Raw genomic sequence first — 57,671 nt, forward strand, 5'->3', positions numbered from 1 at the left:
GCATTTACCCGTTCTTCCAGAAGCATTTCACCAAAGGGATATTCGTCGGCTCCATTAAAGGCTGAGGGCGGATGCGGCGGTGCAAGGAGGTGAGTGCGCAGACAGACGGTTCATTGCAAGCGGATTGTGGATTTGAAAAAGCGGTTTATTGTGCGAATTAGGGGGAAATTGAATGAACAAACTGGCAAAAATGCTGATCCTTGGGTTGGCCGCGCTGATGGTTTTTTCCGGATGTTCGAAGGATTCCAAAAATTCTGCCGCCAAGGGAAACGATCAGGGTCAGGAAGTGGTGCGCTTCTCGGTGACGCTGCCCGCGAGCGGCGTGGACAATCCGAACAGTATGGTAGGCAAGGAATGGCACAAACGCATGGAAGCTTATATGGGCAAGAAGGTAGAAATCAAATACAACTATATTCCGTCTTCCGAGTATGACGAGAAGGTCAAGCTCATGATCGCAAGCGACGATCTGACGGACTTCTTCGTGACGCCTTTATTCTATGATACGACCGAAATGGCCGAACAAGGTCAGCTTCTCGAGTTGAGCCAGTATAAAGATTTGATGCCGAACTATATGAACTATATCAGCAAGGTAAAGAACGGGATGAAGCGGGTAACGAACGCCGACGGCAAAATGTACACCTTCAAAGAAACCTCCACGCCCAGATTTCCCGAGGACCGCGGCATGCTCATCCAGAATACGTCCGCTTACCGCTATGACGTGTTCGAGTCCAATAACATCAAAATTCCGGAAACGCTCGATGAATTTTACGAGGCTGCCAAAAAACTTAAAGAGCTCTATCCCGACAAATATCCCGTCGCGACCAAATGGAATAGCTTGAGATCGCTGTTCTCCGCGAACCATCTCCGGGACGAAATTTTCTGGGACGGCGAGAAATACGTATACGGAGTTCTGGATGAAGGCTATAAAGATGCGCTCCAATTTGCGAATAAGCTGTATGCGGAGAAGCTGTTGGATCCGGAGTACACCATTGATACGGACGATACGCTGAAAAGAAAAGCGCTGAACGGCGACAACCTCATGTGGCTGACGCAGTGGTTTACGACGCCGGCTGAGTATACCAGAACGGCCAACGACGAGAAGATTTTCGCGGTTTCGTTGTATCCCGACAATCCGAAGTACGGAAAAGCCTGGCAGGAGGTTGTAAACGGCAATACCCCTGATCTGGGCTGGGGAGTCTACGGCGTAAGTTCGAAAGTGAAAAACCCGGAAGAATTGATTAAATTCATCGATTATCAATATTCGGATGAAATGATCCAACTCATCACTTGGGGGATCGAGGGCACGACCTATACGATGGGGGAAGACGGCGTTCCGACCTTTGTCGACTCGTTGAAAACGGCCGAGGATCCCTGGTTGGAGGGCGATAAATACGGCATGCGCGCAAGCCGAAATCATAATCCCGGCCTGCAGATGGTGAGCGACGCAAGAGCGTTCGTGGATTTTGCCGCGACGGACTATACGGTATTTAACGGCAAGTATGAAGAGGTACCGATCGAGAAGGCGGAATTCCTGACGAGTCTGCCGATGCCCGAGAACGACTATGTCCCTTCCTGGTTGAGTGAGCCGTCGATTCAACTCACGGGCAGCGAAAGCCAGCGGGTCTCGGAGATTATGAACCCGATCAAGACGTTCGTTACGGAAGAACAGGCCAAATTCGTAGCGGGCAAGAACAGCTTCGACAATTGGCAGGCCTTCATCGATAAGGTCAAAAAAATGGGCAACATCGACGAAGCGCTGAAAATCTATAACGATGCCGCACAAAGAGCGCTAGGAAACTAATAATTAATCGTCCCTCCCCCGCGGAGGGGCGGTATGTCGCAAGTCCATAGGATTAAATCAAAGATAACGAAACCATAGGATGTGAGAAACCTTGAATGAAAAAAAAGAGATTTTATTCCATGCGGAAAAGCTGCTGAACAAAAGAGATCAATTTATGATCACGAAGCTTTCTTCCATAGATTTTTCGGGTTTTACGACAATGGAACAACGGTTCATTCATGAAATGGAGGGACAACCGTTCGGGAGCATTGCTCCGGGTCAACGGTGGGGAGAAAAATGGGGATACGGCTGGTTCCGTGGGGCCGTCGTCGTTCCCGAAGCGGCCGAAGGCAAACGGCTTGTGGCCATGCTTGATTTCGGTTCCGAGGCGACCGTATACATTAACGGCATCGTGAGCGGGGCGAAAGACCTTAACCATCATTACTTAACTTTAACCCGTTCGGCGAAAGCCGGCGAGCCATTTGAAATCGTCGCGGAAGCGTACGCCGGGCATTCGGATTCCAGGCCGACGTTCGGAGAGTCGCAGCTCTGCGTTTTTGAAGAGGAAGTCTATCAGTTTTTCATCGATTTGGAGTGCTTGTACGATCTTCGCAATCATCTGGAAGCCAAATCCCTCCGCGTTGCGGAGATTGATCGTTGCCTGACTCAAGTGTTCGCGACCATCGACCTGACCCTGCGTCAGGAATCGCTCTGTGAGAACGCCAAGCAGTGCCGGAAGATCATGGAGCCGCTTCTCTCCTGCGTGAACGGTTCGACGGCGCCGACCCTGTACCTGATGGGACAGTCCCATCTGGATGTCGCCTGGCTGTGGCCGATCGCGGAGACGAAGCGGAAGATTGCGCGGACCCTGTCCAATCAGCTGGCGCTCATGGACGAATACCCGGAATACACTTACACCCAGAGCCAGCCGTATTTGTTCCAATTGGTCAAGACGCTGTATCCGGAGCTGTATGTGCGAATCAAACAGGCGGTAAAGGAAGGGAGAATCGTTCCCGAAGGCTCCATGTGGGTCGAGCCCGATACGAATCTGCCCGGCGGCGAGAGCCTGATCCGCCAGGCGTTGCACGGCAAGCGGTTCTTCAAGGACGAATTCGGCGTGGACAACGAGATGCTGTGGCTGCCTGACGTATTCGGATATACCGGAAACCTGCCGCAAATTATGAAGGGTTGCGGGATCCGTTATTTCGCGTCTACCAAATTGTTCGGTACTTACGACAATGTAGCGGACCCGTTTCCGCATAATACGTTCCTGTGGGAAGGGATCGACGGCTCGCAAGTGTTGACGCATCTGATGAACTACGGCGATTACTACCCGATTCGGATCAATCCGTCGTTCTTAATCGATCAGTGGAACGATCGCGTTCAGCTTGAAGGCATTTCTACGCGGCTTACCCAATTCGGACACGGCGACGGAGGCGGCGGCTCCAATCGGGATGATCTCGAATTTATGCGCCGGCTCGGTAACTTGGAGGGTGTTCCCAAGACGAAGCATGGCTCGCCGATTGAATTTTTCGAGGATCAGATTGAAAAAGGCATTCCTGACGCCAAATATGTAGGAGAGCTTTATTATCCTGCTCACCGCGGGACTTACACGACGCAAGCGATCATCAAAAAGCTGAACCGGAAGGCGGAAATCGGTTTCCGCGAGGCGGAGCTATGGGGGGCGGCGGCGGAGCTGCTGAATAACCGGGATTACCCTTACGAGGATCTGGACCGGCTATGGAAGACTCTGCTGCTGCACCAGTTCCACGATATTCTGCCTGGCTCCTCCATCCATCGCGTCCATGAAGAGGCGCAGATCGAGCTGAAGGCGTTGAACGAGAACGTGTACGGCTTGGCTTCGGATACAAGGGACGCGCTCACGGACGGCGATGCTTCCCGGTTTACCGTTTTTAACTCGCTGTCCTGGCCGAGAAAGGAACTGGTCGCGCTGCCTGCCGGCGTTCATGGCCTTGCGGACGGGAACGGAGCGGTTCTGCCGGTGCAATTGCACGAAGGCGTTACCTATGCCGAGGTGGAGGCCCCTTCGATGGGCTGGTCGACATACAAGGCCGGAGCGGAAGCGGCGGCGGATGCTCCTGCAACGTCTGCGGTCCTTGCCACGGCATCGCGACTGGAGAATGAATGGATTGCGCTCGAAATGAACGAGCGGGGCGAGATAACGACTATTATTGACAAGGAGACCGGCGCGGAATGGGCGGCGGACACCTGCAACGTCATGCGGATGTACCGGGATCAAAATTCGGATTTCGATGCTTGGGAGATCGATCGGCGCTACCGCTTGGCACCCGTCGAGCTGACTTCAAGCGCCAAGGTATCCGTTACCGCGAACGGCCCGCTCTTCGCGAATATCCGGGTTGAGCGCGAACTGAACCAATCGACCCTGATCCAGGATATCCGGCTCTGTGCCGGCAGCCGCCGGGTGGAATTCCATACGACGGTTCACTGGCGCGAGAAGAACAAACTGCTAAAGGTCGATTTCCCGGTTCGCGTTCACACGAACGAGTCGTTGCAGGAAATCCAGTTCGGTTACGTCAAGCGGCCGAATCATGACTCGCGTCCGCATGATGCGGATCGTTACGAAGTGGTTCAACACAAGTGGTCTGCGCTTGCGGAGACGAACCGCGGCTTCGCGCTGCTGAACGACTGCAAATACGGGATTTCCGTCAACGACAACACGATGAGTTTGACGCTGCTTCGGGCTCCGACGTATCCGGACGAGACGTCCGATCAAGGGGTGCACCAATTTACTTACGGATTTACGTTCTGGAACGGCGCGTTCCTGGACAGTCCCGTCGTACGGGAAGCCTACGAGCTGAACTATCCCGTCAGCCTCGCGTCCGGAGGAAGCGGTGAGGCGCAATCGTTGCTCTCCATCGATCAAGCCCATGTGATCGCGGAGACGGTCAAGCTTGCCGAAGACGGATCGGGCGATTGGATCGTGCGTCTGTACGAGAGCAAGGGGGCTTCCGTAATGTGCGGGCTTCACTTCGGGCTGTCCATCGCGGCGGTTTATGAGACAAATATGCTGGAGGAGAAGTTGGCGGATTTGCCGCACGAGGGAGAAAATATACGGCTTCAGTTCCGTCCGTTCGAGGTGAAGACGATCCGGCTCCGGCTGAATGGGGGGAGTAGGGGATGAGGCTGGAAGAAGGACAACGCCTGGTCCTGATCGGCGACTCGATCACGGACTGCGAACGTAAATATCCGTACGGGGAAGGGCTGTTCCAAGGCGTCGGCAAAGGGTATGCCGCACTCGTGGACGCCATGCTGCAGGTTGCATATCCTGAGCTCTCCATCCGCGTGACGAATATGGGCATCGGCGGCAATACGGTTTCGGATTTGCAGGACAGATGGCAGACGGACGTGTTGGATCTGAAGCCGGATTGGCTGACGGTCATGATCGGCATTAACGATGTATGGCGGGAGTTCGACCAACCCGCGATCCCGGAGTCGCATGTGGGTCTTGAAGAATACGAGCGGACCCTGGAAGAGCTGGTGCGTTCGGCGCAGCCCGGCCTGCAAGGGCTCGTGATCCTGACGCCGTTCTATCTGGAGCCGAATGCCGAAGACCGTATGCGCAGCCGGATGGACGAGTTCGGACTTGCGGCCAAGCGGGTTGCGGAGCGGGTGGGCGCCCTGTTCGTGGATACACAGGCGGCTTTCGCCGGCCAATTCGACTACGTGCATCCTACTGCGCTGGCCTCCGACCGGGTGCATCCGAACTTGAGCGGTCATCTGTTGATTGCGCGCGCGCTGCTGGCGGCGATCGGCTTCGACTGGTCGCGCATGCAGACCGGTTCCTGATGCTTAATTGGAGAAGCATGGCGCGATATTTCTAGGCAGGGAGGTGGTTTGCGGGGGAGAGTACATCGGCGGTTTGAGTGGAGGACGTTCGAAGGCGTAACGATTTCATTTTATCAAAACGACAAAGGTCGGGAGGTAAGTAAATGAAAATGAAACAGTGGAAAAGTGCGGGAATATGGGCTTGCATTCTGCTGATGGCCATGACGGCGCCGGGCGCCGCGATGGCAGAGCAGGCAGCGGGAAGCAGTGACGAGCAGAATGTGAGCGGCGCAAAGAAACCGGTCCGGAAGCCATTCGCGATCAAGATCGTGGATGCCGAGACGGGCCGGGGCATTCCTCTTGTTGAACTGAAGACGACGAACAACGTTCTGTATTACACGGATAGTGCCGGTGTCGTGGCTTTCGACGAGCCCGGCTTGATGGATCAGTCGGTCTTCTTCCATTTGTCGAGTCACGGTTACGACTTCCCTGCCGACATGTTCGGCAATCGCGGGCAGGCCGTACAGACCACACCTGGGGGGACGATTACGATCGAGATGAACCGGGTCAACATCGCCGAACGGCTGTATCGGGTTACGGGACAGGGCATCTACCGCGACAGCGTGCTGCTTGGTTTGAATACGCCGATTCAGCAGCCGCTGATCAACGGTCTGGTCATGGGGCAGGATTCCGTGCAGACGATCGAGTACAACAATAAGTTGTACTGGTTCTGGGGCGATACCGACAGACCGGCTTATCCGCTGGGGAACTTCCGCGTGACGGGAGCGACTTCCAAACTGCCGCAAAACGGTGGATTGGATCCGGACGTCGGCGTAAATCTGAAGTATTTTACGAAGGACGACGGTTTCGTCAAAAGCTTGGTGCCGCAGTTGCCCGACGGCGCCGGAATTGCCTGGGTGTTCGGTTTGATGACCGCCGAGGATAACGCCGGACAGGAGCGTCTGCTCGCCGGCTACAGCACGCACAATCCCGAACTCACCGCCTTCGGCATTCTTGCCTTTAACGACAATACGAAGGAATTCGAGCAGGTCGTCGAGTTCCCTTCCAAAGACGATTGGCGCCATCCGGGCGGCCAGGCGACGTATTATGAGGAGAACGGGTCGGGCTACTGGCTCTTTACCGAACACAAGATGCCGAATTTGCGCGTTGCCGCCAGCTATGACGCCATCATCGACTACACCCAATATGAATCGTTTACGTGCTTAACGCCGGGAACGGCATACAACGGGGCTCAAACGTCGCTGGAACGCGATGCGGACGGCAAGCTCGTCTGGGGCTGGAAAAAGAACACGCCGCCGCTTACCCAGAATCAAGAGAAGGAACTCCTTAATTTAGGTTTGATCCAAGCGGGCGACCCGCATTATAATCAATTGAAAGATGCCGATACCGGCGAAGCGGTGGAAATCGCCTTCAGCTCCGTCGAATGGAACGATTACCGGCAGCGTTACGTAATGATTGGGCAGCAGATGCAGGGTAAGACATCGGTACTCGGGGAAATCTGGTACGCGGAAGCTCCGGCCCCTCAAGGTCCTTGGACTACTGCCAAAAAGATCGTAACGCATAACGATTATACTTTTTATAACGTGGCCCAGCACAAGAACTTCAGTAAAGATGGCGGCCGGGTGATTTACTTCGAGGGGACTTTTACGAATACGTTCACGAGTCATGTCCCGACGCCGCGGTATAACTACAATCAAGTCATGTATAAACTCGATTTGGCGAATCCGGAGCTGGGGCTTGAGCCGGTCCAAGGAACCTCCAATTAATAGATCACGCCGATCGAATTCTGACTGACACTTCTGTTTATTGAGGGAGGATCATGAAATGCTGAGAGGATTGACGCTTAACGGCCTAGGCGCGGTGGAAAATGAAGAGCGGTTTATCGAACTGGCAGGCGCGGGCGGCTTTCGGGCGGTTGACGTGGATGCCAGGGGATTGATCGAACGTCTGGGAACGGATGGGGCCCTTAATAAACTACAACAGCACGGAGTCGTCATCGGTGCGATAGGCTTGTCTGTGGAATGGAGGGCTGGCGAGGACGAGTTTCGGGCAGGGCTGACCGGCTTGACTGAAGCGGCTGCTGCCGCACAGTCGTTGGGCTGCACGCGCTGCTGCACCTACATCTTGCCGTCGACCGACGCAAAACCTGCTCACTTTTTAGCGCTCGCCACCCGGCGTCTGCGAGTCTGCGCCCAAATCCTCGGTGCCTTTGGCATCAGGATGGGTCTGGAATTTGTCGGACCGCATCATCTGCGGACAGCTTGGAAATACCCTTTCATCTGGACGATGGAAGAGACGCTGGACTGGATAGACGCGATCGGGGAGCCGAATGTCGGTTTGCTGCTGGATGCGTATCACTGGCATACGAACGGTTTGGCTTCAGACGACATCAAGCGGCTACAGGCGCAGCAAATCGTTCATGTGCATATCAACGACGCGCCGAACTTGCCTCTCGAGGCTGTACGGGACAACGATCGTCTGTACCCTGGAGAAGGAGTCATCGATTTGGAAGGCTTTTTAAGAGGGCTGCAGCATATAGGCTATGACGGGATCGTGTCGCAGGAGGTTCTGACGCCGGACATGCCGAAAGATAAGCCGGAGCAACTGATTCGCCGTTCCAAGGCGGGGTTCGATCGCGTATTCGCCGCTGCCGGAATAAGTAAGTAAAATCGAATGACGTCCGACCGTTTAGATAATGAAAAGGACCCTTCCGAAAAAGCCCTGGGCTTTTCCGGAAGGGTCCTTTTGCGGTTGCTGTTCGGTGAAAGTAAAGTCTTAGACTGCCTCTGTTGTCGTTCAACTAACGGTTCCCGTTAGCTTAATGATTAATTTTTATACCAAGTGGGCTCATTTTTTTAGTGTAGCACGCCCAAGCTACCTTGGGGAGTGATTGTTGAGCATTTACCATTCATTGAGATGATTACCGATTGATATTATACATAATTGCGCTGTAAAGAAAATCTGCCAAATCCTCATGGCCATATTGATTAAAGTAGCTTTTGAATCGTGCATCGAATTTGTAGGTATGAGCAATGCAAGCCAGTAACTCTTCATCGCATGTCATGAACTGCATTAGATTTTCTTTCCACTCTTCGATTAATTGCTGCACTTCATCGGAGGAAGGATCCTGATGGATACAAGATGCAATTTGTTTATATATTTCTTCCATATCGGAAAAACGTTTCTCTTTTTCATCTACTGATAAATTTTCCATCGTTTCATTATACACTTTGTACGCCTCTGTTTCGCAATAAATGAATCTTGCCTCATTGGCATACTGTTCTTTCAATGGCAAAACGGTAGAACTCTTAAAAATATGCAAATTACTAATATCATTCCCCGAAACGTATTCATCGAGAGCAGTCATAATGTTTTCCAGTCTTTGTTTTCTCAATAATAAAGTTTGTCCCTGCTTCTTTAATATTTGTTTCTGTTCATGCCTGGTCAGCTTTAAAATGTCTGCAATTTCTTTCAAGGAAAAATCCAATTCCTTTAAGAAAAAAATGGTTTGAAGTTTTTCCAAACTGGTTCGATCATATAGGCGATACCCTTTTTCCGTCAGATGTGTCGGTTTAAATAAATCGATTCTATCGTAATAATGCAAGGTACGAGCTGTAATGCCTGTTATCTGAACAATATCTTTAACCGCTAATAATGGTTTCTTCATCCCAAAATCCTTTTACTTCGTCTAGTATTTGAGCAGCAGGCGTTATTGTTGCCTCAAAGATCGTTCTTCCTGTTTTCCTTAAGTAATACTGGATTAAATAATATCCGCAAGCGTAGCCGGCGCTGTAAGGCATATTGACCGGTTTAAAGTTCTGAAGTTCTGCGATCTCGTCACCGTAAAGATACGGAGCAAATTGATCAAACCCCGTTAATTGCAATTGCTCTCGGAGCACGGGCTTAATGCGCCTGTTAAGTGTTTCTGCATTTGTTTTCGTTACCCAAGGGCCGAGCAATTCTTCTCCAAACATGAACGTAGCAAAGTTTTCGGCTAATCCTTCACTTACAATGAGCTCGCCCAAATTAACGGTGTGATCCCACTGAATAAATTGATATCGCACATTATGGTTGCATTCGTGCGCCAGCGCAGCCTTCATTCGAGGAATCGTGTACTCATTTGGCAAGAGTGTACCCCAGATAAACCCGGGAATGCCCCCAAAACCGCTATATCCTTCGTTTATGGTTAAAGCACGGTTTTCCGGATTCCCTAGTTGAATGGTAAACAAGTATTCAGATACGGGGAGACTTATTTCATGTTCTATAAATAGACGGAGGCTTTTCCTTACAGCGTGCTCACACTCTAACCAAAAAGAATCTGACGAAATCAACTCTACCTCAGGTGAAATTTGCCGGGTAATCTGATCAGGGGATCGATGCATCATACTATTAAACGTAATAACGTCAAAACCATTCGCTTCTTCAGCTCTAAAAGGGATTTGTTGAATTTGCCATTGTTTCATAAATGGAGCCATCATTTCGTTTCTGAATAATTCAAGCTTTTCCTCGGGTGAAGCTTGGGCAACCTTTTGATAAATATGATCTGAACGTAGTGATTGTATATTCATCTCTCTCACTCCTAGTTATGTCTTATTGGAGAGAATTATGCACTATGACCTAACGTCATAGTCAAGGACCTTGAATCAAAATTAATTTACATGTTCTTAAACGCAGTGAATTTCCCGATACTGCTTCGGCGTAAGGTTCGTGAATTTCTTGAATGCGGAGAAGAAATGCCCTTTGGATATAAAGCCGCATTGATCCGCAATCTCCAGCACCGAGAGTTGGCTGGATACCAGTTTCTCTTTCACTTTCTCGATTCGTTCCTGGAGGATGTACTCGGACAAGGACATGTTCATGATCTCCTTGAATAACTGCCGGATATAGCTCACGGAGAAGGAGAAATTGTCGGCTACCTGCTCGATCGATAATTGCGCATCCTGCAAGTGGTTGTCCACGTATTCCTTGATCTCCAGGACGATCTCTTCCTTGCGGTTCGAAGATTTCGGAACCTCGGTCTCGGACGCGAGTATCGTGACGATGCCCTCCAGCCACGCTTGAAACTCGGACAGCGTGCTGTACCGCTCCAACAGTTGATGGATGCTGCTGATCTCGTGCAAGACGCTGGATTTGTTGAAGTTTTTAAGCAGATCGTAGGTAAAATAGGTCAGGTTAAGCTTGCAGTCGCGATAAGGTAGCTCATGGATGTGCTTCATCTGCTGGCGCAGCAGAACGACGGCGGTCTCCGCGCGGCCGCGGCGGATCGCCTTGATGATCTCGGCCGTCTCCAGTGCCTCGGATGCGGAAGGATACTCCGCCATAAACTCTTCATAATCGCTCTCCAGAAAAATTTGCTTTTCACCGTCAAGAAATCGCAGCATCGTCAATTCGTAGATATGATCATATACATTCCGGAAATTAGCGCCGAAGTCATAGGCATTGCTAATCGCGACAGTTGTGTCGACGCGCAGAATGCGCGCCACCTGGTTGTGCGCCTCCTCCAGAAGACGTTGCAGTTGAAGCTCGCCCGATTCAGGGCCGCCGATGACCAGGATGAGATGGTCGCCGCCCATATCCAAGCCTTCGGCCGCATAAGAACCGGCGCCAATCACTTCTTCGCTAATATTACGTATGGCGTACTTAATCAATTTCCGGGAAGGGAAATCGTAACGTTCGCAAAAGACCGTATAAGCTTCGATCCGCAGGACGGCCAAGAACAGGACTTTACAGGAAGTCAGCTTGGTCCGGGTCTGAATGTATTCGTAGCTCTGGGTGCCTGGCGTCCCGTGCAGCATCCACTGGGCCAGAAATTCACTTCGAACGAGCTCGGATTGGTTCCTCATGGAGGCATGAAGCTGATCCACATTGTTCAGCAGCATATCGATGCCGTCGTTAATCCATTGGATATCCGGCTTGGCAGCGGACGCGGAGTTTGCGAAGGGCACCTTCTTTTTTAGCTTTTCCGACATAAAGGTGATGGAACGCAAGGAGCGTCGCGAACTCCAGAAGAACAACGCTGAGACGATTCCCAATAGCAGCAATGTATACGTTATCAATTTTTGCTGGTAAGAGGATATATGGCGAGTCAAGATATGATATTCGGTCGAATAGTACACCGACCAATCTTCAGTAGTCAGCTTGGCTGTATTGACGAACCACCGCTGATTCGGGAGCCGAACCTGGAAATCGCTGTTTTGCTGCTCCTGCCTTGCTTGATAAAGTTGTTCGTTCAGTGCAGGATTGGGCGCGCCTAATAGGACTAACCCGTTCTCGTCAAGTATCCGAATGTCTTGCTCCGAGGAGATCGTTTGGCCGAACAGAAGCTTTGACAGCTGCGGTTTATCGATCAGGAGCACGAGATAGAAATCGGACGGCTTCTCGGGCGTCGCGGGCAGAATAAGGGCCAGGCAGTCCGAGCCGTCCGTCGGATGATTATAGAAGCGCAAATATTGGCGCCGGAATGATTTCACCCGCTCCAGCATGCTTTGGTCGGCGAAGGATTCAAAACCGACGATTCCGACTTCGGAGTCAACGATAAGACTCTGCTTCAAATTTATGAGATAGGATCGCTGGATGAGCGGTTCGGTAGACATAAAGTTGGATTGGGCGACGAGCGCAGCATGGTCGATGAGCGGATCTTTGCTTGTATTGAAGAACCAGTTCTGGATATTCTGATCGGCGTACATGCTGAGCCCGTATGACTTCAAACTGCCAAGAATCATTTCGGCCTTCGAAGCCAGGTTGTTGACTTCGTTCTGCGAATTGCTTCGCACCTCCAGCATGGTATATTTCGAGAATTCCGCAGACAGAAAGTAGACAAAAGGAATCATGGAACAGATCAGAACAGTGGTTAGAAATAGAAAGGTACGCAAATAGGTCTTCTGTAGAAAAGGTTTGATCTTCATATAGTTCCAGCACCCCGTGCTTCATTGTTGGACTGACTGTTTAAGGGTATACCTTGGCCGCCTCGATAAAAAAACCTAACCCGACACTCTTTACTCAATCATATCCTGACTTCCGTGTGAAGTCCTCATTTTGACATAGTACAAATTAAGATGAATCCGGAAAGACTTACTGCGCTTTAGTACCCCTTGTGACACAATGAGGACTATTCCGGGAACCTCCTTCCGTACATAATAAACCTGTCAGGATATGGCCACATCGGACAGACCAGATAGAATGGAGGGATACTGTAAATTGGGAATGCTGAGGGATCTTGTAAAGAACCGGGGCTTGTATTCGATGGCGATACCGGGAATCGTCTTTCTCGTTGTCTTCTCCTACATTCCTCTGTCCGGACATCTGCTAGCGTTCAAGGACTTTCAGATCAGCAAGGGCATATGGGGCAGTGATTGGGTGGGACTGGACAACTTTGTCTTCTTTTTCTCCAATCGGGATTGGATTCAAGTTACGGTCAATACGGTTTATTTAAATGCACTGTTCATTATTTTCGAGATGTTCTTTGCGCTTCTCATCGCGCTCTTCTTGAATGAAATTCGCTTGAAATGGTTTAAACGTACGATCCAATCCTTCGTCTTCCTTCCTTATTTCATTTCCTGGGTCGTCGTAGGGTATATGGCATTCATTCTTTTCAACAATACGGACGGTCTGATTAACCGTGTCCTGGGGATGAGCGGGCTTCAAGCCGTCGATTGGTACCAGACCCCGTGGGTATGGCCGATTATTCTAACTTTAACGCGAATCTGGAAGAGCGCCGGGTATTTTTCTATTATTCTGCTCGCTGCCATTACCGGTTTCTCCTCCGATTATTATGAGAGCGCCCGCCTGGACGGAGCCACGCGGCTGCAACAGATGAGATACATTACGCTACCCTTGCTGAAGCCGCAAATCATCATTCTCGTACTCCTGGGTGTCGGACGGATCTTCTACGGGGATTTCGGCATGATCTACGGAATTATCGGGGATAACGGGATTCTTTTCCCGACGACCGATGTCATCGATACGTATTCCTATCGGGCGTTAAGGCAGCTTGGCAATTTTAGCATGTCATCGGCCATCGTGTTTTATCAGTCTATTATGGGGCTTATCGCCGTCGTTTCGTTTAATGCCTTAGTTCGGAAAATCGATAAGGACTCCAGGCTATTCTAAGAGGTTGTTCAAAAAGTCATCTTTCCATGACGAAGCAAATCATGAAGTGGATTCGACATCGAATCTTGAATTCAGCTGGGCCTAAGCGAATGCTTACGAAGTATGCTTCCTCAGGAAGCATTTCAGGTGCTCACGTACTAAAAACGTACGCTCCGCTCCTCTGGCCCTAGCTTCATCCAACCTTCTCGGTCCTGCAAACCTGACTTTTTGAACACGTACTTTAATTTCGCGGAAAGTAAGGGAGGTGAACTTCATATGAATCGTCCGGTTGCTCTGATCCCGCCTGCGCGAGTCCGGCGGACTAGCGGCATTTCCGATAAAATGGCGATGTTCCTGTTCGGACTGTTTTTGATTCTGTTTGCGCTGGTTTGCTTATTTCCTTTCTGGCTGATGGTCATCAATTCGTTCTCCAGCACCCGAAGCCTGGCGGTGAACGGATACTCCATATGGCCGGATGAGTTTACGCTGGAGTCGTATCGGTTCCTCCTTCAGGGCAAGCAAATGTTTACCAGCTATGGCATTACCATTGCGGTAACGGCCATCGGAACCGTGATCGGCCTCGTCGTTACCGCGTTGTTTGCTTACGTACTGGCCCATCCAAAGAACCGATACGGCGGCTTCCTCTCGTTCATGACCTACGTGCCGATGGTCTTCGGCTCGGGGCTCGTCGGCTTCTATCTTCTGGTCGTGCAGTGGCTGCATCTGAAAGATACGCTGTGGGCGCTTGTGCTTCCTTATGTCATGAATCCGTTCTTTGCGTTTATTTTGGTTTCGTTCTATCGCTCGTTGCCTTATGAGTTGAACGAATCGGCTAACATTGACGGCGCTGGAGAGTGGACGATCTTCTTCAAAATTATTCGGCCGATTTCGACGCCGGTCATTGCGACGATCAGCTTGTTCTACGCCCTGCAATATTGGAACGATTGGTGGCTGTCGCTTCTGTTTATCGATAACAGCGATATGTACCCGCTCCAGTTGCTTCTTCGGCAGCTCATGTCGCAGATGCAGCTCACGTCGCTCAATCACGGCAATGTGCTGACGCTGCCGCCGGCGGAAGGGGTCAAGCTGGCAACGGTATGCCTGACGATCGGTCCGATTATACTCGTCTATCCGATGGTTCAGAAATATTTCGTCAAAGGGCTGACCCTCGGCTCGGTAAAAGGTTAAGTATAAGAGGTTGTTCAAAAAGTCATCTTTCCATGACGAAGCAGATCATGAAGTGAATTCGACGTCGAATTTTGAATTCAGCCGGGCCTTCCGTTGCTCACGTACCCACAACGTACGCTCCGCTACTCAGTCCCTAGCTTCATCCGACCTAAAGCGTTTTGTAAAAACGCACTTCGGAAGCATACGCTTGGTCCTGAAAACCTGACTTTTTGAACTTGAACTATAAGATGATTATTTGAAGGGAGTAAATGTACATGGCCAAATCAAAACGCAAGTTCTTGGTGCCGGCGTTGCTCGGACTAGTCATCGCGTTATCCGGGTGTGCCGGCAACGGCGGGAATGCTTCCGCGCCACAAGATTCCGGGGGAACCGGGTCTTCATCCCTTGAGCCGGTCACTTTGGAAGTTGTAGTTCCGGGGGCGAAGGGGGCTAACTATGACGAGGTGCTGGCGGAAGTCAACAAGAGGCTAAAAGCCGAGATCAATACGCAGGTTAAATTTACGTTCGTTGACTTTGCCGATCTAAATCAGAAGACTAACGTCATGCTGGCTTCGGGAGAGAGCGTAGATTTGATGTTCGATGCCCCGTGGCTGCATTTGGATACGATGTCTTCCCAGGGCTATTACGAAGAATTAAGCGGACTTCTGGACCAATACGGGCCCAATGTGAAAAAGACGAGACCGCAACAAATGTGGGACGCGAACAAAATCAACGGCAGCATCTATGGCGTTCCGTTGGGAAGCGCCTATACCCAGCAGAGATCCGTCTTCATCCGTAAGGATTTGAGGGAGCAATTGAACCTGCAGCCCGTAAAGACGTATGAGGATCTGAAAGCTTATCTCTACGCCGTTCGGGACAGTAACTCCGGGATCACGCCGCTCCTGGCGGGTGCAGACGACGTCACCTACAGCTGGGTCAACTGGCTGATCCGGGACGATACCAGCGTTAACATTCGCCCGACGAATTTTGCGGGAGCCAGCTTGATGCTGTATTACAAGGGCAACGATGGGAAGGTCTACAATTTCTTTGAAACCCAGGAACCGAAGATCTGGTCCAATATTCAGGATGTCCGCAAGCTGTTCGTCGATAAAGTGATGTCGCAGGACGTCTTGACGAATAAAAGCAATCCGGCGGAAATGCAGCTCCAGAACAAAGTCGCAGCCACGCCCCAAATGGTCTTTGGCATTCCCCAATCGTACAACGACCAGTTGAAGCAGGTGGTGCCCGAAGGTGAGCTGGAGGCCGTTCGTTTGTTTGATCTAACCCCCGGTAAGAACCTGTCCAATTTCAAAATGGATAATTTCATCTGCATTGTAAAGACGAGCAAACATAAAGACCGCGCGATGATGTTCCTCGATTGGGCGAACCGTCAGGAGAATTATGACCTGCTGGAGCACGGGATTGAAGGCGTAAACTGGAAACAGGCCGGCGAGCATCAATACGAGACACTGAACAACGATGGCGGCATCGTCTCGTTCCAGCTCATGCTCAATCCTACGTTAGAACGGGAGTGGATCGGTACAGACGAAGAGACTCAAAAGTTCAGTCAATTCATTACGGAAGCCGACAACTTCACGAAGGACGTCATGACCGGCTTCACCTTCGATCCGACTCCGGTGAAGAACGAAGTGGCCCAGTTTGCGACCATTCAAGCCAAATATTACAGCGGAATATTTAACGGCGCGCTTGATCCGGACGAATACTTCGCCAAGTTCAAAGGGGAAGGCGAAGCGGTGCTGGGGAAAATCCAGACCGAGCTGCAGAACCAGGTCGACGCCTTCCTGGCAAAATAGGGGTTACTGTTCATCGGAACAACGACCCGCAAAAAGGACCGCTTTATAGGAGCGGTCCTTTTTTGTGGGTTGTTATATTCCCTCCTAACGACAAGACTACCGGGAAACGGGGTCGGACAGGGAACAAACCTGAGTGATCGTCGCGGCCAAGTGTTCGGCCATTTGCCGATGCTTCTTGACGGAGGGGTGTCCGCAGCCTCCCATGCCGTCTTCCGGCCGTTGGATAAGCGGGAATTCCACGAAATGAATGTTGGCGTCGCCTTCTTCGTTGAGACTCTCTACAAGAGCCTTCAAATAGGGACTCGGGCCGAGGGTCATCGGACCGATTGCGCAGAACAATTGGGCGGAGTGATATCTGCCGCGAATGAAACCTACCAATTTGCGATATTGTTCAATGTAATCCGCAGGCTCGATCGGCGCGGACCAATCGTTGGTCCCGAGGTTAACAACAATGATTTCAGGATCAAATGGATCCATGGCTTCCTGATCGAGATCAGGACAGATGGTTTCGATAAAATAATCCGACATGCGGCCTTCCTTGGCACCGCCGAAATTCTGATAGCAGCCCGTACCGGACGCGCCGACGATCAAAGTTTCGGCATTCAATAGCTGACCGGTCAGCGAGCTGTAAGCAAGCGCGATATTTTCGCGCGAAGCGTCGCAATCGCAGGGAATCTGCGCCTCGTTGCCGAAGCCGCACGTGATCGAATCGCCGATGATGAGCATCCGGTGGGGGAGAGGGGCCGGCGGGCTTAGAAAGGTTCCGTTTTCTGCCGTCAAATCGGTAAATTTAATGCTGCCGAATGCCGCTTCCGTACGTTTTTGCAGAGTTAAGGTATGAGGTACGTCCTCCAGGTCGTCCGCAAGCTGGTACAGCCGGTTATCCGGATCTATTCTCATCACCCGTACCGGGAGATCGTCGATATAGACGTTAACCCAGCTTTTCCCCTCTCCGTTGACATCCTCGATTTCGGCGGTAATTTCCCGTCCTTGAAAGCGCACGGTTATCGCGCTCCCGGGAAGAAAACAGGAGATGCCGTCCTGCTCTTGATGGAAGAGTCCGTGTCTGCGGCTCGAGTTCAAAAAGTCGAATTTCATAAAATGACTTCCTTTCCTGGATGATCTATTCGAGTTAAAAAACGCTATGCGTAGGGGTTCTCGCAGGTAGACTCCCGGATCACCAAAGAAACACCCGACAATATTTTGGTGTTGCCTCCATGAGTCTTGTCTTGAATAACCTGGTTCAGTAAATTTGCGGCATTTCTGCCGATTTCCTCGAAGTCTTGCCGAACGGTGGACAACCCGATCGACAGGTTGCCGGCATGGTCCCAATCGTCGAATCCCATAATGGAAACATCCTGCGGGATTTTGATGCCGCGGCCGGTCAGTTGTTCGATCATTTCAATGGCAAGCTTGTCATTGGAGCAAAACAAAGCGGTGATATTCCGCTTCAAAATGCTGTCGGCCAGTGCGTCATAATCGATGCGGGTCAATAAGTTATCGTCGGTTACCGGAAGTCCTGCCTGACGCATGGCGCTGCAATAGCCGGCGAACCGCTCCTGCTCGGAATGAAGGAAGAACTGATAGCTTGCGAATTTTATTTTGGTGTGCTTCAGGGAGATCAGCTCCCGGGTAGCCAGGATCGCCCCGTCGAAATTGTTGCATCCGGAAAAATGGCTGGGATGATCCACATTGTACCGGTCTACCAACAGGTAGGGGATGTTGCTTTGTTCGATTAGTCGATAGTTATCCTTGCTTTCGGTCGGATCGAACGGATAAATCAGGAAGCCGTCGACTTTCCGGTCCAGCATTTTCTGAATGGACGCTTGTTCAACGGCCAAATTTTCGTTGCTCCATTCCACGATTAAGGAGTAATTGAATTCGGCCGCCACTTGTTGCGCGCCTTTGATGATCTTCATATACGATACGTCGAAGTTATCCTCGGCCGATAAAATGAACGCGATCAAATGGCTCGAATTATTCGCTGCTTGAGCTCCATTTACAAAAGAGCCCTTTCTTTTGATTCTGGTTATTGCGCCTTCGTTCGCCAGTTCCGTCATGGCTTTTCGAATCGTTATTCCGCTTACCTGAAATTGTTTCATAAGGTCTTCTTCATTCGGCAGTTTATCGCCGGGTCGAAGCTCGCCGGATTGAATCTGATGCAGCAGCGCTTGTTTTACCGTTTCGTACTTCGGCTCGTTCACAAAAATTCTCCTCTTTTACAGTCTCCTGATTAATTTTCGGTATTATAATAATTTTATAAAAGTATACTTTATTCATACGGTAAATTCAAGTTCATGCAACTGATTTACATTATATAGGTATTTATTATAGCTGAATATCTTGTTTATAATTGACTGAACCGGCATGGGGTGGTAGTATTAATTAGTGATTTAATAAACAATAAAGTATACTTTATTTTTTTATTTGTATAGTTAGTAGAATTTTGCCGAGTTGAAGGGGGAGTTACTTTGGAGTTTAGCTTTACCAAATATGCCAGGCTGATGGGGAGATTTGATCTCACCGAGAAAGAGAATCCGAAATGCGGATGGGTCAACAGCGCCGTTTTTATTGCCTTCCAAGGTACGTCCATCTCAATGACGGCTGAGGATTCCGACGGCCAGGATTACGTTGAAATCGTAGTGGACGGCGTCGCCCGGAATTGGATCAATCTGAAGAAGGGGGTTCATGAGTACGTAATCGAGCAGGGGCTGACGGATGGCGAACACACTTTAGAGATCCATAAGCGTACGGGGATTCTGACCGGAAGTATTGTCTTTCACCGTTTTTCTCTGCCTGACGGCGGAAGCTTCCTTGCCCCACCGGCGGCAAAACCGCTCCGGCTTGAATACTTCGGCGATTCCATCACGGATGGAGCGGGGATCGGGCATCCGCATGAGCTTGCTGAGGCTCCGCATCTGGACGACGGATACATGTCCTATGTCGGGATCAGTGCCAGAATGTTGAACGCGGAATATCATACGATGGCCATTTGCGGAATTGGCGTTTGGCAGGATGCGATAGGGAACAGGCAAGGCTTGCCGGAACATTTTTCCGGGACGCTCGGCAAAGGGACGGCGCCTTGGGACTTTCCCCGGTATACGCCTGAAGGAATTGTCATTAATTTGGGCCAGAACGATTATTCGACGCCCATTGATGAGGAGGAGTATATTGCGGCTTATATTGGATTCATCCGGGATATCCTGGAAAAGTATAACGACCCCTATGTCTTTTGCTGCGTCGGAACCATGAATAACAACTATCTTGCCAGCGTGAATAAGGTGGTGTCCCATTTCAACCAAAACGGAAACGGGAAGGTATTTGTGGTTGATCTGGGGTTGATTCATCCGGAGGTGGAAGGATGGGGCGGCCGGTACCATCCTGGCTATCAGACGCATTACCGAATGGGCCGGGAGCTTGCCTCTTTCATTAGCGCCAAGACCGGCTGGAAAATGCTTAAGCGTCCGACAATCGCCACGGAATGCGTGTTCTGAAATCAATTGATCCAGAAGCGACCGATTCGGGTCGTTTTTTTGAATGCAAATCTATCCGCTACTCCCTAATCTCCATCTCTCGCTTAAACCTTCTAATTTTCTTACGAAGTGGCGCTCCGATTCTCCAAAAGAATACGCCCAATAAGAGTAAGAGGGCTCCGAGTACCAGGTTAACTATGGAGTACTTCCCCACATTTTCATTCAAATTAAGGTTTACAATGCCTATCGATAGATTAAATATGCCTATTATGAATTCGGCGATCATTACCGAATTCCATAAGACATGGCTTCGTTGATAATGCTTGATCTTGGATTCCAGGTCCCATTCCATCCAAGGAAAATGATGCAATAATACAGCAATTTAGGGTGGTTCATCGTACCACAGGTGAAAATCCTGCAAATGTGCATCATTTCGCTCGATATTGTCTATTATCCATACATGACAACAAAAAATAGTGCACTTTTGCAGCAATTCGCTTGCTTCTCCCATTTTCAAGCTAATAATGATGTATTTTTGCAGCATTCTTCTCAATTTGAGACTAAGTTATTAAATGCGATACATGAGTTTATTATCTAACGCGAGCCAGGCGTGGATATGCCGCAATCTTCAAACAGCGGATCGAGAATATAATAAAGTTTTGCGTCGCCTGAGTTCGAAATGTCGAGAGGTTTGATATCCGTGATTCTGCATACTGTATTCATAGAGATACTTTTCCTAGTGAATTGGATAGCGAAGTAAAGTGTCAAAGTCATATTGATTTTATGGTTGGAAATAGATACGATGAATTGGTTGTAATTTTGCTGAAGAAAGGAATAGGTTCAAATTGAAAAAGAGATTCGCGGATATCGCATTCATTATATTGGGGGCTTTCTTGTTCGCGCTGGCCGTCAACCTGTTTATCATTCCGAATGAGTTCGGGGAAGGAGGCGTTACAGGAGTCACAATTATTCTGTACTACGTGTTCCAGTGGTCGCCTTCCATCGTCAACATCGTGCTTAACGGCTTGCTGCTGATTGTGGGATACAGATTTCTGGATCGGCAAACGACGATTTATACGGTGATTGCCGTAGCGTTCAACTCGTTGTTCCTTCATGTCACGGAAAGCTGGAGGATCGATTCGCAGGAGCCGATGGTCAATGCCATTTTTGCCGGTGTGATGGTTGGGGTCGGGATCGGCCTGATCGTGCGGGTCGGCGGAACGACGGCGGGAACGGTGATCTTGGCCCGGATTGCGAATAAATATCTCGATTGGAAAATCAGCTACGCGCTTTTGTTTTTTGATCTGATTGTAGCTTTTTCTTCCTATTTTATTATTGGCGCGGAGAAGTTGATGCTGACGATCATTATTTTGTATGTGGGCACGAAGGTGATGGATTTCATGATCGAAGGGCTGAACCCCAGAAAGGCGGTGACGATCATCTCGGAAAAGCAGGACAGTATCGCAGAGATGGTCATTACCCGGATGGATCGCGGCGTTACGGTCCTGTCGGGCCATGGCTACTATACGAAAAACCCGAAGGAAGTTCTCTACATCGTCATCAGCAAGCAGGAGGTATCCACGCTGAAGAAGATTGTCAGATCCATCGATACAACCGCTTTTCTTACCATTCATGATGTGCGGGATGTGTTCGGGGAAGGGTTTTTGGATATTTCGAAGTAGATTTCTGAGAGTCTGGTTGCAACCGGACTCTTTTTTTGTTGATAGAACGAAGCGATATCGTCAAGGCGCGAACATAAAGGAAAGGTTGCATTAGAATAAGAGAACGCCTTCACCTCCTGGGAAGAGAAGGTATCATCATTCCCTGCCCTTTATTCAGTACAAAACCCCAAAAATTTAATCAATCTTCATTTGTGATGTTACTTAATATATGTTAAACTTCAATTAAGTAACATCATTCGGAGGGATTATCGGTGCAATATGTGAATCCGATTCGAGACATGGAGACCATTCAAGCGATGAAAGAGGAGCTGAGAAAACACTCCATCAGGGACCTGCTGCTCTTTGTACTCGGCATTAATACGGGTTTGAATCTTCTGGATATGCTGAACCTTACGGTACAGGACGTGTGGGACGGTCAGAGCCCGAGACAGTTTTTATTTATTAAGGACGAGAAGACAGGAGAGGAGAAGGCCTATTATCTAAACAGCAAGATCGGGGATATTTTGAATGAGTACTTGTCCGGCAAGGATTGGAACGCGGATGACTATTTATTTAAATCCAAGAAGGATGGAGGCCCGATTACCCGTCAGCAGGCCTACCGGATTATTAATCATTCCGCAAGGGAAATTGGCATATCGGAGAATATCGGGACGCATACGCTGAGGAAGACGTTCGGTTACCATGCGTACCATAGGGGGATTGCCATTTCCATCATCAAATCGATTCTGAATCATCACTCTACGGCGGAGACGCTGAGATATTTAGGCGTGAATAAAAGCGAAGGGCTGCCTATCAAAGTAGACGTGAACTTATAATCGAATCGTATAATCCGCCAATAGAATAAGAAACTCCCCACATAAATGATGTAGAGAGCATTGGATAACAGGTACGGAATAGACCTCTAATTTTAATTATCTGCGTCGTTCAGGTTCATTGTTGTTTGAATATCTACATTCTTCAATTCCGTAACAACCCCATCTATAACCAGAACCTGCAGCGTTTCTGCATCTTTCATAAAGCGAAAGATACCATTATCAAAGTCGGTATCGGCTTCTTTGAAGAAAATACCTTCATATAGAGTATCTTTATTATGGTTAAAACTAAGCTGATATTGATCTCCGTCCTGAATTAAATAGGCGCGAATGCCCTTTTCATACAGTCCTTCTTCGTCCCGGATATAACGGGCGACGGAAACAATGTGCAAGTCGACAAAGGGGATGTCACGCACCAAGGAATTAATAATCGACCCCTTCGTAATTTGTTCCCACCGGCTATGCGCGGTCTGGCCTAAAATGATCTGAGTAATTTGGTGTTCTCTAGCTACTTCGGCAATGACTTTGGATACGGGACGATGTTCATTATCCTTCATAATGAATTGCGCCGTTGGGTGGGAGTGAGCGAACTCTTTCCATTTCTCGATATAAAATGTTTTCTCGGCATCCAATTCATCGAACGGCTTCGGATCAATGGTCAATACATAGAGCGGAGCCTGGAGCATATTGGCGATTTTACAGCCGCGCTTGAGTAATCTTTCTCCGTTCGGCCCATAATAAACGCAGACAAGGATGCTCTCATTGAACAGATTATCCATTTTTATTAATTCACCTCAAGGTTAATAATGGAGCTTTTTCAAACTATGTAAGACTATAGTGGAAGTCACCTCAAGAGTCAAACGGTATTTAAGAGGATTTGATTTGTTAGTGAGGAGGAGTGCGGTTGATTACATTATATCTCTTTATTTTTTTGCCGTTTATCTTTGCATGTATTGTACCTTTGTTGTACAAATATTTGAATCGCCAAGTACATACGGGCTGGTTCGTGCTGGTTGTTCCATTATCTATCCTGATCTATTTGCTGACATTTATACCCGCTGTTGCCTCCGGAGAGACGTTTGAATATACGTTCTCCTGGATTCCGTCGCTTGGCATTCATATCACATCCTATGTAGATGGTCTCGGCCTGCTGTTCGGTCTGCTGATTTCCGGCGTAGGGGCCTTGGTCATTCTCTATTCTATTTTTTATATGTCCAAAGTACGGGAGGCCCTTCATAACTTCTATATTTACCTGCTGATGTTCATGGGAGCCATGCTGGGATTGGTATTCTCCGATCACTTATTGGCCTTTTACGGGTTCTGGGAGCTGACGAGCGTATCTTCCTTCTTGTTAATTTCCTATTGGTATGAGCGGAAGAGCTCCAGACAAGGCGCCATGAAATCCATGCTGATTACGGTATTTGGCGGTTTCGGCATGCTGGCGGGTTTCATTATGCTGATCATGATGGCGGATACGTACAGTATTCGGGAATTGATCGCCAATATGGACGTCATCCAGGGGCATTCGCTGTTTATTCCTGCCATGTTATGCATTCTGTTAGGGGCCTTTACGAAGTCCGCACAATTTCCGTTCAGCATTTGGCTTCCGGATGCGATGGAGGCGCCTACCCCTGTAAGTAGTTATCTCCATTCGGCCACTATGGTCAAAGCCGGCATTTATTTGGTAGCAAGAATGACCCCTATCTTCGGCGGCAGCCCGGTCTGGTTCTGGATTGTATCCGGCGTCGGGATTATAACGCTGCTTTATGGTTCATTGACGGCCTTGCGGCAGACGGATTTAAAACCGCTGCTGGCCTACTCGACCATTAGCCAATTAGGATTGATCATGAGTCTGCTCGGGATCGGTTCATTAGCCGTGTATTTCGGGCCCGGCGAGAGCGGGACTGTGTTTACTGTAGCTACATTTGCGGCCCTCTTCCATTTATTTAATCATTCCACCTTTAAAGGAAGCCTGTTTATGGTGGTCGGCATTATCGACCATGAGACGGGCCGGCGGGATATCCGCTATTTGGGCGGCTTGATGCATGTCATGCCGATCACGTTTACGATTGCGCTGGTCGGAGGCTTGTCCATGGCAGGCTTACCGCCGTTTAACGGGTTCCTGAGTAAGGAAATGTTCTTTGCGGCCGTACTCGACGTATCCAAAGCCGGCATTTTCGGCCTGAATAGCATCGGTGCGTTGTTCCCGGTCATTGCCTGGGTAGCCAGTATCTTTACCTTTGTGTACTGCATGATTTTCGTGTTGAAAACCTTCGGAGGAAAGTATCATCCTGAGCGGCTGAACCGCAAGGTGCATGAGGCACCGATCGGCATGCTCATTGCTCCGATGGTGCTTGGCCTGCTTGTCGTGCTGGTCTTCTTCTTCCCGAATGTACTGGGCAAATATATCCTTGCGCCGGCATTAACCGCGGTTCTTCCGATGATGACCGTCTCTTCCTATGATCTGAAAATCAGTGCCTGGCACGGCATAAACTATGAACTGCTGATGACGCTCGGCGTGATCCTCCTCGGAGGTCTGCTCTATATGGCCAAGAAACGGTGGCTCCCGACGGCCCGCAAATTCCCGCAGGGATGGACGCTGAATCACTTTTTCAATGAAGGCTTATTGAGCGCCGAGCGATGGTCGGCTTCGTTGACCAACCGGTATATGACGGGCTCGCTGAGACACTATTTGTTATACATTTTCGTATTTTTCGTCCTATTATTGTTGGGTTCGCTTTTATGGTTCCATGGGATTCGGTTCGATTTCTCCGATAATGCGATGATTAATATTTTCGATGCCGGACTAGTGATTTGTATGGTCATCTCCGCATTAACGGTGCTATTGGCCGCCAATCGGATCGTGGCTATCGTTGCCCTTGGTGCGTTAGGGTATATGGTCTCCATGTTCTTCGTAATCTTCCGGGCTCCGGATCTGGCGTTGACGCAGATGGTTGTAGAGACGGTGACCACGGTGCTGTTCCTGCTGTGCTTCTACCATTTGCCTAAGCTGAAGAGAACTATCGAGCGTATTTCGTTCAAATGGACCAATTTGGTCGTCTCGATCGCGGTTGGACTGACGGTAACCGTTCTGGGATTATCCGCGAACGGCCACAAATTATTTGAGCCTATCACCTCGTTTTTTGAGAATTCATACAAGCTGGCCGGTGCCAAAAATATAGTTAATGCGATATTGGTGGATTTCCGCGGCTTCGATACCATGCTGGAGATATCCGTATTAACGATTGCCGGACTAGGTGTTTACGTATTGATTCGGCAGCGTTCCAAAAGGGGGAAAGAGCATGAAGCAGAATGATGTGATCTTGCAAAGCGTAACCCGAGTCGCCGTTGTGATCATCTTAACCTTTTCGATCTACTTGTTCATGAACGGCCATCATCATCCCGGGGGCGGATTCATTGGAGGGCTGAGCACGGCTGCGGCGATTGTTCTTCTGTATCTTTCTTTTGGCATCGAGAAGGTCAGGGAAAATATTCGGATGGATTTCAAGAAGCTGGCGGCGATCGGCGTGTTGATTGCAGTCGGGACCGGGATGACAGCCGTTGTCTTCGGCAAACCTTTCTTGACTCAGGCGTTCGACTATTTCAATTTGCCGATTTTCGGAGAAACCGAGCTCGCGTCCGCACTGATCTTTGATACAGGGGTTGCCTTGGCGGTTATAGGAACTGCAGTCAATATTATTTTAAGCATAAGCGAGGACCGGTAATATGGACACATTAATCGTCATCCTTGTCGGAATCTTAGTCACCATCGGCACTTATTTGATTTTATCGAGACACCTCTTGCGGATTGTCCTTGGGACATCCATCATCGGCCATGCCGTCAATCTGTTGATCATTACTTCCGGCGGCTTGAAGACGGGAGGGCCTCCGCTGCTTGGGGAGCGGAATGCCAACTTCACGGATGCCATTCCTCAAGCCTTGGTGCTGACGGCCATCGTCATCAATTTTGCCGTAACGGCGTTGGTATTGGTTCTGTGCTATCGAGCCTATCAGGGCTTCGGGACAGATGATTTGGAACATCTAAGGGGGGAGGAGCATGAATAATTTATTAATCGCCCCGGTCGTCCTTCCGTTATTAATTGGCATGGTGCTCATTATTTTTCATACCCATATCCGGCTTCAGCGGGTGCTTAGCTTGATTGCCTTGCTCGCTACGGCCGCCGTTTCCGTTCAATTAATCCATCAGATCCACCATCACGGGATTCAGACCCTGCAGCTAGGCGGTTGGGAAGCGCCGTATGGCATCAGCTTTGTTGGAGACATGTTCAGTGCATTGCTGCTGTTGGCTACGTCCATTGTTGCCGTATGCTGTCTGATCTATGCTTTTCCAATGATGGGCAGGAAGCAGCAGAAGCTTTATTTCTATCCTTTGTTTCTGTTTCTGGTGACAGGGGTCAACGGCTCGTTCTTAACGGGGGACTTATTTAATCTATATGTCTTTTTTGAACTGTTTTTGGTTGCTTCTTACGTACTGATCACCTTTGGCGGCGAAAAGAGACAGCTTCGGGAGTCTTTGAAATACATCTTCACGAATATTATTTCATCGGCCTTCTTTCTGATGGGGGTTGCTTATTTATACTCGATCACGGGCACCTTGAACCTTGCCGACTTGTCTCTCAAGATTGCCGAAGTGGGCCAGGACGGACTCATCACTACCGTTGCCTTTCTATTCTTGATTGTCTTCGCGCTAAAGGCGGGACTGCTGCTATTTTTCTGGCTTCCGGGCTCCTACAGTGTACCCCCGACGGCGATCGCCGCTATCTTTGCCGCGCTGCTGACCAAGGTAGGGATCTATGCCATCTTCCGTATGTTTACCTTGATCTTTTATCATGAACCGCAGATTACGCATCTGTTCATAGGGATATTAGCTGCGCTCACGATGTTATTAGGCGGGCTTGGCGCGATAGGCTATTGGGATCTGAAAAAGATCTTAACCTACAATGTCGTCATCAGCGTCGGATTTATTATGGCGGGGCTGGTCTCCCTAACCCCTGCGGGTATCACGGGCTCCATTTATTATTTGCTTCACGACATGATTATCAAGGCAATGATCTTCTTGATCGGTGGCACGGTGATTCATTTGACTGGAACAAGCAACTTGAAAGAGATTAGCGGTTTGATCAGGCGACACCCCGGGTTAGGCTGGATGTTCTTCATCGCCGCCTTGTCTATGGTGGGCATCCCGCCGCTTAGCGGCTTTCTCGGCAAAGTCTTCATTACCCGGGGCACATTTGAGGGGGGAACCTTTTGGCTTGGAGCCATCGGTCTTGTAGCCAGCTTGTTCATCCTATACTCCATGATGAAGCTCTTTATGAATGCCTTCTGGGGTGAAATGATTCTGAGCGAAGAGGAAGAGCTGGGGTCGACGAAAGGCTTGCTGCTTCCCATTGTTCTGCTCACTGTCGCCAGTCTCGCTTTAGGGATCGGAGCGGAAGGCATTGCGGGCTATGTTGCCCAAGCTACCGAAGAGTTGTTGAACCCGAGTCTCTATATTCAAGCTGTGTTTGACTAAAGGGGGAGAAAGCTATGCCCATTCAGGTTTTGCTCAATATATTCATTGCGTATTTATGGATGTTTCTTCAGGATGAGACGAATGTATTAAACTTCATCAGCGGCTATTTTGTCGGCTTGATTATTTTATTCTTCATGCGCCGTTTTTTCAAAAAGCCGTATTATTTGTTTACTCTGGCCGCAGTTGGCAAGCTGTTTATTATTTTCATTCACGAATTGTTTACTTCTTCCATCATGGTCATGAAGCATGTGCTTCAGCCCAAATTGGATGTGAAGCCGGGGATCTTCAAGGTGGAGACCGATCTGGAGGGGGATCTGGAGATCACGCTGCTATCTTTGTTGATTTGCTTAACGCCAGGCTCGGTCGTCATGGAAATATCCCCTGATTCGAAGGTGATGTACATTCACGGCCTGAACATGCCGGACTCCAGAGAGGCCGTCATCAAGTCGAAGACAATATTTGAAAAAGCAATAAAGGATGTGACAAGAAAATGATATTCGATACGCTCATGATTATTGCTTTATGCTTGTTGGTGTTGGCGATTATGGCCAACCTGTATCGGGTGGTGAAAGGGCCGTCCAGTGCGGATCGCGTGCAGGCCCTGGATTCGGTCGGCATCAATATCATCGCCAGTATCGCGGTATTCTCCGTCTTTTTGCACACGCATGCTTTCTTTGACCTGATCCTGCTTATCGGAATCTTATCGTTTATAGGAACGACCGCCTTTGCCAAATTCCTGGAGAGGGGTGTTGTCATTGAGCGGAAGCGGTGAAGTCATTGGGGCTGCACTAATCTTGATCGGGGCGGTCTTCAGTTTGATCAGCGCGATAGGGAATGTCCGATTGCCGGATGTATACACAAGATCTCATGCTGCATCTAAAAGTTCTACGCTCGGCGTGCTATGCGCGCTACTTGGCACCTTGCTGTACTTTTTAATCTCCGACGGTTATTTCAGCATCCGCCTCATTTTGGGAATCTTCTTTGTATTCCTGACGGCTCCGGTGGCTGCGCATATGATCTGCCGGTCGGCATACCGTCACCATGTGCCGTTAGCCGAGGGTACGGTTCAAGATGAGTTGAAGGACTATTATATGGAGAATGAGAATATGGAGTTGGATTCGGAAGATCAGATAGACGTGACCGAGATAGAAAGCAAGCCTCTGGCCACAGACTGAAACACCCGGTATGAGGGCATCGAATTCGTCGGCAACGACGATTCGATGCCCTTTTATGTTAGGAACTATGAAATAATCAAAGGTTAATCCATGACTCGCTGATTTATCGATAACAATATAATGATAAGTAACAATTATTTATTGATTAACAATAAATTCTGTGTATAATCAAATTATTGATAACTCAAGCGAGGTGCTTTTTTTGAAGCGAGAAACACTCTTTTTAAAGGCCGTTGTTGTTCTGGTCGGACTCCCGGTCCTTGCCTTGTGCATATTGGGATTGCCAAGAATCGTCAATGAAGCGGCAGACTATTTTTCTCCCTATTGGGTGTATCCGGTATTTATCGTGATCTACGTCTCGGTAATTCCGTTTTTCTTTGCCTTATATCAGGCATATAAACTATTAAGCTATATTGACAAGAATCAGGCTTTCTCTGGATTGGCCGTCGGAACTTTAAAAAATATTAAAAACTGTGCGATTGCCATCAGTATCCTGTTTGCGGCAAGCGAGCCATTTCTCTATCTAATGGCCGAGAAGGACGACGCTCCGGGGCTCATCGTCATCGGCCTGGTCATTATTTTTGCCTCGTTTGTGATAGCGGTCTTTGCGGCGGTGCTTCAAAAGCTGTTAAAGAATGCCATCGATATAAAATCAGAAAATGATTTAACGGTCTGAGGTGAAAACAATGGCGATCATAATCAATGTCGACGTGATGCTGGCTAAGCGGAAAATGAGCGTAACGGAGCTTTCGGAGAGAGTCGGAATCACCATGGCGAACCTGTCCGTCTTGAAAAACGGCAAGGCCAAGGCGATCCGCTTTTCAACTTTGGAAGCGATTTGTCAGGCTTTGGCATGTCAGCCCGGAGATATTTTGGAATACCAAAGCGGGGAATAGCAAAGCCCGTAGCGTACGAAAGGATGTAAGACGAGATGAGGATGTTGACCGGAGAACCAAAGATATATCTCCTTTTAACCGATACGGGAACGATGTTAAACCGGGTGATTAAGTCCTATACCGGACAACCGTATAATCATGCTTCCATTGCCTTTGATGCCGAATTGAACGAGGTCTACAGCTTTGGGCGAAAAACGGCAAACAACCCCTTTATCGGAGGATTCGTCGGGGAGGATATTCACTCTGCCCTGTTTAGGCAAGCGGAATGTGCCGTCTATTCTTTAAACGTAACCCCTGATGAATATCAAAAGATGTATCGGTATATTCAGGAATTCGCCATGCGAAAGGAACGTTACCGCTATAATTTCATAGGATTATTCGGCGTGATGGTTCAGAAGCCGATCCAGAGAAAGCATGCGTTCTTTTGTTCTGAGTTTGTCGCCTCTGTCCTGAGGAAAGGGAAGGTCCTTTATTATGACAAAGACCCTTCTCTGCTAGAACCAAGCGAGCTGCCTCATTCCGCAAATTTTCAATTGGTCTTTGAAGGCAGGGTGCAAGACTACTATCAAACCAGCGCTATACCCGATAGAGTCCATCGGTCTCTGCCGGGTAGGCGGACGGTTAAAGCCGCACATCTTGCCGGTTACATCGAGGGTTGTGAGGATGGCAGGTTTAGAGGTGATCAATACCTATCGAGAGCGGAACGCATTAAAATCGCCAATCGCCTGTTCAGCAGAGAACCGCTGAGTGGGACGTGGGGTCCGGGTTGGGGGGATGTCCCAGCGGCGCATGGGGCTTATGCCGAAATCACCACCAGCGGAAATAACTGAGGAGTCATAGTAAACCCTTGTTCTATCGGCAATTGCTGATAGGACAAGGGTTTGTTTTGTTTAACGGACAAATTCCTGATGTAATGATAGAGATAGATGTCAGCATTTAATCAGGAACAAGGGTTGTGGATTTATTTACCGATTACATTTACCAATTTCATAGAAATTTTGCCTTTAATATAAGGCGAGGAGGTAACGATAGATGTATCGGATTGGTGATTTAATACATTACGGAGATACGGGAGTATGCACTCATGTTGATGCTTTCTATAGCCGCGAGATGCGGCAGCTTTCGGATCACTATAAAAAATCTTTGAATTCGCACCTTTGCGAAGATTTGATTGAGCTTACGATGTCTATCTATGCCAAGAAACAGGAACTTGGGGAACAAAATAAGAAGATCGGCTCGTTGGATGAATCCGTAATGAAGCGCGCCGAGGATTTGCTGTTTGGCGAGCTTTCCGCTGCACTCGAGATTCCGAAGGAGAAAGTTGCAGACTATATTGCGGCGAAAGTGGATGCGATAAAAGCGGTTAAGAAGGCAGAAGTGCAAGCTTAGCACCATAGTGTGAAAATGAAAAGTTTATCCCGACTCGGGATAAGCTTTTTGGGTTTTCGGGTCGATAAATAGGTTAAGTACCCCAATAAAATGAAACGAAGGAGAGAGCATTAATGTCATCAAGGAAATCGCTTTGGGTTTTATGCTTTACAATCGTTTGTTCTTTGCTGGTCTCGACCGCCGCTTATGCGGGTCCCCAACAGAAGGAGCCTACGCTTGGAACGAAGGAAGCTGTTTATTTCGGAGGGGAAAGTTTCATTGAAGACCAGTCGACTTTCGGCCTTTATGCCGCCGTTTCCGATGTCAAGCTGAGCGAGAGCAATGGTTACGTGTATTTTAGTTGGATTAAAGACCGGCAGACGAAGCCCAAATATTATGTTTCCATTGCCAAGGACGGCAAGTGGATTGTTCGCAATAAAAAGGTATTTGAAACATCCGGCGAAGCACCGCTGATTAACAATGCGGAGTGGAAGCTGAATGAAATGGTCAATTTGGGCAATGTCATTTATTTAACGTACATAGATAAGAAGAATTTGAAGTATTACATTCACCAGGTTTCTCTGGACTCGAAAGGAGATATGGCCGTCAACAAGACGATTTTTACCCTTCCGGTCACGAACATCAAGAACAATTTAAAAGCCGGACAAATCAGACCGCTGCAAACCTCCGAGGGTCCGGGGATACTATTCCACAGAGATTATGAAGAAGTGAAGCTGCACGAATACAAGGAAACGACGTATACCATTTTTCTAACTTCCACCCGAGCCAAAGCCGTATCCTTCACCGATGCGACCTTTGCATTGTTCCATCGTATTCCGCGAGCGGAAAGTGAGGAATCATCAAGAGAAAATCCGGTTGCCTATTGGGATGCCCAGAACAACATGCTTTATCATGTTGACCAAGATGTAGGTTCGGGATTTGTGAGAAAGTTTAATACATCCACCGCCAAGGCCGTTTCTACTGCTAAAGGCCAGCCCATTTCTCTCGTTACAAAGGCAACTGTTCTGCTCGATCATCAGTATCTATTTGCCTTCAATTCCGACAGCGGCAGGCACTGGGTGGAGCAATTCGATAACCAGACGATGAAGACGAAAGCCGTAACCGATTACTTCAAACTGGAAAATAACTCGTTCAACGACCGTGTTTTCGTCACCACTACGGCCAAAGAAATTCATTTATGGGAACTAGCCACCCGCGGCGATGCTCCTTTCAAGCCGGGGCTGAAATTGATTACTGTTTCGAAGTAAAACAAATCCAAATGAACCCTGCGCCAAATTGCGCAGGGTTTTTAATCTATCCGGACCACTGTTACGTGGAACGGGTTGCCTTGTATTGCAGAAGAATGATTGGTTTGATTGCCGAAAAAACGCTCGCATTGGATAATGAACTCATGCATCCCATTCGATAATTCAGCTATAGGTTCAGCAAAATGCTGCAAAATTACATCATTAGTAGCTTGAAAATGTGGAAGCAAAGCAAATTGCTGCAAAAGTGCACTATTTTTTATTGGCATGTATGGATCAGAGGCAATTTCGAGCGAAAAGATGTACATTTGCAGGATTTTTGCTTGAGGTACGAGGAATCACCCTAAATTGCTGTATTATTGCATCATTTCCAAGAGTGGCTTCAGGAGCTGGGGCCTTAGTAGATTCGGTATGAGCTTCAGTTACAGTGAGGGCGCAAAAATAAAATGCAAAATTGAATGAGAGGAGGCGGAACGAAACATGGCGGGCGTTCGTGAAGGGGTGGATCAGGATTACATAATTGAACTGTTGAAGCAAAAATTCAAATGTTCGGTGTTATGGTGCGAAGGCCGCGCCTGCCTGGAATATGAGAGCAAGGAAGAGTTGGACCGGATGGCGGACTATGTAAAAGCGAATTTTGATAGGGAGCTTCTGGATGTGTTCTTTACGGCGCTGGAGAGTCTTGGAGAAGATGTTGAATCTTGAGCGTTGCTCGAACAGTAAGAACCCGCTCAAATGAACGGGTTCTTTGTTCATAACTGTGCGGTTCTAATTACAGCTTCCAGATCCGGTACAAAACCACGGCCGCTTCGGCGCGGGTGAGCGCCTCGGTCGGCGCAATCTTGCCGTCCTTGCCGTTAATGATGCCGGATTTCACTAGGGCTGCCGCGCTGCTTTTGGCGAAATCGGCAATTTGCGCCGCGTCCGAATAAGACTCCAAAGCGGCGCTGCCTTCGGCTTGCTTGCCGGCGGCCGCCAGCGCGCGAGCCGTCAGCACCATCATCTCCTGGCGGGAGATCGGGCTGTTCGGTTTGAACGTATTGTCCGCGTAGCCGTTGACGATGCCCAGCCCCTTCGCGATGACCAGTTCATCGCTATAATAAGATTTCGGCTGGACATCGCTGAACGTTGCCGCTTCCCCTTGAGGCGTGCCTTTCAATTCTAGGCCACCGACAAGCAGGGCGATGAAGTCCGCCCGCTTGATGGAAGCGGCAGGGGAGTAGCCGTTCTCGGAGGTTCCGCGGATCACGTCGCGAGCGGCCAAGGCGTCGATGGCCTGTTTGGCCCATGGCACGTTTTGCAGGTCCCCATATGTTTTCGATACATAGGCAACCGCATAGGTTCCCAAATCGGTCGTTTGGAAAACAACCGCCCCGGTTGCCGCATCATATCGGCCATTCGGGATGGCGGTCGCGTTGCCTTTGCCATCGATGGCCCATATCACGAGGGCGTCCGGATTGCCGAGCTCTACGGCAGATGGCGTGTAGGGAGGAAATCATTTTGGTACGCGTTTTTGATCGGAGTCAGGTCTTTCTGGATTTCAATCGGTTCCGATTCCAGCTTTTCAAAGCTGATGTCGTCGATATAAAAGGCTGTATCCGCACTAGGGCTCTGCAAATAGATCGTTAAATACTCGTTTCCAACGCTGCTGTAACGGTAGGTCCCCTCCAGCATAACCCAGCCGTCGCTGATACTGACTGCTTTCTTGGCAAGTTCGGGGTAATTCGCGCTGCTTCCTTCGCCGATCTGCGAAGCCAATTGAATCTGGGAGCTTGAGGGACCGATCAGCTTGACCCAGGCCGTAACTTTATACTCACTGCCCTTATCCACATATTTCTCCACACGTAATGACGGCCCGTGCCAATCTTTAGCGCGGCCTTCCACCTTCAAGGCATAAGAACCGCCTTCGGTATGGTTGGCCTCATCGGTGACGGTCAGCGTTTCAACACCGCCCCGGCCCTCAAAGCCGCCTGCCGTTTGATCCTCAAAGGCAATGGTGGCAAAGTCCAATGCAGGGTCTCTAGGCGGTTCTTCACCACCGCCGGAGGTCACTTTCTCGGTGATGCGCACGTCGCCGATGTAATACGGCACCACTTTTCCATCCGCGTTCGAGTTAATGCGCAAGGCCTTGTCCTTACTCGTATCTACCGTGAATTCCTTCGTCAAAATGACGGCCTTGCCGGCTTCATAGCTTGCTTCCGCATAGTTTTCATAACTTTCAACGGTTTGAAGCGCAGCTTTTGCGCCATCGGGCACAGTCTCGTCAACATCCACATAGACGGCCGCGGTCACCGTATAGGTTTTGCCGTTTTCCAAGCCGAGGCCGCTGAATTTGAAATCCGCCGCGTCCCAGTTGTTAACTCTATTGCTCACATACAGTGCCGCCCCGTCATCATTGCCGTCAAAAGCTTTCCCGGTGACGGGCGTAAGTTTTGCGCCGCCTGATTGACCTGCAACCCCCGCGCCGTTCGCAAACGTTTCGTGGAAAACCGTTACCGCTTCATCCGCAGCCGCAACCGCAGCTCCCGCATTCTGGGCAAACCAGCCTGACGGAATCAGCAAGGCTACGGCGATGGAGACCGAGATGGCTTGTTTAATCATTTTACGCATTCATTGCACTCCCCCTGTAAGAAAATTTGTCGAAATAGGTAAAGCGCTTACATTTATTAGCGTGAGTCCTCCTTTCACGCCCAAATGATACCATCGGCGGGGAAGCACCGTCTTACTCGAAATTAAAGATTGTTTCGTACTTTTCTTATATAAATTTAAAAAGGCGCCGATCCCAGAAGGGGACCGATGCCTTGGCGACGGATTTTCAACTAATCAAAAGCCGATCTTCAAACTCTCTCCGTTAACGTAGACGCCTTCCGAACGTGTAATCGGCAGTTTCTGTTCCGCTGTGAAACCGATCGTTTCCCCGTTTCGCAGGGTGACGTTTTGCTCCACGACATAACTTGAAATATCCATCAGGAATTCGCGCAGATCGGCCGGGTCGGCCTGACTGTCGAGAATTTCGATCTCCTCTTTGCCGAACGGCTTCAGGCCATAGGTGTATCCGTTCAGGCCGGATTCCGTACGGACCAAGCCAAAATGGACAAGATTCAGCAGAGGGAAGTCGTCATCGGACTTGATGATTTCGGCCATCCGCAAAAACATTTCGGGCTCAAAGACGGTGCCGGATGAATAGAGACCTACCGCATTGGGCAATTTCAGGCAACTGGCGGCCAGCTTGACGTACATTTTGCCGCTGTCGAGCGGGGAACCGGTGCGGGTAAAGACCGCGAGGATGATTTGGGCTACGTGGGTCTTGACCACGTCCGCGCCCTCGGGCCAGAGATAGTTTCCCTGCGCGTAATGTTCGGCCTCGCCGTCCGGGACGGGGGCATCGACGAAGCTGACGGCCAAAGTGAAGCCGTCCATATCAAAGACCAGGATTCCTTCATGCTCCCTGGATTCGCGTTCGTCCTCCCCTGACGGATAGACAATGTTCCAATCCTTCAACAGGTTGCTCTTGATTTGCTCCAGATCGCATTCGGAGGAATTCAGTAGCACGAATCCGTTGAAAATCCCGGATGAATCGTTCTGCGACTCGGTTTCGTCGTCTTGCGCTTGCTCGGCCTCAATGGCCGCCGCCTGCTTCATCCAGTATTCGCGAATCATTTCTACAATTTTGATGGATTCTTGCTCCGCTGTCGCCGGGTCATAGGGCTGCATTTCACTAAACACATGGCCGCAATGCTCGGTATCGGAAGGGTGGTCATAGCCGCCGCAGACGCCGAGGAGCCATTTTCCTAGCATGGTCTTCTTATACTTGAATATGTAGTAGTGCATGTTGTGCAAATCAAATTCGCCTGCGATTTCGATCTTGCTGGGCTTCCGGCCGAGCTCGTGCTCATCTGCCAGCCAGTTGATCATGGACTGCGTTGCCGCTTGCCGTTGGGCTGTCATTATTTTCTCTCCCTTTATATAGAAGTATGGTCCTATAAAGTTATATTCTACCAATCAATAGAGTGCAATTCAACGCTCTGAAAACGGGGACATCGCACAGAGGCGCAGCCTGGTTCGTGGAAACCGTGAGCGGAGATTCCGAATTCTAGTTCTATCCCGCTTAAGAAACCCAAAAAAGACCGGAAATCGTAATAGCGGATCCCGGTCTTTTTTCTCTCTCCGACGTGCAATTATAGCTCCTGATCCGGGCAAACTTATACGGTTCGGAAATTGTAGAGGAGTGGGTGCAGGGATGGCAAACAAGGATCAGCACGAGGATAGAGAAGACCGCTTCCTGGATATAGACAGAATGGTCAACGAAGGACTGGGGGGCGGCAATGTGACCCTGGACAACGGATTAATCGAGGAAACGACTACAGATACGATGGAGTACCCGGAGTCCATACTTGATGACAAGACCAACTATAATGCGGAACAGGAATGAGAATGGTAAGCCATAGCTAAGCCGCGGAACGCGATGATTAAAAAAATGTGATCTGACACGAACAAGGACCTGCTCGCCGAGCGGGTCCTTGTTCGTGAAGAGGCCGTATGATGCATGTTTAAGGCAAATGCGGTTATGACATTAATCCACAGGAATCCCGATGTTCATATCGTATTCCTTCATGTAATGCATTCCTTTGATGATAAGCTGATCCGGCTGGACGGAAGAGTCGAACAACAGGGTGCGCTCCTTTAGAATGGTTCCGTCCGGCAGCGTGGCATCATGTTGATTCAAGGTCGTGTTCAGCGGGATATTCTCGCCGTTCGCCCCGATGGACACGCCATCCAGCATTACGTCCTGTTCGGTGGCTATCGTGATCTCGATGCCTTGCGAGGTCGCAGCCACTTTTTTTATCCATAATTCCTTGTCTTCCAGTAACACTGGTTGATCGGCAGGGGAAGGAAGGGGGAGGTTGAGGTCCAGTTTCCGATACCCGACGAATTCCTTGATGACCAGCTCCAACGACTCCAGATCCGGAGGGAGCGCGTCGTAGCGGATATCAAATTTCATGCCTGCATACGAGGACTGGCGACCGCTGCCGGTTTGGGTCACCGGCTTTCCGTTGGCTATCAATTCAACACCTTCCAGGGCTGAGCGAATCCGGTCGAAGTTGTCGATATCCAGGGTTCCCTTGATGGTCGTCATCGTAGGGGTGGCCGTGATCGATTGAAAAGTAATCGTGCCCCGGTCGACTTTCAGCGTTTTGCGGATGCGCTGCTTGACCTCGGTTTGCATGGCCTTGTTGGGATCATAGGCAAAAGTCAGCTCACTGTCCTTCACAGGTTTGTCCGGCAGCAGCTGCCGGAACTGCAGCGTTAATTTTTTCGCGAACGGACTGACGGGCTCGAAGGTGAACATGCCTTTGATCTCGGTATGCCCGTTATTCATCTCGGAAGCGCCGGATTCCACGAAAGAGTCACTCAGGAACCCGGTTATTTTTGCCGGGCTGAATAGTCCGGTTGCCGCCGCATCCGATATCCCCTTGGGATTGGTCAAGGTGTAAAACAGGATGAATTGGTTTGCATCCGCCATGAGTCCGTCAATGGTGAGTTCGGTTCCGTCTTCAAGGGTCATCTTTTTTTCGACAGATTGCCCCTTTCCCTGATCGTTGAGATCCTGCAGCGTACCGCTAATCAACCCGTCGAACCCGAGCAATTGCTTGCCGTAATAGGCAAACGCAGGGTAGTTCGATCCCAGAACCGCAATAAATAACAACACGGCCGCCGCAGCTTTCCAAATCGCCGGAACTGTCTTTTTAGTTCGTAAGGGGGCGGAATCCAGGGCTTTTCGGAGTCTCATTTCCAGGTCTTCCGGTGCGGTAATGGAGTCCATCGCCTTCTTCTCCTCCGCTAACCGTTCCTCGATCTTATTCATCGACATCCCTCCCATATAGCTCTCTTAGCTTCTTTAATCCCTGAAAAACCCTTGATTTCACGGTTCCCACCGGAACCTCCGTCAGATCGGCAATCGTCGCGTAATCGAGATCATGAAAATATTTCAATTGGATGACTTCTTTTTGCGGCTCGCTTAATTGTTGCAGCAACTCTTGAAGATGCATCTGTTGGTCGCTGATCTTGTAGGGATCGTTCGTAAGGGAGTGACTGCTTGAATCCGCTCCATCCGCAGCTTGTAAATCCTCCAGCAGGACAAGTTTTTGCCGTTTGCGCAGCAACGCTTTGCAGATATTGACCAGAATGGTCTTGCTCCAGCTATAAAAAGCATCTACATCTCTTAGTTGGTGAATCCGCTCATACAGCAGGACGATCATTTCCTCCATCGCATCCATCGCGTCATGCTCATTTCCCATATAGGTGAGAGCCAGCCGGTAGTAGGCGTCTTTATCGGCCAGAATCAGTTGAAGCAAGGCCTCTTTATTTCCTTTTTTAGCTTGTTTAATCTGCCGGACGGCACTCATGGCTTCACCTCTCTCCCTTATAAGAGTCCTGACCCCGGGGAAAAGTTCATTTGTTATTAATAATATTTTGCCCGATTCGCCTTCTCCCTGCCACCGACCTGCCATCCCTCGTTACTGCCAGCGCTTCCAAGTGTCCTTATCACGCTCATAATAAACAGTTATCGCAATTTTAAAGAAATTCCTCCGTAGGATTCCGTAGGATTTCGTAGTCGGCCTATTACTGTGGGTATAACACGTTACAAATCATAACATGGGTTGCTTGCCAGACATATCGCTTCAATCCGGAGGGGGGACTTGAGCTGATTCATTTTCATCAGGTAGAGAAGCATTACGGGCATTTTCATGTCCTGAAAAACATCGATCTGACAGTGGATGAAGGGGAAGTAGTGGTCGTCGTGGGTCCTTCCGGGTCCGGGAAAAGCACGATGCTGCGCTGCATAAACCGGCTGGAGAGTATCACGAGCGGCGAGCTGACGGTGAACGGGATTCAGGTGAATGACCGGAAGGCGGATATCAATGAGGTGCGGCGGGATATCGGGATGGTGTTCCAGCACTTCAATCTGTACCCCCATATGAAGGTGATCGACAACATTACGCTGGCACCGGTCAAGGTGTTGGGAACACCCAAGCAAGAGGCGGCGGAGACGGCCATGTACTATCTGGAAAAGGTCGGGATCGCCGACAAGGCGAAGGCCTATCCTTCCCAGTTGTCCGGCGGGCAGCAGCAGCGGGTGGCGATCGCCCGGGGGCTGGCGATGAAACCGAAGATCATGCTGTTCGACGAGCCGACTTCGGCGCTGGATCCGGAGATGGTCGGCGAGGTACTGGACGTCATGAAGGCGCTGGCCCGCGAAGGCATGACGATGGTCGTCGTGACGCACGAGATGGGCTTTGCCCGCGAGGTGGCCGACCGGGTGGTGTTTATGGACCAAGGGCAGATTTTGGAGGAAAGCGCGCCGGAAGAGTTCTTCGGCTATCCGCGGGAAGAGCGGCTAAAGACGTTTCTCGGCAGATTGCTAAGCCATTAAAAGGAGATGAACCCATGAAAAAACATTGGAAAATGATCTCGCTCGGCATGGCCTTATGTCTGGCGATGACGGTGCTGGCCGGTTGCGGGAACAAGAAAGAAGAAGGGGGTCTCGGCGCCATCAAGGATCGCGGCAAGCTGGTCGTCGGCGTGAAGTTCGACACGAAGCTGTTCGGGCTGAAGGATCCGTCGAGCGGCAATGTGGAAGGGTTCGACATCGATATTTCGAAGCAGCTAGCGAAGCGTATTTTGGGCGACGAGAATAAGGTCGAGTTCAAGGAAGTGACGTCCAAGACGCGGATTCCGATGCTGAACAACAGCGAGATCGACATGGTTGTGGCGACGATGACGATCACGGAGGAGCGCAAGAAGGAAGTGGACTTCTCCGACGTTTATTTTCAAGCCGGCCAGTCGCTGCTGGTGAAGAAGGGCAGCCCGATCAAGGGCATTGAAGACGTGACCGCCGATACGAAGGTGATGAGCTCGAAGGGCGCGACTTCCGTCAAGAACATCAAGGAAAAGGTGCCCGGCGTGACGGTACTGGAGTTCGACAACTACCAGGATGCGTTCAGCGCGCTGAAAGCCGGTCAAGGCGATGCGTTGACGACGGATGACGCGATTCTGTACGGGATGGCTGCGCAGGATCCGAACTACGAAGTGGTCGGCGAACCGTTCACGGACGAACCGTACGGCATTGCGATTCAGAAGGGTAACAGCGATCTGGTGCAGGCGGTGAACGACGCGCTGAAAGAGATGCACGAGAACGGCGAGTACGATGCGATTTACGAAAAATGGATCGGGAAGAAGCCTGCCGAATAAGCTATTCGCTTGTCAGGCATCCGGAGTGAATCGATCCGAACGCTAACGCTTGTAAAGGAAAGGATGGACGGGAGTTGCCGCAGCCATCCTTTCTTTTCAATTCCGAGGGGTGACATTCTATGGATTTTTCACTGTTGAGCGATAATATCGGGCTTTTTATGCAAGGATTCATGAATACGATTTGGGCCAGCCTGCTGGGCCTGGCGGGGAGTTTCATCCTGGGGACGATCATCGCCGTGTTCCGGATGACCCGGTCGCGCCCATTGGTCTGGTTCGGCACGGCTTACGTGGAATTTTTTCGCAATATTCCGCTGCTGTTGGTCGTGTTCCTCTTCTATTTGGGACTGCCCTCGCTGGGGATCACCTTGAGCGGGTTTGCTTCGGGGACGATGGGCCTAGCCGTGTATACGTCGTCTTTTATTGCGGAGGCGATCCGGGCGGGCATTATGGCCGTGCCGAAAGGACAAACCGAAGCGGCCCGCTCCTCCGGGCTGACTTATGTGCAGACGATGTTCTATGTGATTTTGCCCCAGGCGATCAAGCTGGTCATTCCGCCGCTGAGCAACCAGTTCATCAATCTGGTCAAAAATTCGTCTATCCTGAGCATAGTCGCCGGTTTTGACCTGATGTACTACGGCGATATCGTGGCGACAGAAACGTTCGATACGATTAACACTTATCTGTTCGTTGCACTCTTTTATCTGATCATCACGCTCCCGCTCAGCTACGGCTCCAGAGTTCTGGAACGGAAGCTGGCCAGACATGACTAAGCGGTAGAAGGAGGCGGGAATTATGGATTTTGCAGGCGCGTATTCAGGCGATTTCTTGATCTTTTTGCTGCAGGGGCTGTTGATTACTTTAAAAATCGCGCTCATCTCGATCATCCTCAGCTTCACGCTGGGCACGCTCATCGGCATCATCCGGTATGCCCGGGTGCCGGTGCTGTCCCCGGTGCTGGCGGTATTGGTGGAGCTGCTGCGGAATTTGCCGCTGCTGCTCATTATTTTGTTCAGCCGGTTTGCGCTGCCGGATCTCGGGCTCCGGTTGGGGCCGGAGGGGGCGGCGATCGCCGCGCTGACCGTGTTTGAGATGGCGATGATCTCGGAGGTGGTCCGCGGCGGGCTGAACTCGATTCCGAAAGGGCAGGTCGAAGCGGCCCGTTCCTCGGGACTTAGTAGCGTACAAACGCTGCGTTATATCGTGCTGCCACAGGGGCTGCGGCGGATGATTCCGCCGCTCGTGAGCCAGTTCATTTCCCTGCTTAAGGACACTTCGCTGGCCACGGCGATCGCCCTCGCCGAGTTGATGCATAATGCGCAGATCATCATCGGACACAGCTACAACTATGCAATACCGGTACTGCTGCTGTGCGCGGCGATTTATTTTACCGTAAATTATTTATTGTCCTTGCTGTCCCGAAGGCTTGAGAATAAGGGAGTCTAGGCGCTGGCGGACGCCTGGCGTGCGGCCTGGCGTTACACCTGATGTCAGGGTGCTTATTGAAAAAATTAGGGAGTATGCTAGTATAGTTCCAACTTAGTTGGGAGTGCCCGGTCTGACCGGGGGCGGCTCCCTTCTCCTGGGGAGAAGTACCGGCGGGAGTTGAAGAGAGATGACGGCAAGCTTTCTCCGAAACCGGAAGTTTCAAATGCTGCTGGTAGCCGCGGGTACGGCGGTGGCCGGCGAATTCAAAATCAATCCCTTCGACGGCGATATTTTTCGCATCGCGCTGGGAAGCAGTGCGTTTCTGTTGTTCCTCTTAATGCTTCGCGACCTTCCCTGCCTGAAAACGGGCGCACTGACCGGGATCGTCGTGCTGCTCTTTCGCGTGGGGCTGGATGTGCTCTGGCCGAATCACGTTCCTCTCTTGCAAAGCTTCTGCAATCATATCTCCGCGGCCGTGTATTACGTCGCCTTCGGGGCTGCGTTGAAATTTGTGCGCCGGTTGGATCATGTGCATCCTCTGCTGCTGGGCGGAGCGGCGGCATGCGCCGACTTTATTTCCAACGAGGCCGAGCTGCTGACCCGGATGCTCGTGCTGGGCACCTCTTCTTTTCATTTGAGCGAATGGACCTACCTGTCGCTGATCGCCGTGCTCCGTACGTATTTCACGACCGGCATTTACAGCAGCATGGCGATTTACCGGATGCGCGCCGTTCAGGCGGAGCAGCAGCGGCGGGTCGATCAGATGCTGAGCTTCGGGTCGGGGCTGTACGGGGAAGTGTTTTATCTGCGGAAATCGGTGGATACGGTGGAGCGGTTGACCGCCGGAAGCTACGAGCTTTATCGCGACCTCAAAAGCGGCGGACACACCGGATACAGCCGGCGCTTGCTGGATATTACGCAGCAGATCCACGAGGTGAAGAAGGATTCCCAGCGCATTCTCGCCGGGCTGTTGAAATTGTCGGCGCTGGAATCCGCCGATAACAACATGACGCTCTCCCAGATGGGTGATTTTTGTCTCAAAAGCAATGCGGAGTATGCGGGGATGCTGGGTAAGGCCATCTCCTTCGATCAGATGATCACCGCCGATTTCCGTACGGCCCGCTATATTCCGCTGCTCACGCTGCTGAATAACCTCGTCGCCAACGCCGTCGAGGCCATCAGGCAGGAAGGCACCGTGATGCTGCGGATTTATGAGGTGCAGGAGCGGACGTGGTTTGTTGTACAGGATAACGGGCGGGGGATGGCCGAAGTCGACCGGGATATCGCTTTTGAGCCCGGCTTTACCACCAAATTTGACCAGGATGGAACGGCGGCGACGGGCATCGGACTGTCGCATGTCCGGGACATTACGGATTCGTTTGGCGGCAGGATCGAAATCATGAGCCCGGTCTCAGGGACGGGTACGGTATTCAAAGTATCGATTCCGACAAGCTCGATCAAGAGGGGGGATTGAACCATGGCGCTTTCTTTTTGCATTGTGGATGATGACCGGGGGACACGGCGGATGCTTCAGCATATCATCGAAGACAGCAGCCTTGGCGAAGTCGTGGGCATGGCGGAGGGGGGTGCAGAGGGAACGCGCCTCATTCTGGAACAGTCGCCGGATGTCGTGCTGATGGATTTGCTGATGCCGGATCAGGACGGCATCGAGACGATTGCCCTGCTGCAAAGCCGGGGCTGTGGCGCGAAATACGTGATGATCTCGCAGATCGAGAACCAGGACATGGTCGGGCAGGCCTACCGGACCGGGATCGAGTTCTTCATCCGCAAACCGATCAACCGGATCGAGGTGGAGTCCGTGCTGCGCAAAGTCAGCGAACGCTGGACGATGACCCGCTACTTGACGGAGATCCGGTCCACCCTGACGAAGCTGGAGGGCTTGCAACATCCGGCTCCGGCCGTCTTTGCCGCGGGCCCGGCGCCGCGCCGAACGGCGAGGGACGTCGTTCAGCCCATTCTGATGAGCATGGGTATGGTGGGCGAGAGCGGCTGCCGCGATCTGATCGCGATCATGGAATACCTGCTGGGGCGCAGCGATGGGCGCTTTCCTCCGTTGCGGGAAATCTATACGGCCGTCGCTTGTTCATATAAACAGGATATGGCGGGAACGCCCGGCCTGGACAAGGAAATCAAAGCGATCGAGCAGCGTCTGCGCCGCGCCCTGACGGCGGGGATCTCCCATTTGGCTTCGATCGGGCTCGCCGATTACGGCCATCCCAAGTTCGAATACTATGCCCCGCTGTATTTTGACTTTGAGGATGTCCGCCAGAAGATGAAGGAAATGGAGCAGGGCCGCACCGGAGGCAAAGTGAAGGTGAACATCAAGAAGTTCTTGCAAGTGCTGTATCTGGAGGTACAGGAGCAGTTGCGATCGTAAAGAAGGCAGGCATACGATGCGAATAGATATTGACATAAAGGTAACTGGTTACGTATTATATATGTAACTAGTTACCTTTTTTTGAGTGGGGAGGTTCGTAACGATGTCTACTGAACTTGAGATGCAAAGGAAACAAGCTTATATTTTCGGCGGCATCCTCACCTTGGCCAACCGCATGCAACTGCTCGGCGACAAGCTGGATGAGAAGATGACGATGAAGCAGTGGCTACTGATCGCGGTGATTATGAAGTGCGAGAATCCGTCGCCTACGATCAGCGAGGTGGCGGAGATGACAGGAAATTCAAGGCAGAACGTCAAAAAGATGGCGCTCATTCTGGAGAAGCAGGGATTCCTGGAACTCGCCAAGGATCCACGGGATGCGAGAATCGTCCGCCTTCGGCTCACCCCGAAGTGTTTGTCCTATTTTGAAAACAGAAAGGACCAGGAAGAAAGGTTTATGGCCTCTCTGTTCGAAGCGTTTGATGAAGAAGTCACGAACGGGATATACCATGGCTTGAACAGGCTGGTTGAAAATATAGCAAGAATGGAGAATGACCATGGGGAAGAGGAACGGGGGTAGAAGGTCGATGTGGCTGATCGGAGCGATCGTCATCGTTGTCGTTCTTGGTGTTGTCGTCTTTTTCAATATTCCCTATTCCAAAACCAAGACGGAATTTCATCGGACGGCAGCGGAGTATATAGGTAGACTGGATATGGGAGCGGGCCCCGATGTTTTTACGAAGGAAGAATTGGAGAGCTTGCCGCTGCCCGTAAAGCGTTACTTTGAATACAGCGGGTACTTGGGGACGCCGAAGAGGCCGTATGTGAAGGCCAATTTTAAACAGGTGAACTTTATGTTGTCTCCGGACAAACCGCCTCTAACCATTGACTACACCCAATATAATTTTGCCGGCGAGCCTGTCCGGATGGCCTTTATCGATACGGCGATGTACGGCATTCCGTTTCAGGGGTTTGATTCCTATGTAGATGGAAGGGGCCGTATGAAAGGCGTACTCGCCAAAACGGTCACGTTGTTTAATCAAACGGGCGAGGCGATGAACAAGGCTTGTCTGGTGACGGTTCTGTCGGAATCGCTAATCCTCATCCCCCAAGCTGCCTTACAGCCCTATATCACCTGGGAGTCCATGGACGACACCCATGCCAAAGCTACGATATCCGGCTACGGAATTTCGGCAAGCGGTATTTTCACGTTCAGCAGGGAAGGAGCCCTGCTTTCGTTTGCTACCGATGACCGGGCGGTGATCGCGACGGATGGCACTACTCAGCAAGTTGGCTGGACGGCGAAGTTCGATGACTACAAGATCGTCAATGGAATCAGGCAACCGACCCGGCTCCAAGCGGTTTGGAATTATGACAGCGGGGACCTGATTTATTTTGACAGCGATAATCTGGCGATTGAGTGATATTCCTAGCGCTATAGTTTGTGAGTGCATGTAAAGGCGCTCAGGCTGTTGGGATTTTCTCGACAGCCTGAGCGTTCACCATTGCAAATGGCATTTTGACTAAGTTCCTAAGATAGCCGGATCAGTCTTGCCCCATGTGAGGCGACCTCCAGATCCAGGCGTTCCCCGATCGTTCCGAGTGCTTCCGAAGCCCACATATCGAACGCCGAAGGGGCGCCACCGCTCCATCCGAGCTCATCCAGCATGACGCTGACCTGGAGAGGTGTAGTGCCGGTATTAAACAACGCGACGTAGGTGACGTTTTCCGGACCCTTCGAAGTCCAGACGATACGGTCGCCGTTTCGATATACTTGCCTTGCTTCCACTCCGTCCCTATGCATGGCGAGTACATCGCGATTAGTGAGCAGCGACAGCGTCCAGTCGTCATTGTCATTCAGTTCCCCGCCGAAGAACAGCGGCGAGCGGAATAGCGTCCAGAGCGTCATCATCGCCACCTGCTCGTCCTTTGTAAAGCGCGTCCAACGGTCTGAACCGCCTCCGTCCACCGAACGGATGCCGATATGCCCGAGCGGAAGCATGTCGCAATCGGGCCAATGTCCCGGCCCTGTCCGGCCCTGCCACTTCTCGCAACGGTCGAACATGTCGAGCAGCGGCTCCCACAAATCCCAGAAGTCGTCGGTCATCCGCCACATGTTGGCGTTCCGCTCCAGGAAGTCCGCGTGCTCGAGCGGGGCCGGTCCCGGGGACAGGCTCAGCGTCATCGGCCGGCCACTGCGGTAGATCGCCTCCCTGATCATGGCGATCTCAGGGAGATGGATATCGTACAGCCGCGATGCGGCAATATCGTCAACCTTGACGAAATCGATACCCCACTTCGCGTACAACTCGAACAGCGAATCGTAGTAGGATTGCGCGCCTTCCTTCGAGGTGTCTATGCCGTACATATCGGTGTTCCACGGGCAGATCGAGTTCGGGTGCACGATGTCGCGCGCGGTCACGAAGGCGCCTTTGATCGGCGTGGCGGCATGCACGGCTTGCCGCGGGATGCCCCGCATGATATGGATGCCGAATTTGAGTCCGAGACCGTGAACGTAGTCGGCGAGCGGCTTGAAGCCTTGACCATCCGCTGCGGACGGGAATCGGTTTGCGGCAGGCATCAATCGCGAGAAATCGTCCATCTCGAGCGGTACGAACGGACGGTACTGCGAGGAGACGGCTCCCGGCTCGTACCATTGGATATCGACGATGACGTACTCCCATCCGAAATCCTTCAGATGCTTCGCCATATATTCGGCATTGGCGCGGACTTCTTTCTCCGTCACGGCGGCTCCGTAGCAATCCCAACTGTTCCAGCCCATCGGCGGCGTCGGGGCGATCAAGTGAGGATTCAATGGGACACACTCCTTATCCAAAGAGAAATATTTGCGGTTGTGTCCTCATCATAAAGCCGCTGGATCAAGTTGAACACCGTAATTTTGAACGATAAATAGTACGAAATTGCTGTTTAGTTACCTATCGAAGAAAAGGCGGCTATACGGAAGCTGCTGGCCTTCCCGGAATTGGCCCGGCGTCTGGCCGGTCAGTTTACGGAATACTTTGATAAAATAACTGCCACTCGAATATCCGACGGCGGAAGCAATGGCTTCAATATTCCAGTCGGTGCGGTTTAGCAATTCAACGGAACGTTCGATCCGCACACGATTCAGATAATCGTTCGGCGTCAGGCCGACATAGCGGGAGAACGTCCGGAGGAAGTGGTATTTGGACAGCCCGGATTCCTCGGCCAACTGCGCCTGGCCGATCATCCCGGCGTAGTTCGTATCGATGAAGCGAACAGCCGAGCGAATGGCAGTCGGCCACGTATTTTGCTCCCGGTCGGGAGAGGAAGCGAAGCGGGCGAGTTCCATGACAAATTGATATACATGGGAGGATGCCGTATATGGCTCTCCAATTTTGCCTTCGCGCGCATCTTCGAAAATTTCCCGCAACTTCCGGATCGGGGCGCTGCCCGCCGGCAGATCAGCCACATCTCCAAGCTTGTCCTTGATGATGTCCCAAGCGGGCTGTACGAGACGAGGCCGAAACAACAGAAAATAAAAAGCCCATTCCGGCTTGTCCGCCGGTAAGTAGTAGCGGTGATCGCCAGGGATGTCGACGAGAAAGGCTCGGCCTGCGTCGACGACTTCTTTTCGCTCCCCAATTTCGACGACACCTTCGCCCGCCAGCGTATACTGGAAGAGTAGAAGAGGTCCGTCATCGCGCGTCAAGCCGTCCCATCGATAAGAAGTCTCGGCTTCCCGTTCCCGTCCGACGGCGAATAAACCGCAAAGAGGCAGCTCCGGGGAATCGGCGAACCGGAAGCCGTAGGTACCATATTCAGAAGTCTGGATCATCTCATATTCTCCCTTCCGTACACATGACGTCTATTATTCTAAGGGTAGCGATTCTTCTTGTCATCCCTGCCAAATGCGTATCGACCGCCCGTGATGAATCGATTCCAAAGCGCTGCCATGCTCATTTTCAATGGAAGAATCCTCCACTAGACTGTAGAATATAGACAGATGGGAATAAGGGGTAGATACCGGAAGGGGAAAAGGCTATGCTGCCCGAACAGACTTTGGGAAAGAAACAAGGGAGGTTCATATGAAAAAACTCAGGCTTATCGCCTATGCTTTGGCCTTGGTCGTGCTTCTGGCAGGCTGCAATAAAGCTGCGGAAAGCAATTCGCCCGCCGGGGCCCCGGCAACGAGCGCAATAAATGGGGAGGCGGAAACCGCTCCGGCCAAGAGCGATGGGCTTGCGAAAGAGGCAAAGTCATCCGACCCTCAGGACACGGCTATGTTATATAAAGATTACTTGAAAGAGAAAGGTTTAGGGGCCGATCTCTCGCTAGTCTATTTTAAACAGGAAGATATAGATTTTGACGGGAATGAAGAGGCGGTAGCGGCCTTTGGATATGCTGAGGAAGAGGATGAGGATGAGGAGGATGTTACACTCAATGAGATTTACATTTTGCGGAATCAGGGGGGAAAGATACTTCAGTTAGGAGATAACTTAAACAGCGGCGGGTACGGCATCAATGAAGTCCGGCTCGTCCAGTTGGAAGACCGGGAAGAGAAGGTCATTTACCTGGGACTCACGAATTGGGTCAGCATGACCGGCTTCAGGCTGGTTGAGATTTCGGGTGATACCCTGGATGAGTTGGCCTATAGCGCCTCTGCGACGGGTTCGGGCGAGGACGTGCTGCTGGACGGTAATGAGAACGGAAAATTCGATAGCTATGAACAGCGCCGAGGCAGCTACGATGTTTTCTATTACGGAGTTACCCGCTATTTTTCGCTGGAGCGAGGCGAGTTTGTACAAACCGACACCTCCGTGGAACTGTTGGATTACCCTTCCACTCCAAAAGAGGTCGTATTGGAGTATTTGGCATTAAGCATCATAGACGACCGACTTCCGCCGAATGTGGAACAGCGTCTTGACGAACTTTGCCAATTCCGCAATGCGGCCGGAGACCGGCCCGTACTTGAGGTGGACTACGGGATAGTAGGCAATCTGCAACTGGAATTGGACGATGAGGATGCTTATTTCGAAGTCGAGGAAAGCGGAAGCGACACCATGGTTACGTTGATTGAGAAGGAGGCGGACCGGACAAAGAAACAAACGGTCTTCAACCTTGCCAAAGACTCGGATAATAACAAGGGGAAGTGGAGTATTTACGACATCGAAGTAGTGGAGTCTGAATAAGGCACTGGAAAAGGCGTTAAGGGGACCGGGACACGGGACACGGGACATGGAACACGGGACACGGGACACGGAACACGGGACACGGAACTCGAGGCGAATCGGACGGCCAGCATTACGAAGGTTTTTGGTTTTGTCTGGTGGTCCAGACCAAAGAGAAATAACTGGATTTTATCCAGTTATTTCTCCGGGGAAATGCCTTTGAGATAAATTAGTTGGAAAACCTCCATCTAATTTTGCCGATTATGCCGGATTCCGCTTTATAACGCCGGAATAACTGTAGGTTATCCAGTTAATTTCGATTATTCGGCAGATTGGCAAAATTTAACGGGAAGTTTTCCAGTTAATTTGCTGACAGGAGGCAGTAGGTAGGAGGGAAACACGTTCGTCTGTCCTCAGCTTCACCGGTTTCGAGGTTTTTCAACTTCTGGTCCAGAATAATAAACCCGCTGCTTGCGGTTAACTTCAACCCCAGCTATGCCACCCGATCCACGCCAATTGATCCTTGCATTTCTCTACTCCGCGTCCGCGGTTACGGCATTCTGCTGCGACCAGAGAAGCACGTGAGCCGAACTACGAACAAGCGCGCTGGAGGCAGACTCCCCTGTCCATTGGTCCAAGCACCCCTCCATCATAGGACATACATTGAAATTAAAGGAGGGGTGATCATGTTCAAGTACAAGATCGATTCATGGGGAAGGCTCGTTCCCTGCGTGAACGAGGAACCGCTCCGCCAGCAGCCAACCACCTGCCCTGAGAAGAACAGAGACCGGTTAGCCGGTCAAGGACCTTCAAGACCGCGGAAACGCCGGGTCAAAAAGAGCAAAAAGATTCGTAATATACGTCACAGATGCAATTGTCGTTGCAACTGTTGCCGTCGCCGCAGAACCAATTAAACGAGAGATTTGGAGGCCACCCTGTCGGGAGGCTTTTTTCTTTTGCCGGGCGGGCGGATATATGCTTATATTCTCATATAGGCATGGAGGAATTAAATCGATTACATAAAACAAGAAAATGATCTTGAGCAACACTCCAATGAATATACTAGAGTGCCAGAAGGAATCTAGTCCGGGTTAAAAGCTTTGCATTTTATCCGTATGGAGGGGTTCTGTGAACAAGAAGAACAGATGGATCAATGCGCCGTATGCCTTCGCGCTCGGCATGTTTGCGATGATGGTGCCCAGTCAGGCCTTCAGTTCGTTTTACAGCTATTATTATGTGGAGAAACTGGGGCTCGGCATCGGGCTGGCCACGCTGGCCCGCACGATCTTCCTGATTTGGGATGTGGTGAATAACCCGATCTTCGGCTACTGGTCGGACCGGACGAAGACGAGAATCGGGCGGCGCAGACCCTGGGTCATTGGGGCGATTCCGTTATTTATGCTGTTTTTCGTTTTGGTTTTTTCACCTCCCGGCGGGCTGACTGAAAAGGGGCTGTTCGTCTGGTTTCTGGTCACGCTGATTCTGTACGAGACGGTCGCAACCGTACTTTGGGTGAACTATGGCGCTTTATTTCCCGAATTGTTCCGCGGCGACCGCATTCGCGCCAAAGCCTCGGCCGTGGAGCAGGGCTACCAGATCGTTGCGCTGCTGATTGCCACTGCGGTAACTCCGCTCATATACGCAGCCCTTGGTTTTTCGGTGATGGCGATTATCTATGCTTGCATCTTCGGCCTTTGCATGTCGGCCTGGGTGTTGAGCGTCCGGGAACGGCCGGATTCCAGCCAAGGCAAACCGATGAAGCTGATCCCCGCGTTCAAAGAGACGGTCAAGAACCAGAAGTTTTGGGTGTTTAATATTTCGAATTCCTTTGCCCAGACGGTCAATGGATTACTCAGTTCAATGATTCCTTTTTATGCCAAATACGTGCTGCATATCCCCGAGGAACAAGTCTCAATCCTGCTGGCCGCCGTCTTCGTCTCGGTGATTCCGTTGATTGTTGTGTGGTACTGGATCATCCGTAAAATGGACGGGGTCAAGGCGTGGCGTGTGTCGCTTGTCGTCTACGGCCTTTCCATGATCCCGCTGTGGTTCGGTTACGACCTGGCCAGCGGCATTGCTGCCGGCGTGGTTGCGGGCTTCGGGCTGGCGGGTTTCCTGGTGACTCCGGCGATGGTCAGCGGACGCATCATCGATGAGGACGCGGAGCGGACGGGATTAAGAAGAGAAGGGATCTATACGGCTGTAGCCGGGTTTATTACTCGTTCGAGCGGGCTGATCTCGGCGCTGGCTTTTTTCATTGTCGGTATGATCTTCGGGTATGAAAGCGGCGATAACCCGGGGCCGTCACCGGAGTTGACTTTCCGTTATCTTATCAGCGTCGTTCCGCTTTGCTTGCTTGCGATTTCCGTCATTTTGTCCTGTAGCGTAAAGTTTAATTTCAAAAAGTAATCTGAATTTCGGCTCCGGACCTCGAACCTGTTGTAAGGGCCTCTTCCCGTTATCTTAGCGGCGATGGGGAATGATATACTTTAATCCAAGTAGTTTTAGTCGGCTGGGATAAGGAGATGAAGCAAGCCATGGACATAGCAGCTATTCAAAAAAATAGAGCACGGGTATACCGCAACCTTCGAGCGCAGCTTGAACTATCCTGTCCCGCAAGTATGGTCGTTTCTCACGGAGAACGGGAAGCTCAAGCAATGGTTCCCCGAACTAAGCTTAGCCGAGCTTGTCGAAGGCGGAGCGGTCAAGTTCGATATGGGGGACGGCAGCTACGAGGAGATGACTCTTTTGGAGGTCAAACCTTCGAGCGTGTTGGAATACACTTGGGACCGGGATCGTGTCCGTTTTGAACTGTATCCCACGGCCGAGGGTTGCCGGCTTCTTCTCATCGAAAAGATAACCAGGATCACCGACCATACGCCGAGGGATTTGGCAGGCTGGCATGTTTGCTTGGATGTCATCTCCGCTTTGTTGGATGGCCGGGAGCTCGAGTCCCGCAAGGCGGAATGGGAGAAGCGGTACGCGCAGTATCGCGAAGCGGTTTCGGCAATCGGGTGATGCAACGGGATAAAGGTCAAAAAGCGGCATGAAACGGTTATTTACCGTAGGTCATGCCGCTTTTCCTTTTTAGGATCGGCAAAAACATTGGAAATTTGTAAAGAGATGAGGTACCTTGTTATATATAACGATAAAAACGTTTTTAACGCATAAGGAGAGAACAAATTGACCACAGAAAAACTGGGAGTTCCATTAGAAGGTTTTGCCGAATTCAGCAGAACGGTGGCCGCAGAAGGCGCGGTGTTGTTGAAGAATGAAGGACAAGTTCTTCCGATTCGAAAAAGCGAAAGCGTTTCGATTTTCGGCAGAACTCAAGTGAATTATTACCGCAGCGGTACGGGCTCGGGCGGCAGCGTTCATGTATCCTACACAACCAACCTGCTGGGCGGCCTTCGCGACAAAAGGAATATTACGGTCAACGAAGAATTGGCAGCCGTATATGAGAAGTGGATCGAGCAAAATCCGTTCGATAACGGCGGAGGCGGCTGGGCGGCAGAGCCGTGGCACCAAAAGGAAATGCCCTTAACGCCTGAGCTGGTGCAAGCGGCAAGAAACAAATCACACAAGGCGATCATCGTAATTGGCCGTACGGCGGGCGAAGACCAGGACAATGCCGATGAGCCGGGCAGCTATCAATTAACGGCGGAAGAAAAAGAGATGCTGAAGCAGGTAACGGCCTATTTCGAGCAAACGGTCGTCGTCCTGAATGTATCTAACATTATTGATATGAGCTGGATGAATGAGGCGGGTTATGTACATCCGATTCCGTGTGTAATTTATGCTTGGCAGGGCGGTATGGAAGGCGGCAACGCGATTGCCGACGTGCTGGTTGGGGACGTAACGCCGAGCGGCAAGCTTACCGATACGATTGCTTACTCTATTGAGGACTATCCGTCGACCCGCAATTACGGCAACGAACGCCAAAACTTTTATCAGGAAGACATTTACGTAGGTTATCGCTATTTCGAAACGTTCTGTCCGGATAAAGTTCAATTCGAAATCGGTTTCGGCTTGTCTTATACGCAGTTCGATATCAAGCCCGAAGAAGCCAAACTGGTTACCAAAGAAGGTCAGACCTATATTGAAGTTGGCGCGAATGTAACCAATACGGGAACCGTCTATGCGGGAAAAGAGGTCGTTCAGGTCTATTACGAAGCGCCTCAAGGAAAGCTGGGCCAACCGGCCAAAGCTTTGGCCGCCTTCGGCAAGACGAAGGAACTGCAGCCGGGCGAATCGCAGCGTCTGATCTTGGGCTTCCCTGTGCACTCCATGGCATCCTACGATGATGCCGGCGTGACGGGACATCCATCCGCCTATGTCCTGGAAGCGGGGACGTACCGTATATATGCAGGCAACAGTGTTAAGAATGTGGTGGAAATTGGCGTTGAGGGGCAAAGCGGTTATGTTGTGGAATCCCTTCAAGTCGTGGACCAGTTGGAAGAGGCGCTTGCGCCAACGGAAAGCTTTACGCGAATGAAGCCGGGCGCCCGGAAAGCAGATGGCACGTATGAACTAACCTTCGTAGAAGCGCCGAAACGAAAAGTTTCTATAGAGGAACGGATTGAGAAGCGCCTTCCGCAAACCTTGGAGCAAACCGGTGACCAAGGGTATAAATTGAAAGACGTGGCCGACGGAAAAGTCAGCTTGGAGACGTTCATCGCCCAACTCCATGATCAGGATCTGGCGACGATTGTCAGAGGGGAAGGCATGAGCAGCCCGCTGGTTACGCCGGGTACGGCATCGGCGTTCGGGGGCGTTAGCGACAGCTTATTCGGCTACGGGATCCCGGTGGGTTGCACGGCGGACGGTCCGTCCGGAATCCGGATGGACAGCGGGGAGAAGGCGACTCAGGTTTCCATTGGAACCCTGCTGGCGGCTACCTGGAATGCGGAATTGGTGGAAGAGCTATACGTGATGGAAGGCCAGGAACTGCTGAGAAACAACGTGGACGCGTTGCTCGGACCCGGTCTCAATATCCGCCGCAGCCCGCTAAACGGGCGTAACTTCGAGTATTTTTCCGAAGATCCGCTCCTTACGGGGATTTTTGCAACGGCATGCACCCGCGGTATTATGAAGGGCGGCTCTAACGCCACGCTGAAACATTTTGCCTGCAATAACCAGGAGAAGTACCGCAGCAAGGTGGATGCGATCATTTCCGAGCGCGCTCTTCGCGAGATTTATCTGAAAGGCTTTGAAATGGCGGTAAAACAGGGCGGCGCCAATTCGATCATGACTTCGTACAATCCGGTTAACGGACATTGGGCGGCTTCCAACTATGATCTGAACACGACGATTCTGCGCGGCGAATGGGGTTATAAAGGCATCGTGATGACCGACTGGTGGGCCGTCATGAACGACGTGGTTCATGGGGGAGCGCCGGACCGGAAATATACGAACTGGATGGTTCGTGCGCAGAACGATCTGTACATGGTAGTCAGCAACTATGGCGCAGAAATCAATGCCTATGACGACAATACCCTGGATTCCTTGGAAAACGGAACCTTGACTCGCGGTGAACTGCAGCGCTCCGCCATGAATATTTGTCAATTCTTGATGGACGCTCCGGTATTCTCCCGCAAACAGGTGATTGAAGAAACCGTCCATAAATTCACGGCTACTCCTTCTCTTGTGGCGGGGCAGGTCCAACAACAACAAGTACAAGAACTGTCCCAAAATGCCCAGGTTCCCCCGGTCGAATCGGGAGCGGCTTGTTTCAAGGCTGATCAAGCCGGCCAATACCGGATCATCGTCAATATCATGTCCCCGGAACCCGAGCTCGCGCAAAGTGCCTGCAATGTAACGTTGAACGGGCAATTGATGATGACGGTTCAGACGAACGGGACCGAAGGCCAATGGATCAAACAGAAGCTGGTGAAAATCGAGTTGGAAGCAGGCTATTATGAGCTGAAGCTGGAACACATCAAGCCGGGTATGCAGATCGACTGGATCGAATTTAAACAAGTTTAATCAGCGCCATTTCATAGGGGAGACCCTTCGGGGTCTCTATTTCTTTTCATATTGTGGAAGTATGCGGTTGTTCCGTGCTCCCTCGTTTCTTCTGATCTCCAACGTTATTTCGAACCCTAATAGTTTTTCTGTACTCTTTAACGGATCATCCACCTTATGGATATTCTAACGGACACAGGAGCCGTTAAAGTAGGAAAATCAGCGTTGTCGAGCGGCTAACGGACACAGGAGACGTTATTGTGCCAAAATGAGTATAAAAGTCGCCGAATACGCATGATTAAGGGCTCTGATGTCCGTTAGAATTTGAATCGAGCCATTATGTGCAAATTAAGGGCCCTGGTGTCCGTTCGAACTGTAAAGTAGCCCGATTGAGCCGAAAAGTGGTCTTTTAATAGTGAGAAATAGCCTAGTAGAAAATAGGTAGCCTGCTAGTAGCGAAAAGTTGTCGGTTTGAGTCAATAGATAGCCCGCTAGAGCCGAATGGCAGTCCGCAAAGGGATAAGGTATAATGATACCAACAGTCTTTAGGCGGGAGTTTAGTCGGGCTGTAAGAAACTGAATCAGGAGAGTTGCAACTAATGAGAGGATTTAACATATGGCGTCCGATCGTGTTGATCGTGTCCGCGCTGGCTACAAATATGCTGGTTATGAATCTTTGCATCTTGTTCGGCATGCAGCCCGGGCCGGCCGAAAATGTCGGTTTTATTGCCATGATGATCGTCGCACTCGTGATCTATACCCGCTTTACGAAACAGCGCCGCAGAAGATAAATGTAGCTAACCAAATTAAAAAGCACCGGCTTATCTCGATTCTTGTAGAGAGAGCAGGTGCTTTTTCGTTATGGGCCGGGTGAGGCGGATTGCCCGATCGGGATATAATAAAAATGAATGGCAATAATCCAAAGGCAACGGTAAGGAGTGGGTCGTGGTGGCACAATTTTCTGAAATGCAACCCGTTATTTTGAACGAACTGCAACGAATCGAACAAAAGGAGCAGGTTCGTATTCTATTTGCCTGTGAAGCGGGAAGCAGGGCGTGGGGGGTTCCGTCCAAAGACAGCGATTATGATGTGCGGTTTTTGTATCTGCGGCCCATCGATTCGTACTTATCCCTATTCGAGCCCCGGGATGTCATTGAAAGGCCCATCAATAATCAGCTTGATATTCACGGATGGGATTTGAAAAAGGCGCTCTTGCTATTCCGTAAATCGCATCCTCCATTGCTCGAATGGTTGCAATCGCCGATTCAATATTATGAGAAGTATTCCGTTGCCGGACAGATTCGCGATCTGTCCCCTTTATCGTTTTCTCCCCGCTCCTGCATATACCATTATCTTCACATGGCAAAAAGGAACTACAGGGACTATTTGCAAGGAGAAGAGGTCAAAAGTAAGAAGTACCTTTATGTGCTTAGACCCTTGTTGGCGTGCGGCTGGATTGAGAAATACGACAAGATGCCGCCTATGGAGTTCGAAATCATGGTTGAAGATTTGGTGCCTGCGGGTAGCGAACTGAAGGAGGCCGTTCTGATGCTGCTGGACCGCAAAAAGTCCCGGGCAGGACTGGATGATGAATCGAGGC

53 protein-coding genes (2 of these 53 only partly in view) are annotated in these 57,671 nt (G+C 50.6%); 40 read left to right on the top strand and 13 right to left on the bottom strand.

What is annotated here, in order from left to right:
• From DFP94_RS16095 to DFP94_RS16120, 6 genes are all read left to right on the top strand, one after another.
• A protein-coding gene (locus DFP94_RS16095; protein ID WP_114497482.1) for a carbohydrate ABC transporter permease crosses the window boundary here: on the top strand, positions 1-65 show its 3' end. The gene continues 832 nt to the left of window position 1, outside the view; 65 of the gene's 897 nt are visible here — the last part of the coding sequence; its start codon lies beyond the left edge, outside the window; its stop codon occupies positions 63-65.
• A gap of 107 nt (positions 66-172) precedes the next feature.
• Complete coding sequence (locus DFP94_RS16100) at positions 173-1,801, top strand: ABC transporter substrate-binding protein (protein WP_114497483.1); 1,629 nt, start codon at positions 173-175, stop codon at positions 1,799-1,801.
• 91 nt (positions 1,802-1,892) lie between these two features.
• Positions 1,893-4,943: an alpha-mannosidase gene (locus DFP94_RS16105; RefSeq protein ID WP_114497484.1), complete on the top strand. Its 3,051-nt coding sequence runs from the start codon at positions 1,893-1,895 to the stop codon at positions 4,941-4,943.
• A complete protein-coding gene (locus DFP94_RS16110) occupies positions 4,940-5,608 on the top strand; it encodes an SGNH/GDSL hydrolase family protein (protein WP_114497485.1) in 669 nt (222 codons plus the stop codon). Before DFP94_RS16105 ends, DFP94_RS16110 begins: the two co-directional genes overlap by 4 nt.
• Positions 5,609-5,751: 143 nt before the next feature.
• Entirely contained in the window at positions 5,752-7,374 is a 1,623-nt protein-coding gene (locus tag DFP94_RS16115; RefSeq protein WP_114497486.1) for a hypothetical protein, read from the top strand.
• Between the two features lie 58 nt (positions 7,375-7,432).
• Entirely contained in the window at positions 7,433-8,275 is an 843-nt protein-coding gene (locus tag DFP94_RS16120) for a sugar phosphate isomerase/epimerase family protein (RefSeq protein WP_114497487.1), read from the top strand.
• A 253-nt stretch (positions 8,276-8,528) separates the two neighbouring features.
• Here the strand turns inward: DFP94_RS16120 and DFP94_RS16125 are convergent, their stop codons facing one another.
• From DFP94_RS16125 to DFP94_RS16135, 3 genes are all read right to left on the bottom strand, one after another.
• Positions 8,529-9,275: a MerR family transcriptional regulator gene (locus tag DFP94_RS16125; protein WP_114497488.1), complete on the bottom strand. Its 747-nt coding sequence runs from the start codon at positions 9,273-9,275 to the stop codon at positions 8,529-8,531.
• Positions 9,250-10,176, bottom strand: a complete 927-nt coding sequence (locus DFP94_RS16130) for a DUF2268 domain-containing putative Zn-dependent protease (RefSeq protein ID WP_114497489.1) — start codon at positions 10,174-10,176, stop codon at positions 9,250-9,252. Before DFP94_RS16130 ends, DFP94_RS16125 begins: the two co-directional genes overlap by 26 nt.
• A 96-nt stretch (positions 10,177-10,272) precedes the next feature.
• Complete coding sequence (locus DFP94_RS16135) at positions 10,273-12,513, bottom strand: AraC family transcriptional regulator (protein WP_114497490.1); 2,241 nt, start codon at positions 12,511-12,513, stop codon at positions 10,273-10,275.
• A gap of 292 nt (positions 12,514-12,805) precedes the next feature.
• On the opposite strand from DFP94_RS16135, the gene DFP94_RS16140 reads away from it, so the two are divergent.
• The 3 genes from DFP94_RS16140 to DFP94_RS16150 all read left to right on the top strand — a co-directional run bounded on the left by DFP94_RS16140 (position 12,806) and on the right by DFP94_RS16150 (position 16,677).
• Positions 12,806-13,717 (top strand): ABC transporter permease, encoded by a 912-nt coding sequence (locus tag DFP94_RS16140; protein WP_114497491.1) that lies wholly within the window; start codon positions 12,806-12,808, stop codon positions 13,715-13,717.
• Between the two features lie 255 nt (positions 13,718-13,972).
• A complete protein-coding gene (locus tag DFP94_RS16145) occupies positions 13,973-14,884 on the top strand; it encodes a carbohydrate ABC transporter permease (protein WP_114497492.1) in 912 nt (303 codons plus the stop codon).
• A 254-nt stretch (positions 14,885-15,138) separates the two neighbouring features.
• Positions 15,139-16,677 (top strand): extracellular solute-binding protein, encoded by a 1,539-nt coding sequence (locus DFP94_RS16150; protein ID WP_114497493.1) that lies wholly within the window; start codon positions 15,139-15,141, stop codon positions 16,675-16,677.
• A 96-nt stretch (positions 16,678-16,773) separates the two neighbouring features.
• Here the strand turns inward: DFP94_RS16150 and DFP94_RS16155 are convergent, their stop codons facing one another.
• Both DFP94_RS16155 and DFP94_RS16160 read right to left on the bottom strand, forming a co-directional pair.
• Positions 16,774-17,775, bottom strand: a complete 1,002-nt coding sequence (locus DFP94_RS16155) for an SGNH/GDSL hydrolase family protein (RefSeq protein WP_114497494.1) — start codon at positions 17,773-17,775, stop codon at positions 16,774-16,776.
• A gap of 44 nt (positions 17,776-17,819) precedes the next feature.
• Positions 17,820-18,881, bottom strand: coding sequence for a GntR family transcriptional regulator (locus DFP94_RS16160; RefSeq protein ID WP_114497495.1), 1,062 nt, complete (start codon positions 18,879-18,881; stop codon positions 17,820-17,822).
• 267 nt (positions 18,882-19,148) lie between these two features.
• On the opposite strand from DFP94_RS16160, the gene DFP94_RS16165 reads away from it, so the two are divergent.
• The 3 genes from DFP94_RS16165 to DFP94_RS16180 all read left to right on the top strand — a co-directional run bounded on the left by DFP94_RS16165 (position 19,149) and on the right by DFP94_RS16180 (position 22,647).
• Positions 19,149-20,171, top strand: coding sequence for an SGNH/GDSL hydrolase family protein (locus tag DFP94_RS16165; protein ID WP_245954879.1), 1,023 nt, complete (start codon positions 19,149-19,151; stop codon positions 20,169-20,171).
• Between the two features lie 824 nt (positions 20,172-20,995).
• The gene (locus DFP94_RS16175) at positions 20,996-21,832 is read left to right on the top strand and encodes a YitT family protein (protein WP_114497497.1); all 837 of its coding nucleotides are present in this window, start codon (positions 20,996-20,998) and stop codon (positions 21,830-21,832) included.
• Between the two features lie 251 nt (positions 21,833-22,083).
• The gene (locus tag DFP94_RS16180) at positions 22,084-22,647 is read left to right on the top strand and encodes a tyrosine-type recombinase/integrase (protein ID WP_114497498.1); all 564 of its coding nucleotides are present in this window, start codon (positions 22,084-22,086) and stop codon (positions 22,645-22,647) included.
• A gap of 92 nt (positions 22,648-22,739) precedes the next feature.
• Here the strand turns inward: DFP94_RS16180 and DFP94_RS16185 are convergent, their stop codons facing one another.
• Positions 22,740-23,423, bottom strand: coding sequence for a universal stress protein (locus tag DFP94_RS16185; RefSeq protein ID WP_114497499.1), 684 nt, complete (start codon positions 23,421-23,423; stop codon positions 22,740-22,742).
• 125 nt (positions 23,424-23,548) lie between these two features.
• Here DFP94_RS16185 and DFP94_RS16190 point away from each other — a divergent pair, with 125 nt between their 5' ends.
• The 13 genes from DFP94_RS16190 (at position 23,549) to DFP94_RS16255 (ending at position 33,586) form a co-directional block, all read left to right on the top strand.
• A complete protein-coding gene (locus DFP94_RS16190) occupies positions 23,549-25,960 on the top strand; it encodes a Na+/H+ antiporter subunit A (protein ID WP_114497500.1) in 2,412 nt (803 codons plus the stop codon).
• The gene (locus DFP94_RS16195; RefSeq protein WP_114497501.1) at positions 25,947-26,369 is read left to right on the top strand and encodes a Na(+)/H(+) antiporter subunit B; all 423 of its coding nucleotides are present in this window, start codon (positions 25,947-25,949) and stop codon (positions 26,367-26,369) included. Before DFP94_RS16190 ends, DFP94_RS16195 begins: the two co-directional genes overlap by 14 nt.
• A 1-nt stretch (position 26,370) precedes the next feature.
• A complete protein-coding gene (locus tag DFP94_RS16200) occupies positions 26,371-26,709 on the top strand; it encodes a Na(+)/H(+) antiporter subunit C (RefSeq protein WP_114497502.1) in 339 nt (112 codons plus the stop codon).
• Complete coding sequence (locus DFP94_RS16205; protein WP_114497503.1) at positions 26,702-28,177, top strand: Na+/H+ antiporter subunit D; 1,476 nt, start codon at positions 26,702-26,704, stop codon at positions 28,175-28,177. The genes DFP94_RS16200 and DFP94_RS16205 overlap by 8 nt, the downstream gene beginning before the upstream one ends.
• A 14-nt stretch (positions 28,178-28,191) precedes the next feature.
• A complete protein-coding gene (locus DFP94_RS16210; protein WP_114497504.1) occupies positions 28,192-28,671 on the top strand; it encodes a Na+/H+ antiporter subunit E in 480 nt (159 codons plus the stop codon).
• The gene (locus tag DFP94_RS16215) at positions 28,668-28,949 is read left to right on the top strand and encodes a Na(+)/H(+) antiporter subunit F1 (protein ID WP_114497505.1); all 282 of its coding nucleotides are present in this window, start codon (positions 28,668-28,670) and stop codon (positions 28,947-28,949) included. The genes DFP94_RS16210 and DFP94_RS16215 overlap by 4 nt, the downstream gene beginning before the upstream one ends.
• A complete protein-coding gene (gene mnhG, locus DFP94_RS16220) occupies positions 28,924-29,352 on the top strand; it encodes a monovalent cation/H(+) antiporter subunit G (protein WP_425459262.1) in 429 nt (142 codons plus the stop codon). Before DFP94_RS16215 ends, mnhG begins: the two co-directional genes overlap by 26 nt.
• Positions 29,353-29,554: 202 nt before the next feature.
• Complete coding sequence (locus DFP94_RS16225) at positions 29,555-30,028, top strand: DUF2975 domain-containing protein (protein ID WP_114497507.1); 474 nt, start codon at positions 29,555-29,557, stop codon at positions 30,026-30,028.
• Between the two features lie 10 nt (positions 30,029-30,038).
• The gene (locus DFP94_RS16230; RefSeq protein ID WP_114497508.1) at positions 30,039-30,248 is read left to right on the top strand and encodes a helix-turn-helix domain-containing protein; all 210 of its coding nucleotides are present in this window, start codon (positions 30,039-30,041) and stop codon (positions 30,246-30,248) included.
• Between the two features lie 35 nt (positions 30,249-30,283).
• A complete protein-coding gene (locus tag DFP94_RS25560) occupies positions 30,284-31,078 on the top strand; it encodes a hypothetical protein (protein WP_181873177.1) in 795 nt (264 codons plus the stop codon).
• Positions 31,079-31,280: 202 nt separating this feature from the next.
• A complete protein-coding gene (locus tag DFP94_RS16240; RefSeq protein WP_114497509.1) occupies positions 31,281-31,637 on the top strand; it encodes a hypothetical protein in 357 nt (118 codons plus the stop codon).
• A gap of 113 nt (positions 31,638-31,750) precedes the next feature.
• Positions 31,751-32,884: a hypothetical protein gene (locus tag DFP94_RS16245; RefSeq protein WP_114497510.1), complete on the top strand. Its 1,134-nt coding sequence runs from the start codon at positions 31,751-31,753 to the stop codon at positions 32,882-32,884.
• Positions 32,885-33,361: 477 nt separating this feature from the next.
• Positions 33,362-33,586: a hypothetical protein gene (locus DFP94_RS16255; RefSeq protein WP_114497512.1), complete on the top strand. Its 225-nt coding sequence runs from the start codon at positions 33,362-33,364 to the stop codon at positions 33,584-33,586.
• 67 nt (positions 33,587-33,653) lie between these two features.
• Here DFP94_RS16255 and DFP94_RS26075 read toward each other — a convergent pair whose 3' ends face one another.
• The 3 genes from DFP94_RS26075 to DFP94_RS16270 form a co-directional block, all read right to left on the bottom strand.
• Positions 33,654-34,325 (bottom strand): S-layer homology domain-containing protein, encoded by a 672-nt coding sequence (locus DFP94_RS26075; RefSeq protein ID WP_114497513.1) that lies wholly within the window; start codon positions 34,323-34,325, stop codon positions 33,654-33,656.
• 23 nt (positions 34,326-34,348) lie between these two features.
• Positions 34,349-35,491 carry a carbohydrate binding domain-containing protein gene (locus DFP94_RS26080; RefSeq protein WP_114497514.1) on the bottom strand — a complete coding sequence of 381 codons (1,143 nt, stop codon included), beginning with the start codon at positions 35,489-35,491 and terminating at the stop codon, positions 34,349-34,351.
• A 213-nt stretch (positions 35,492-35,704) separates the two neighbouring features.
• Positions 35,705-36,829, bottom strand: a complete 1,125-nt coding sequence (locus DFP94_RS16270; RefSeq protein ID WP_181873178.1) for a DUF4261 domain-containing protein — start codon at positions 36,827-36,829, stop codon at positions 35,705-35,707.
• A 292-nt stretch (positions 36,830-37,121) separates the two neighbouring features.
• On the opposite strand from DFP94_RS16270, the gene DFP94_RS16275 reads away from it, so the two are divergent.
• Positions 37,122-37,313: a hypothetical protein gene (locus DFP94_RS16275; RefSeq protein ID WP_114497515.1), complete on the top strand. Its 192-nt coding sequence runs from the start codon at positions 37,122-37,124 to the stop codon at positions 37,311-37,313.
• 141 nt (positions 37,314-37,454) lie between these two features.
• On the opposite strand, the gene DFP94_RS16280 is transcribed toward DFP94_RS16275, so the two are convergent.
• Positions 37,455-38,747 carry a DUF4179 domain-containing protein gene (locus DFP94_RS16280; protein ID WP_114497516.1) on the bottom strand — a complete coding sequence of 431 codons (1,293 nt, stop codon included), beginning with the start codon at positions 38,745-38,747 and terminating at the stop codon, positions 37,455-37,457.
• Positions 38,740-39,288 carry an RNA polymerase sigma factor gene (locus DFP94_RS16285; protein WP_114497517.1) on the bottom strand — a complete coding sequence of 183 codons (549 nt, stop codon included), beginning with the start codon at positions 39,286-39,288 and terminating at the stop codon, positions 38,740-38,742. Before DFP94_RS16285 ends, DFP94_RS16280 begins: the two co-directional genes overlap by 8 nt.
• 299 nt (positions 39,289-39,587) lie before the next feature.
• Between DFP94_RS16285 and DFP94_RS16290 the strand changes: the two genes are divergently transcribed.
• The 8 genes from DFP94_RS16290 (at position 39,588) to DFP94_RS16325 (ending at position 46,381) form a co-directional block, all read left to right on the top strand.
• Positions 39,588-40,316 carry an amino acid ABC transporter ATP-binding protein gene (locus DFP94_RS16290; protein WP_114497518.1) on the top strand — a complete coding sequence of 243 codons (729 nt, stop codon included), beginning with the start codon at positions 39,588-39,590 and terminating at the stop codon, positions 40,314-40,316.
• A 14-nt stretch (positions 40,317-40,330) separates the two neighbouring features.
• Positions 40,331-41,134 carry a glutamate ABC transporter substrate-binding protein gene (locus DFP94_RS16295; protein WP_114497519.1) on the top strand — a complete coding sequence of 268 codons (804 nt, stop codon included), beginning with the start codon at positions 40,331-40,333 and terminating at the stop codon, positions 41,132-41,134.
• Between the two features lie 119 nt (positions 41,135-41,253).
• Positions 41,254-41,904 (top strand): amino acid ABC transporter permease, encoded by a 651-nt coding sequence (locus tag DFP94_RS16300; protein WP_114497520.1) that lies wholly within the window; start codon positions 41,254-41,256, stop codon positions 41,902-41,904.
• Positions 41,905-41,926: 22 nt separating this feature from the next.
• Positions 41,927-42,577 (top strand): amino acid ABC transporter permease, encoded by a 651-nt coding sequence (locus DFP94_RS16305; protein WP_114497521.1) that lies wholly within the window; start codon positions 41,927-41,929, stop codon positions 42,575-42,577.
• A gap of 169 nt (positions 42,578-42,746) precedes the next feature.
• The gene (locus DFP94_RS16310; RefSeq protein WP_114497522.1) at positions 42,747-44,033 is read left to right on the top strand and encodes a sensor histidine kinase; all 1,287 of its coding nucleotides are present in this window, start codon (positions 42,747-42,749) and stop codon (positions 44,031-44,033) included.
• A 3-nt stretch (positions 44,034-44,036) separates the two neighbouring features.
• Positions 44,037-44,957, top strand: coding sequence for a response regulator (locus DFP94_RS16315; protein ID WP_114497523.1), 921 nt, complete (start codon positions 44,037-44,039; stop codon positions 44,955-44,957).
• Between the two features lie 103 nt (positions 44,958-45,060).
• Complete coding sequence (locus DFP94_RS16320) at positions 45,061-45,537, top strand: MarR family winged helix-turn-helix transcriptional regulator (protein WP_114497524.1); 477 nt, start codon at positions 45,061-45,063, stop codon at positions 45,535-45,537.
• A complete protein-coding gene (locus DFP94_RS16325; protein ID WP_245954882.1) occupies positions 45,515-46,381 on the top strand; it encodes a DUF6544 family protein in 867 nt (288 codons plus the stop codon). The genes DFP94_RS16320 and DFP94_RS16325 overlap by 23 nt, the downstream gene beginning before the upstream one ends.
• Before the next feature lie 107 nt (positions 46,382-46,488).
• Here DFP94_RS16325 and DFP94_RS16330 read toward each other — a convergent pair whose 3' ends face one another.
• Together DFP94_RS16330 and DFP94_RS16335 are read right to left on the bottom strand one after the other, a co-directional pair.
• Positions 46,489-47,772 carry a glycoside hydrolase family 27 protein gene (locus DFP94_RS16330; protein WP_114497526.1) on the bottom strand — a complete coding sequence of 428 codons (1,284 nt, stop codon included), beginning with the start codon at positions 47,770-47,772 and terminating at the stop codon, positions 46,489-46,491.
• A 117-nt stretch (positions 47,773-47,889) separates the two neighbouring features.
• Positions 47,890-48,774 (bottom strand): helix-turn-helix domain-containing protein, encoded by an 885-nt coding sequence (locus DFP94_RS16335; RefSeq protein WP_114497527.1) that lies wholly within the window; start codon positions 48,772-48,774, stop codon positions 47,890-47,892.
• 250 nt (positions 48,775-49,024) lie between these two features.
• Between DFP94_RS16335 and DFP94_RS16340 the strand changes: the two genes are divergently transcribed.
• From DFP94_RS16340 to DFP94_RS16365, 6 genes are all read left to right on the top strand, one after another.
• Entirely contained in the window at positions 49,025-50,128 is a 1,104-nt protein-coding gene (locus tag DFP94_RS16340; protein ID WP_114497528.1) for a hypothetical protein, read from the top strand.
• 1,158 nt (positions 50,129-51,286) lie between these two features.
• Positions 51,287-52,516: an MFS transporter gene (locus DFP94_RS16345; protein ID WP_114497569.1), complete on the top strand. Its 1,230-nt coding sequence runs from the start codon at positions 51,287-51,289 to the stop codon at positions 52,514-52,516.
• A 189-nt stretch (positions 52,517-52,705) separates the two neighbouring features.
• Complete coding sequence (locus DFP94_RS16350) at positions 52,706-53,125, top strand: SRPBCC family protein (protein WP_245954886.1); 420 nt, start codon at positions 52,706-52,708, stop codon at positions 53,123-53,125.
• A 165-nt stretch (positions 53,126-53,290) separates the two neighbouring features.
• Complete coding sequence (locus DFP94_RS16355) at positions 53,291-56,092, top strand: glycoside hydrolase family 3 C-terminal domain-containing protein (protein ID WP_114497530.1); 2,802 nt, start codon at positions 53,291-53,293, stop codon at positions 56,090-56,092.
• A gap of 578 nt (positions 56,093-56,670) precedes the next feature.
• Entirely contained in the window at positions 56,671-56,862 is a 192-nt protein-coding gene (locus DFP94_RS16360; RefSeq protein ID WP_114497531.1) for a hypothetical protein, read from the top strand.
• A gap of 175 nt (positions 56,863-57,037) precedes the next feature.
• On the top strand, positions 57,038-57,671 hold the 5' portion of the coding sequence (locus tag DFP94_RS16365; RefSeq protein WP_114497570.1) for a nucleotidyltransferase domain-containing protein. Its footprint extends 140 nt past the window's final position; only the first 634 of its 774 coding nucleotides appear in the window; it begins with the start codon at positions 57,038-57,040; the stop codon falls past the right edge of the window.

Origin of the sequence: Fontibacillus phaseoli (assembly GCF_003337355.1) — a bacterium.
Taxonomy (GTDB): Bacteria; Bacillota; Bacilli; order Paenibacillales; family Paenibacillaceae; genus Fontibacillus; species Fontibacillus phaseoli.

What these genes read in the sequence shown, in the direction of transcription:
- DFP94_RS16100 (WP_114497483.1), top strand. Translation starts at nt 173, where the DNA reads ATGAACAAACTGGCAAAAATGCTGATCCTTGGGTTGGCCGCGCTGATG.
- DFP94_RS16110 (WP_114497485.1), top strand. Translation starts at nt 4,940, where the DNA reads ATGAGGCTGGAAGAAGGACAACGCCTGGTCCTGATCGGCGACTCGATC.
- DFP94_RS16115 (WP_114497486.1), top strand. Translation starts at nt 5,752, where the DNA reads ATGAAAATGAAACAGTGGAAAAGTGCGGGAATATGGGCTTGCATTCTG.
- DFP94_RS16120 (WP_114497487.1), top strand. Translation starts at nt 7,433, where the DNA reads ATGCTGAGAGGATTGACGCTTAACGGCCTAGGCGCGGTGGAAAATGAA.
- DFP94_RS16125 (WP_114497488.1), bottom strand. Translation starts at nt 9,275, where the DNA reads ATGAAGAAACCATTATTAGCGGTTAAAGATATTGTTCAGATAACAGGC.
- DFP94_RS16130 (WP_114497489.1), bottom strand. Translation starts at nt 10,176, where the DNA reads ATGAATATACAATCACTACGTTCAGATCATATTTATCAAAAGGTTGCC.
- DFP94_RS16135 (WP_114497490.1), bottom strand. Translation starts at nt 12,513, where the DNA reads ATGAAGATCAAACCTTTTCTACAGAAGACCTATTTGCGTACCTTTCTA.
- DFP94_RS16145 (WP_114497492.1), top strand. Translation starts at nt 13,973, where the DNA reads ATGAATCGTCCGGTTGCTCTGATCCCGCCTGCGCGAGTCCGGCGGACT.
- DFP94_RS16150 (WP_114497493.1), top strand. Translation starts at nt 15,139, where the DNA reads ATGGCCAAATCAAAACGCAAGTTCTTGGTGCCGGCGTTGCTCGGACTA.
- DFP94_RS16155 (WP_114497494.1), bottom strand. Translation starts at nt 17,775, where the DNA reads ATGAAATTCGACTTTTTGAACTCGAGCCGCAGACACGGACTCTTCCAT.
- DFP94_RS16185 (WP_114497499.1), bottom strand. Translation starts at nt 23,423, where the DNA reads ATGGATAATCTGTTCAATGAGAGCATCCTTGTCTGCGTTTATTATGGG.
- DFP94_RS16195 (WP_114497501.1), top strand. Translation starts at nt 25,947, where the DNA reads ATGAAGCAGAATGATGTGATCTTGCAAAGCGTAACCCGAGTCGCCGTT.
- DFP94_RS16200 (WP_114497502.1), top strand. Translation starts at nt 26,371, where the DNA reads ATGGACACATTAATCGTCATCCTTGTCGGAATCTTAGTCACCATCGGC.
- DFP94_RS16205 (WP_114497503.1), top strand. Translation starts at nt 26,702, where the DNA reads ATGAATAATTTATTAATCGCCCCGGTCGTCCTTCCGTTATTAATTGGC.
- DFP94_RS16210 (WP_114497504.1), top strand. Translation starts at nt 28,192, where the DNA reads ATGCCCATTCAGGTTTTGCTCAATATATTCATTGCGTATTTATGGATG.
- DFP94_RS16215 (WP_114497505.1), top strand. Translation starts at nt 28,668, where the DNA reads ATGATATTCGATACGCTCATGATTATTGCTTTATGCTTGTTGGTGTTG.
- DFP94_RS16230 (WP_114497508.1), top strand. Translation starts at nt 30,039, where the DNA reads ATGGCGATCATAATCAATGTCGACGTGATGCTGGCTAAGCGGAAAATG.
- DFP94_RS25560 (WP_181873177.1), top strand. Translation starts at nt 30,284, where the DNA reads ATGAGGATGTTGACCGGAGAACCAAAGATATATCTCCTTTTAACCGAT.
- DFP94_RS16240 (WP_114497509.1), top strand. Translation starts at nt 31,281, where the DNA reads ATGTATCGGATTGGTGATTTAATACATTACGGAGATACGGGAGTATGC.
- DFP94_RS16245 (WP_114497510.1), top strand. Translation starts at nt 31,751, where the DNA reads ATGTCATCAAGGAAATCGCTTTGGGTTTTATGCTTTACAATCGTTTGT.
- DFP94_RS16255 (WP_114497512.1), top strand. Translation starts at nt 33,362, where the DNA reads ATGGCGGGCGTTCGTGAAGGGGTGGATCAGGATTACATAATTGAACTG.
- DFP94_RS26080 (WP_114497514.1), bottom strand. Translation starts at nt 35,491, where the DNA reads ATGCGTAAAATGATTAAACAAGCCATCTCGGTCTCCATCGCCGTAGCC.
- DFP94_RS16270 (WP_181873178.1), bottom strand. Translation starts at nt 36,829, where the DNA reads ATGACAGCCCAACGGCAAGCGGCAACGCAGTCCATGATCAACTGGCTG.
- DFP94_RS16275 (WP_114497515.1), top strand. Translation starts at nt 37,122, where the DNA reads ATGGCAAACAAGGATCAGCACGAGGATAGAGAAGACCGCTTCCTGGAT.
- DFP94_RS16280 (WP_114497516.1), bottom strand. Translation starts at nt 38,747, where the DNA reads ATGAATAAGATCGAGGAACGGTTAGCGGAGGAGAAGAAGGCGATGGAC.
- DFP94_RS16285 (WP_114497517.1), bottom strand. Translation starts at nt 39,288, where the DNA reads ATGAGTGCCGTCCGGCAGATTAAACAAGCTAAAAAAGGAAATAAAGAG.
- DFP94_RS16295 (WP_114497519.1), top strand. Translation starts at nt 40,331, where the DNA reads ATGAAAAAACATTGGAAAATGATCTCGCTCGGCATGGCCTTATGTCTG.
- DFP94_RS16300 (WP_114497520.1), top strand. Translation starts at nt 41,254, where the DNA reads ATGGATTTTTCACTGTTGAGCGATAATATCGGGCTTTTTATGCAAGGA.
- DFP94_RS16305 (WP_114497521.1), top strand. Translation starts at nt 41,927, where the DNA reads ATGGATTTTGCAGGCGCGTATTCAGGCGATTTCTTGATCTTTTTGCTG.
- DFP94_RS16310 (WP_114497522.1), top strand. Translation starts at nt 42,747, where the DNA reads ATGACGGCAAGCTTTCTCCGAAACCGGAAGTTTCAAATGCTGCTGGTA.
- DFP94_RS16315 (WP_114497523.1), top strand. Translation starts at nt 44,037, where the DNA reads ATGGCGCTTTCTTTTTGCATTGTGGATGATGACCGGGGGACACGGCGG.
- DFP94_RS16320 (WP_114497524.1), top strand. Translation starts at nt 45,061, where the DNA reads ATGTCTACTGAACTTGAGATGCAAAGGAAACAAGCTTATATTTTCGGC.
- DFP94_RS16325 (WP_245954882.1), top strand. Translation starts at nt 45,515, where the DNA reads ATGGGGAAGAGGAACGGGGGTAGAAGGTCGATGTGGCTGATCGGAGCG.
- DFP94_RS16335 (WP_114497527.1), bottom strand. Translation starts at nt 48,774, where the DNA reads ATGATCCAGACTTCTGAATATGGTACCTACGGCTTCCGGTTCGCCGAT.
- DFP94_RS16340 (WP_114497528.1), top strand. Translation starts at nt 49,025, where the DNA reads ATGAAAAAACTCAGGCTTATCGCCTATGCTTTGGCCTTGGTCGTGCTT.
- DFP94_RS16345 (WP_114497569.1), top strand. Translation starts at nt 51,287, where the DNA reads ATGTTTGCGATGATGGTGCCCAGTCAGGCCTTCAGTTCGTTTTACAGC.
- DFP94_RS16360 (WP_114497531.1), top strand. Translation starts at nt 56,671, where the DNA reads ATGAGAGGATTTAACATATGGCGTCCGATCGTGTTGATCGTGTCCGCG.